Genomic DNA, 56,468 nt, shown 5'->3' on the forward strand with positions numbered 1-56,468 from the left:
CGCCCGCCCTGGGCTCGGTCGGCCGGCTGTCGCGCCGGTTCGGCTTCGTCGACTACTCCCCGGAGCAGATGCGCTTCCTGAACTTCGGCCGCGTGGTCGACACGACGGTGCTGCGCCGCGACTTCGGCTACACCCCGCGCTACACCACCGCGGCCGCGCTGGCCGACTACGCGACCACCGTGCCGCCGGTCCTCGACCCGGCCGCCGTCCGGACGGTGGGCGGTGGGCTGCGGTCGGTGCTGGGCCGGATCGGCGACACCGCCTCGGCCGTGGAGCACCGGTTCCGGCCGGCCCCGCCGTCCCCGGCGCTGCGGGCGGTGCGCGATGCCTGAGGCCCGGGTCATCCGGCTGCGCCCCGAGGACGACGAACCCCGCGTGGCCGCGCCGCCCACGCCGCCGGGCTGGGAGGAGCAGCTGGCCGGCGGCGTCGACTTCCTGCAGCGCCGGCTGACCGGCGAGTACGAGACCGACGAGTTCGGCTTCGACCCCGACCTGGCCGACCACGTGCTGCTGCCCGTGCTGCGCCCGCTGTTCCGCTCCTGGTTCCGCGTCGAGACGTTCGGCCTGGAGAACGTCCCCTCCGACAGCGGGGCGCTGGTGGTGGCCAACCACTCAGGGACGCTTCCCATCGACGCGCTGATGACCACGGTGGCGCTGCACGACGAGCACCCGGCGGGCCGCCGGTTCCGGCTGCTCGGCGCCGACCTGGTCTTCGAGCTGCCCGGGGTCGGCGCGCTGGCCCGCAAGTTCGGCGCCACCCTCGCGTGCAACGAGGACGCCGAGCGGCTGCTGACCGACGGCGAGCTGGTGGGCGTCTTCCCCGAGGGCTTCAAGGGCATCGGCAAGCCGTTCCGCGAGCGGTACACGCTGCAGCGCTTCGGCCGGGGCGGCTTCGTCTCCGCGGCCCTGCGCACCGGGGCGCCGATCATCCCCTGCGCGATCGTGGGCGCCGAGGAGATCTACCCGATGATCGGCAACGCGCGCACCGCCGCGCGGCTGCTCGGGCTGCCGTACTTCCCGGTCACGCCGACGTTCCCGCTGCTGGGCCCGCTCGGCCTGGTTCCGCTGCCGTCGAAGTGGCTGATCGCCTTCGGCGCGCCGATCGAGACGGCGTCCTACGGCCCGGCCGCCGCCGAGGACCCCATGCTGGTCTTCAACCTCACCGATCAGGTGCGCGAGACCATCCAGCACTCGCTCTACCAGCTGCTGCTGCGCCGCAAGAGCGTCTTCGGCGCCTGAAGCAGCGTCGGCCGCGGCCCGGCGACCGGGGCCGGTGGCTGTGCGGCCCACCAGGGCAGCTTGTTGCGCCGGCGCAGCGCCAGCGCGCCGCCCACGAGCCCGCCCGAGAGCGCGGCCGCGGCCACCGTGGGGACGCCGATCTTCGCCGCCTTCCGGCCGGTGCGGAAGTCGCGGATCGGCCAGCCCAAGGCGCGCGCCTCCGCGCGCAGCTCGGTGTCCGGGTTGACCGCGACGGCGGTGCCGGTCAGCGAGAGCATCGGCAGGTCGTTGGCCGAGTCGCTGTAGGCGGTGCACCGGGTCAGGTCCAGGCCTTCCCGCTCGGCGAGCGCGAGGACGGCCTCCGCCTTCGCCGGCCCGTGCATCAGCTCGCCGACGAGACGGCCGGTGTACCGCCCGTCGACGATCTCGGAGACGGTGCCCAGCGCCCCGGTCAGGCCCAGCCGCTGCGCGATGATCGACGCCAGCTCGATCGGCGTGGCCGTGACCAGCCACACCCGCTGGCCGGCGTCGAGGTGCTGCTGCGCGAGCACGCGCGTGCCCGACCAGATGCGGTCGGCCATCAGCTCGTCGTAGATCTCCTCGCCGGCCTGCTGGATCTCGGAGACCTCGCGGCCGGCGACGAAGGCCAGCGCGTTCTCGCGGATGGTGAGCATGTCGTCGGCGCTCTCGTTGCCGGCGATGCGGAACTTGGCCTGCTGCCAGACGAAGCGGGCGAGGTCGCGGCTGGAGAAGTACTTGCGGGCCGCCAGCCCACGGGCGAACCAGAACAGCGACGCGCCCATCATCATGGTGTTGTCGACGTCGAAGAACGCCGCAGCCGTGAGGTCGGGTTCGACGGCCGGGGGGCTCGCGACCTCCGCGGCCGCCGCCGACGCGGCGCCGGCGACGTGGGCGCGGATCTCCCCGGCGGTCTGCGCGGCACGGCGACCGCGCACCGACAGTCGCGGCACGGCGACCTCCCTCACTCGATCCGGTCCCAGGACCCCGGGGCCGGGCCTGACGTCGTCCCCGGCACCGCTGCTGCGACCCTAGCCGGGGCCGTGGCCGGGGTCAGGCCCTGGTCAGCACTCGCCGACGGTGATCAGCGGAGGCAGGCAGACGTCCAGGGGGCCGGGCAGCGGGACGGCGACCACCGGCGCGGGTGGCGTCCGCGGCATGCTGCCGGTGCTGGGCACCGGGGGCCGCGGCAGGGTGGGCAGCGTCGGCCGGGGGAGGCCGCTCGGCGTGGGCGTCGCGCTGCTCGTGGGCGCGTCGTGCCGGGGTGTCCGGGGCTCGTCCCCCGGGGTGCCGGCGGGAGCGGGGGGTGCGGACGGGACCGCGGGTGCGGACGGGCCGGCCGACGGCGGGACGCCGGTGGCCGGGCCGGCCCCGGGCGGGACCGCGCCAGGGGGCTCCTCGACGACGGCCGCCGGGGTGTCGGTGAGGCAGGAGCCGGGCACGGGGCCCAGGACGTCGTCCCCCACCACGGCCGGGCCCGCCGGGCACTGCAGCGCCCCGCGGAGCGCCTCGACCCGGGTGGCCAGGGCGCGCAGCAGGTCGGTGGAGCGCCCGTAGGCCGGCGCGGCGCTCGCCGGCACGTCGTCGGCCAGGACCGCGAGCCCGCCCGACTGTTCGGCGGTCCAGCGGGACAGGGAGTCCAGCGGCGCGGCGTCGCGGGACTGCACGGCCTGCCCGGTGAGCCAGCCGGCCCCCTGGGTGGTGTGCTCGTCCATGGTCAGCAGGGTGTGCTTCACCAGCGCCGGCTCACCGGTGCCGATGAGGAGGGCCAGCTCCTCCAGCCGGGTGCCGGCCAGCTCCAGGAGGGTCTGGCCGCGGCTGTCGCCGGCCAGCGCCAGCTGCGTCTGCTCGGTGCCGCGCTTGAGGTCGTAGAGAGGATCGCCCGGCTGCGCGCCGGCCGCCACGGCGACCAGGGCGGCCAGACCGGTCACGCCGACCGCCGCCCCGGCGAGCCCGGCGGTGATCCGTCCCCGCCACCGGGAGGGTGGCCGGTCCACGGCCCGCCCGGCGAGCAGCCGGCGGTGCAGGGGGCGTGGGGCCGGCTCCGGGGTGCGGACGGCGGCCATCGCCACCAGCCGCGCGCGGGCGCGGGACCGGTACTGGGGGTCGGGGCCGGTGTCGAGCCGGTCGCCGAGGGCCTCGAGGCGTGCGACGACCGCGGTCCCGGTGTCGGGGCCGGTCAGGGTCGAGCCGTCCTCGGGCCGGATCACCCGTCACCTCCCGTCCTCGCCTGGGCGCACGTCCTGCTCCCGGCGGCCGTCCGCCGCGCCCTGCCCAACGACGGGGCGGACCCGCCGGTTACGGCCGGTCGCGGAGCGGGGGTCACCGCAGCCCCTCGGGGAGCAGGCTCGCCAACCGCCGGACCGCCCGGTGCTGCAGCGCCTTGATCGCGCCGTCCTTCTTGCCCATGATCTCGGCAGTCTCGGAGACGGACAGACCGTGCAGGAAGCGCAGCACGATGCACTCCTGCTGCTCGCTCCCCAGCTGCCGCACGCAGGCGAGCAGCTGCTCGTTCGTCAGGTGCTGCAGCACCGCGTCCTCGGGGCCGTCCGTGGCCCGGTCCGCGTCGCGCATGTCGGCGGTGCTGACCTCCAGCCGGAAGCGGCTGCTCTTCACCTGGTCGCGGATGATGTTGCGGGCGATCGTCACCAGCCAGGCGCCGACGTCGCGGCCCTGGAACGACAGCGAGTCGATCCGCCGCAGCGCGCGGACGAAGGTCTCGCTGGTGACGTCCTCGGCCGTCGCCCGGTCCCCGACCCGGTGGTAGGCGTACCGGTGCACCAGCGCGACGTAGTGGTCGTAGAGCCGGCCGAACGCATCGGCGTCCCCCGCCTGGGTGCGGCGCACCAGCTCCCAGACGTCGACGTCGCCGGCCGCTACGGGCCCGGGGTCCGCGGCGGCGAGCTCCGCGACGACCTCGGTGGGCAGCTCGGCGGGTCCGGGAGCAGGCGCGGGCAGGGCCTCGGCGCTCGCGCGGGGGAACGGTGTCGGACGCGGGTGGGATCCGGCGCCGGCCGACCGCTCGGCGTCCAGGGGGTGCATGCGGGCGTTCGACCTCCTCATCGGCCCGCTCTGCCTGGACCGTCCTCGTTCACCGGGCGCGCCGGAGGGCGCGCGCGGGCTGCGGCGCGTGCCCCATGGTGACAACATCGCCCGTGCCCGTCCACGGCAGCCTGCCCCCGCGCGCCCCCGGGCGCGCGGCGGGCCGGGTTGCGCGCCGCTCCGACGACAGGAGATGTCAGTGCCCGAGGCAGGCACCTCGCTGGCCGCGCTGGTCCGCGCCGCCGCGCAGCGCGACCCCGACGCCCCCGCCGTGGTGGCCGGGGACCGGCGGCTCAGCTGGGGTGAGCTGGACGCGGCCGCGGAGCGGGTCGCGGCGGGGTACGCCGACCGCGGGTTGAGCGCGGGGGACCGGGTCGCCGTCCAGCTGCCCAACGGGGTGGACTGGCTGCGGGCGGTGCTGGGCGGGCTGCGTGCCGGTCTCGTCGTCGTCCCGGTGAACACCGCCTACACCGACCCGGAGCTCGAGCACGTGCTCACCGACTCCGGGGCCGCGCTGCTGGTCGCCACCGGCGTGCGCGACCCGCTCGCCGGCGTGCCGGTCTGCCCCGGGCCGCCCGAGGCGGACGGGCCGGCGCCCGCGGTGCCCGACGACCCCGCGGCGCTGGCCTTCCTCTGCTACACCAGCGGGACCACCGGCCGTCCGCGGGGCGCGATGCTCACCTCCGGTGCGCTGCGCGCCAACCAGGAGCAGTGCCTGGCCATGACGCCGCCGCCGGTGCGTCCCGACGACCGTGTGCTGCTCGTGCTCCCGCTGTTCCACGTGTACGGCCTCAACGCCGGCTTCGGGCTGATCGCGGCCACCGGGGCCTGCGCGGTCCTCCAGGAGAGCTTCGACCCCCGCGCGTCGCTGGCGGTCATGGCCGAGGAGCAGGTCACCGCCGTGCCGGGTGCCCCGCCGATGTACCAGGCTTGGCTGGCCGCGGCCGACGCCGGCAACCTCGAGGACCCCGCCCACCCCGACGCCGAGCTCCGCCGCGGGTTCGCCGCCGTCCGCATCGCCTCCGCCGGTGCCGCCCCGCTGCCCGAGGAGGTGTGGACGGCGATGCGCGAGCGCGCCGCCGTCACCGTCTGGGAGGGCTACGGCCTCACCGAGGCCGCGCCCGTCGTGGCCAGCACCCTGGCCACCGGCCGGGCCAAGCCCGCCTGCATCGGCGGCCCGGTGCCGGGGCTGGAGCTGGCGCTCCGGGACACCGCGGCCGCGGCGCCGCTCCCGGGCGACGACGACACCGGCACCGCGGACGCCGAGGACGGCGCCGACGAGGGCCCTGGCGAGATCTGGGTGCGCGGCCCCAACCTGTTCTCCGGCTACTGGCCCGACGGGGCCGACGGGCCCGATGCCGAGGGCTGGCTCGGCACCGGGGACCTCGCCTACCGCGACGCCGACGGGGACCTGCACCTGGTGGACCGGCGCAGCGACCTCGTCCTCGTCAGCGGTTTCAACGTCTACCCGGCCGAGGTGGAACGCGTGCTCGACCAGCACCCCGCGGTGCTGGAGAGCGCGGTCATCGGCGTCCCCGACGCGCGCACCGGGTCCGCGGTGCGAGCCGTCGTCGTCCCGGCGCCAGGGGGACGGCTGGCGGTGGAGGAGCTGCAGGCGCACGCCGCGGGGTCGCTGGCCCGGTACAAGGTGCCCACGTCGGTCCACTTCCTCCCGTCGCTGCCGCACTCGCTCACCGGCAAGGTCAGCCGGGCCCGCCTCCGCGAGCTCGGCCTGCCCGGCACGGACGATGCGGCGACGGCGCCCGCCGACGCGGGGGGCGCCGGTGGCTGAGCGGCTGCAGCTGCTGGTGCGCGCGGGCTGCCACCTCTGCCTGACCGCGGCCGAGCAGCTGGCCCCGATCGCCGCGCGCGCCGGCCTGGAGCCGGTCCAGGTCGACGTCGACGCCGACCCGGAGCTGCAGGCCGAGTACGGCGACCGGGTGCCGGTGCTGCTTCTCGACGGCCGGGAGCACTCCTACTTCACGCTCGACGTCCCCCGGCTGCGACGGGACCTCGGGCTGCCGGAGGGCACCGCCGGCTGAGCGCCGGCGGGCCACGGGGGTGCACCCCCCGTCCGGGTGGCGGCCGCCCGGTGGTTATCGTGGTCTCCACCACATCTGTGGCCCGATCGGTCCAGGTCAGCGGCCCGTCGCCGCCCCGGCGACTTTGTTCCTGCGTTCACAAGCGGTTACCGTGGCGGACGCGAGCGCTTCGAGCGCCCGCGTCCCCGATGTCGTAGCCCCGCCCCCGGCGCCCGCCGGGCCCCCGGGCGCGACCGCTGTGGAGAGCCCGTGATCCAGCCGCGGCCCCGGTCGATCCCGGAGGCCACCGTCGCCCGTCTGGCCGTGTACCTGAGGGTGCTGACCAGCTTCGCCGACGGCGGCCGGACCACCGTCTCCTCCGGCGACCTCGCCTCGGCCACCGGGGTGAACCCCGCCGGGCTGCGCAAGGACCTGTCCCACCTCGGCTCCTGCGGGGTGCGCGGGGTCGGCTACGACGTGCGTGCCCTGCGCGAGCGGATCGCCCGCGTGCTCGGCGCCGAGCGCTCGCGCGCCTGCGTGCTCGTCGGCCTCGGCAACCTCGGCTCGGCGCTCGCCGACTACGCGGGGTTCGGCAGCCGGGGCTTCGAGTTCGTCGGCCTGCTCGACGCCGCACCCGAGCGCGTCGGCCAGCGCATCGGCGGGCTGACCGTGCAGGACGTGGCCGACCTGGAGGCGGTCGTCGCCGCCACGCAGGCCTCCATCGGGGTCATCGCGACGCCGGCCGACGTCGCCCAGCAGGTCTGCGACCGGCTCGCCGCGGCCGGGGTGAGGAGCATCTTGAACTTCGCGCCGGTGACGCTGTCGGCCCCCGCGGGCGTCGACGTCCGCCACGTCGACCTCTCCGTGGAGCTGCAGGTGCTGGCCTTCCTCGGCCAGCAGCGGGTGCCCGTGGGGGAGGCGTCGGCATGAGTCTCCTGGCCGTGGGCGTGAGCCACCAGACTGCACCGGTCGCGCTGCTGGAGCAGTTCGCGATGGGTCCCGACGAGCGGGTCAAGGCGCTGCACGAACTGGTCGGCAGCGACCACGTCAGCGAGGCCCTGGTGCTGGCCACCTGCAACCGGGTCGAGGTGTTCGCCGAGGTCGAGCGCTTCCACGGCGGCGTCACCGACGTCAGCCGGGTGCTGGCCCGCCAGGCCGGCGCCACGGTGGAGGAGCTCTCCCCGTACGTGACCGTGCACTACGAGGACCAGGCGGTGGCCCACCTGTTCACCGTGGCCGCCGGGCTGGATTCCATGGTGGTCGGGGAGACCCAGGTGCTCGGCCAGCTGCGCGCCGCCTACGCCCTCGCCCGCGAGGAGGGCACGGTCGGTCGCGCCCTGCACCCGGTCGCCCAGCGCGCATTGCGCGTGGGCAAGCGGGTGCACTCCGAGACCGGCATCGACCGGGCCGGCGCCTCGCTGGTCTCGGTGGCCCTCGACCGGGCCGAGGCCCGCATCGGCGTCCTCGCCGGTCGTCCCGTCCTCGTCGTCGGCGCCGGCTCCATGGGTGCACTCGCCGCCACCACGCTGGCCCGCCGCGGAGCCGACGTGGTGGTCAGCAGCCGCACCCCGGCGTCCGCCGAGCGGCTGGCCGAGGCCGTGGACGGCCGCGCCGCACCGCTGGCCCGGATGGGCGAGGAGATCGCCGCCGCCGACGTGCTGGTGACCTGCACCGGCTCGACCGGGCTGGTCGTGGGCACCGACGTCGTCGCCGGGGCGATGACCGGTCGGGGCGACCGGCCGCTGGTGGTCATCGACCTCGCGCTGCCCCGCGACGTGGACCCCGGCGTGGCCGCGCTGCCCGGCGTGCACGTCGTCGACCTGGCTCTCCTGCAGAGCGAGAACCGTGGAGCTCTCCTGCAGAGCGAGAACCGTGGAGCTCTCCTGCAGAGCGAGAACCGTGGAGCTCTCCTGCAGAGCGAAGATCGTGGGACGCTCCTGCAGGGCGAGCGGCGCGACGGGGTGACCACCGCCGGACCGGTGGCGGCCGACGACATCAGCACCGCCCGCGCCATGATCGAAGCCGAGACGGCGCTGCTGCGCGCCGAGCGGCAGGCCGCCGAGGTGGGCCCCACGGTCTCCGCGCTGCGCAGCCAGGCCGCCGAGGTCGTCGACGCCGAGCTGCTCCGCCTGGCCGGCCGGCTGCCCGACCTGGACGCCCGGGCCCGCGCGGAGATCGCCCGCACCGTGCGCCGCGTCGTCGACAAGCTGCTGCACGAGCCCACCGTGCGGGTCAAGGAACTGGCCGCCACGCCGGGCGGCACCGACTACGCCGGCGCGCTGCGGGCACTGTTCGGGCTGGGCATCGACGCCGACGTCACGCCCGGCGCCGGCCGGCTGGCCGACGCCGTCACCGTCGACCCCGACCGCCCGGGAGGCCCGGCATGACCGCCACGGACGTGCAGGTCACCGCGTCCCCGGCCTCCGGCACCGCGACCCCGCTGCGGCTGGGCACCCGGGCCAGCGTGCTGGCCCGGACCCAGTCCCGCGCCGTCGCCGACGCCCTGACCGCCGCCACCGGCGTGCCGGTGGAGCTGGTGCTGATCAGCACCGAGGGCGACCGGTCCTCGGCGGCGATCGCCCAGCTGGGCGGCACCGGCGTGTTCGTGACCGCGATCCGCCGCGCCCTGCTGGACGGCGAGGTCGACCTGGCGGTGCACAGCTACAAGGACCTGCCCACCGCGCCCGAGCCGGGGCTGAACCTCGCCGCCGTGCCGGTGCGGGAGGACCCGCGGGACGCCCTGGTGGCCCGCGACGGGCTGACCCTCGGCGAGCTGCCGCCCGGCTCGCGGATCGGCACCGGCGCCCCGCGCCGCGTCGCCCAGCTGCGCGCCCTCGGCCTCGGCCTGGAGATCGTGCCGATCCGCGGCAACGTCGACAGCCGGCTCGCCCGGGTGGCCGGGTCGCCCGGCGGCCCCGGTGACCTGGACGCCGTCGTGCTCGCCCGGGCCGGCCTGAGCCGGATCGGCCGCAGGGACCGGATCACCGAGACCCTCGACCCGCTGCAGGTGCTCCCGGCCCCGGCCCAGGGGGCGCTGGCGGTGGAGTGCCGCACCAGCGACGCCCGCACCCGCGAGCTGCTGGGCCGGCTCGAGGACCCCGCCACGCGCGCCTGCGTGGTGGCCGAGCGCGCCACCCTCGCCGCGCTCGAGGCCGGGTGCAGCGCCCCGGTCGCCGCGTACGCCGAGGTCGCCGAGGGGGAGAGCGGCCCCGAGCTGTTCCTCCGGGCCTCGGTGACGGCCCTGGACGGCAGCGACTCCGTCCGCGGGTCGGCCACCGGCCCGCTGACCGACGCCGCGTCGCTCGGTCGGGCCCTCGCCGCCGAGCTGCTCGACCGGGGCGCGGCCGCGCTCATGGCGGCCGGCGAGTGACCTCCCGCCCCACCCAGACCCCAGAAGACGCCCGAACGCCTCGGGCCATACCAGACGCCCGACCGAGTCGGGCCAGGATCAGGAGCACGTCATGACGCGCTTGCGCAAGACCGCAGGCCAGGCCGGCCGGGTCGTGTTCGTCGGCGCCGGCCCGGGTGACCCGGGCATGCTGACCGCCCGCGCGAGCGCCGCGCTGGCCGAGGCGGCGGTGGTGCTCGTCGACCCCGACGTCGCCCCGGCCGTCCAGGACGCCGTCCGCGCGGCCAACCCGGGGACCGAGCTCACGCCGGTGTCCGGGGAGCCCGCGGAGGTGGCCAAGGGCGCCGTCGCGGCGGCCAAGAACGGCGCCGTCGTCGTCCGGCTGGTGACCGGTGACCCCTACACCTCCGACGACGTCGTCAAGGAGGTGCTCGCCGTCTGCCGCACCTCCGTGCCCTTCGACGTGGTGCCGGGCGTCGCCACCGCCACCGCCGTCCCCGCCTTCGCGGGCGTGGCGCTGGGCAGCACCGCGGTGACCGCGGACCTGCGCAGCGGCGTGGACCTCCCGGCGCTGGCCGGTGCCGCCGCGTCGGCCGGGGGCACGCTGGTGCTCCAGGGCACCGCCGACCAGCTCCCGGACGCCGCCGTGCGCCTGGTGGAGGGCGGCCTCGCCGGCAGCACCCCGGTGGTCGTCACCACCGGCGGCTCCGGCACCGGCCAGAAGAGCCTGGTCACCAAGCTGTCGGCCGTGGCGGAGAAGACCGCCGGGCTGGACCCGCTCAGCGGGCAGGTGGTGGCCACCGTCGGCACCGCCGTCGACAAGCGCGGCCGGCTGTCCTGGTGGGAGAGCCGCCCGCTGTTCGGCTGGCGGGTGCTCGTGCCGCGGACCAAGGACCAGGCCGGGGAGATGAGCGACCGGCTGCGCGCGTACGGCGCGGTGCCGGTGGAGGTGCCGACGATCGCCGTCGAGCCGCCGCGCAGCCCCGCGCAGATGGACCGCGCCGTCAAGGGCCTGGTCACCGGCCGCTACGGCTGGATCGTCTTCACCTCGGTGAACGCGGTGAAGGCCGTGCGCGAGAAGTTCGTCGAGCTGGGCCTGGACGCCCGCGCCTTCGCCGGCGTGAAGGTCGCCTGCGTCGGCGAGCAGACGGCCGACGCGGTGCGGGACTTCGGCATCCAGCCGGAGCTGGTGCCCACCGGCGAGCAGTCCAGCCAGGGCCTGCTGGCCGACTTCCCCGAGTACGACGACGTGCTCGACCCGATCGAGCGGGTGCTGCTGCCGCGCGCCGACATCGCCACCGAGACCCTCGCGGCCGGGCTGGTCGAGCGAGGCTGGGAGATCGACGACGTCACCGCCTACCGGACCGTGCGGGCGGCCCCGCCGCCGGCCGCGGTGCGCGAGGCGATCAAGGGCGGCGGCTTCGACGCCGTCTGCTTCACCTCGTCGAGCACCGTCCGCAACCTGGTCGGCATCGCCGGCAAGCCGCACGCCAAGACCGTGGTCGCGGTGATCGGCCCGGCGACGGCGGCGAGCGCCCAGGAGTTCGGCCTCCGCGTCGACGTGCAGCCCGAGACCGCCGCCGTCGCGCCGCTGGTCGACGCGCTGGCCGAGTACGCCCTGTCGCTGCGCGAGGCGGAGGACGGCGAGGGCAAGTGATCGGCGGGGGTGCCGGGGCGGGGCAGGCGCAGGGCGCCAACCCGGGCTTCGCGCGCGGGCGCCGGCTGCGGTCGACGCCCGCGCTGCGGCGGCTGACCGCGCAGATCCGGGTGGCCCCGGCCGACCTGGTGCTGCCGGTCTTCGTCAAGGAGGGCATCGACGCACCGGTGCCGATCGGCTCCATGCCCGGCGTCGTCCAGCACACCCAGGACTCGCTGCGGAAGGCCGCGCACGAGGCGGCCGAGGCCGGCGTCGGCGGGCTGATGCTCTTCGGCATCCCCTCGGGCAAGGACCCGGTCGGCTCCCAGGCCGACGCCGCCGACGGCGTGGTCAACGTGGCGCTGCAGCACCTGCGGGCCGACCTCGGCGACGAGCTGGTGCTCATGGCCGACCTCTGCCTGTGCGAGTACACCGACCACGGGCACTGCGGCGTCGTCACCCCCGCGAGGGGTGGGCTCCGGGGGCAGGGCGGGGAGTTCGTCGTCGACAACGACCCGACCCTGGACCGGTACGCCGCCGTCGCGATCGCGCAGGCCCGGGCCGGCGCCCACCTGGTCGCTCCCAGCGGGATGATGGACGGCCAGGTGGCGGCGATCCGCGCCGGGCTGGACGGCGCCGCGTTCACCGAGGTGCCGATCCTGGCCTACGCGGCCAAGTACGCCTCCGGCTTCTACGGCCCGTTCCGCGAGGCCGCCGAGGGCGCTCCGCAGTTCGGCGACCGGTCGACCTACCAGATGGACCCGCCGAACGCCGACGAGGCGCTGCGCGAGGTCGCGCAGGACCTCGCCGAGGGCGCCGACGCGGTCATGGTGAAGCCGGCGCTGCCCTACCTGGACATCGTGGCGCGGGTCGCCGAGGCCGTGCAGGTGCCGGTGAGCGCCTACCAGGTCAGCGGCGAGTACGCGATGGTCGAGGCGGCCGCCGCCAACGGCTGGGTGGACCGCGAGCGGGCCATCCTCGAGACGCTGGTCGCCATCCGCCGCGCGGGCGCCGGTCAGGTGCTCACCTACTGGGCCGTCGAGGCGGCGCGGCTGCTGACCCGCTGACCCGGGGGTGGTCGGGGACGTGACGTACGTCGAGCCCGGGGGCTCCTGGCGGCCGTTCTGGCTGGTCGCCGGGGTCCTCGGGCTCTTCGTCGCCTGGGACCTGCTGCTGCCCGGGCCCGACGTCCCGCCGCTGGTCTGGGTGCTCACCCTGGTCGGGGTGCCCGGCGTGGTCGCGATCGGCTGCCTGTCCGCCCGCCGGGTGTGGACGGTGCGGGTGGACGCCGGCGGCCTGACGGTGGGCCGGGAGCAGGTGCCGCTGCGCGACGTCGACGCCACCGCGCTGCGGGAGGCCGACGCCGGGGTGGACGCCGGTGCACCGGTGCTCGGTGGGGGCTGGTCGCTGCCGCGTGGCCGCACGGGGCTGCCGCTGCGGCTCGCCGACGGCCGGACGGTGCTGGTCCCGACGCGCGACCCCGCGGCGCTGCGGGCCGCCCTGCTCGGGAGTGTGCGCGATGCCTCCGACCGGTCGCCGGGCGCAGAGGGGACACTGGGGACGTGACCTCGCTGGACAACCCGCCCTACACCTACGAGGCCCCCGTCTCGGCCGGCCTCTTCGCCCGCGGTCAGGAGATCACCCCGGGCGGGGTGAACAGCCCGGTGCGCGCCTTCCGCGCCGTCGGTGGCACGCCGCGCTTCATGGCCGAGGGCTCCGGTCCCTGGCTCACCGACGCCGACGGCCGGCGCTACGTCGACCTGGTCAGCTCGTGGGGGCCGATGATCCTCGGCCACGCGCACCCCGCCGTCGTCGAGGCGGTGACCGCCGCCGCCCGCCGCGGCCTGTCCTTCGGCGCCCCCACCGAGGGCGAGCTGCAGCTCGCCGAGGAGATCCGCGCGCGCGTGGCGCCGGTCGAGCGGGTCCGGCTGGTCAACTCCGGCACCGAGGCGGTGCTCTCGGCCGTGCGGCTGGCCCGCGGCGCCACCGGCCGCCCCCTCCTGGTCAAGTTCGCCGGCAACTACCACGGGCACGTCGACGCGCTGCTCGCCTCCGCCGGTTCCGGGGTGGCGACGCTGGGGCTGCCCGACACCCCCGGCGTCACCACCGGCGCCGCCGCCGACACGGTCGTGCTGCCCTACAACGACGTCGCCGCCGTCGAGGCGGTCTTCGCCGAGCGGGGGGCGCAGGTCGCCGCGGTCGTCAGCGAGGCCGCCCCCGGCAACATGGGCGTCGTGCCCCCGCTGGACGGCTTCAACGCCGAGCTGCGGCGGATCACCGCCGCGCACGGCGCGCTGCTGGTCCTCGACGAGGTCATGACCGGGTTCCGCGTCTCGCGGTCGGGCTGGTACGGCCTGGACCCGGTGGACGCCGACCTGTTCACCTTCGGCAAGGTCATGGGCGGCGGGCTGCCCGCGGCGGCCTTCGGCGGGCGGGCCGACCTCATGGACCACCTCGCGCCCAGCGGGCCCGTCTACCAGGCCGGGACGCTCTCGGGGAACCCGGTGGCGGTCGCGGCGGGGCTGGCCACGCTGCGGAACTGCACCGACGAGGTCTACGCGCGCTGCGACGAGGTCTCCGCGGTGCTGCGCGGCGCCGCCAGCGCGGCGCTCTTCGCCGCCGGCGTGCCGCACCGGGTGCAGCAGGCCGGCAACATGTTCTCGATCTTCTTCGTGCCCGACGAGCGGCAGGTGCGCGACTACGACGACGCCCGCACCCAGGACGTCTCCCGCTACACCGCCTTCTTCCACGCCCTGCTCGCCCGCGGGGTGTACCTCCCGCCGTCGGCGTTCGAGGCGTGGTTCGTCAACGCGCAGCTCGACGGCGAGGCCCTCGACCGCGTGCTCGAGGCCCTGCCCGCGGCGGCCCGCGCCGCCGCCGAGGCCGACACCCACCGCACCGGTGCGATCGACAGCGAGCGCTCCTCGTGACCACCACCGTCGTCCACCTCTTGCGCCACGGCGAGGTGCACAACCCGCTGGGGGTCCTCTACGGCCGGCTGCCCGGCTACCGGCTGTCCGCGGCCGGCGAGGCCATGGCGGTCGCGGCCGCGGAGTGGTTCCGCGGGCGGGACGTCGCCCACCTGGTGTCCAGCCCGCTGGAGCGGGCCCGCCAGACGATCGGGCCCCTGGCCGAGGCCACCGGGCTGGAGGTCGCCGTCGACGAGCGGATCATCGAGGCGGGCAACGCCTTCGAGGGCACGGTCGTCGGCCGCGGGGGCGGCGTCTTCCGGGCGCCCCGCAACTGGTGGAAGCTGCGCAACCCCGTGCAGCCCTCCTGGGGCGAGCCGTACGTCGAGATCGCCGCGCGCATGATCGCCGCCGTCGAGGCCGCCCGCGACGCCGCCCGTGGCCACGAGGCCGTGCTGGTCAGCCACCAGCTGCCCATCTGGACCACCCGGCTGCACGTCGAGGGGCGCCGGTTCGCCCACGACCCCCGCCGCCGGGAGTGCTCGCTGGCCAGCGTCACCTCGCTGACCTACGAGGACGACCGGTTCGTGGGCGTCTCCTACGCCGAGCCGGCCGGCGCCACCGATCCCGACGCGGTGCCGGGCGCATGAGGCGGGTGCTCACGGCCGTCCTGGCGGCGGCCCTGCTCACGGGGTGCAGCACGGGCTCCGACGCCGTCGACGTCAACAACGGCGGCGAGTTCCGCTTCGTGGCCGGCACCCCGGCCGGTGAGGTGATCCCGTCCGACGAGCGGCAGGCCGCGCCGCGGTTCGCCGGCGAGCTGCTCGACGGGAGCGCCTTCGACTCGGAGGCGCTCGACGGCGAGATCGCGGTGATCAACTTCTGGGGCTCCTGGTGCCCGCCCTGCCGGGTGGAGACCCCCGAGTTCGAGGAGGTCTACGCCGAGGTCGGGGCCGAGGGGGTCGAGTTCCTCGGCATCAACGTCAAGGACGACCGCCAGCTCGCGCAGGCCTTCCTCGACGGCAAGGAGATCACCTTCCCGTCGCTGTTCGACCCGCGCGGCGAGGTGGCCCTGGCGTTCCGGGACTACCCGGCCAACGCCATCCCGTCCACCATCGTGCTGGACCGGCAGGGGCGGGTGGCCGCGGTGTACACCGCGGCCGTGCAGCAGGAGGACCTGCGGACGGTGCTGGACCAGGTGCTGGCGGAAGGAGCCTGACCGTGGGGGAGACCTTCGCCGGCCTGGTCACCGACGGGCCGCTGCTCGTGGCCGCGGGCATCGCCGCGCTCGTGGGGCTGATCAGCTTCGCCTCGCCCTGCGTGCTGCCGCTGGTGCCCGGCTACCTCTCCTACGTCACCGGGCTGGTCGGCAGCGGCACGCGGACGGCGGCCGGCGCACCCGCGCCCGCCGGCGGTGGGACGGCGACGGCGGTGCGGGCGACGGTGGACGAGCGCGCGCCGGGGGGCCGGATGGTGCTCGGCGCGCTGCTGTTCGTGCTCGGGTTCACCCTCGTCTTCGTGGCCTTCGGCGCCGCGTTCGGCGGGCTGGGCCGCCTCCTGGTGGAGCACGCCGACACCCTCAACCGGGTCTTCGGGGCGATCACGGTCGTCGTCGGGCTGGGCTTCCTCGGCTGGCTGCCGCTGCTGCAGCGCACCAAGCGCTTCACCGCCCGGCCGGTCGCCGGGCTCGCCGGTGCCCCGCTGCTCGGGATCGTCTTCGGTCTGGGCTGGACGCCGTGCCTGGGACCGACGCTCGGCGCGGTCTACTCGCTGGCCGTCTCCGAGGCCACCGCAGGGCGCGGCGCGCTGCTGGGTGTCGCCTACTGCCTGGGTCTGGGCGTGCCCTTCCTGCTGGTCGCGCTCGGCGCCCGCTGGGCCGTCGGCGCCACCTCGTTCCTGCGCCGGCACGCCCGTGCGGTCACCCGCTTCGGCGGCGCCGTCCTGGTGCTCATCGGCCTGCTGCTGCTCACCGGCGCGTGGACCGAGATGATGGGCTGGCTGCGCTCGTGGCTGGCGGCCACCGGCTTCGGGGACTCGGCCCTGTGAGCGTCGAGGCACCCCCGCGCCCGGCCGCACCCGCCCCGCCCCCCGGGCCCTCGGCGGGTCGGCGGCTGGGCGGTCTGCTGCTGCGCTGGTGGCGGCGGCTCACCGCGATGCGCACCGCGATCGTGCTGCTGTTCCTCCTGGCGCTGGCGGCCGTGCCCGGCTCGCTGCTGCCGCAGCGCGCGTTGTCGCAGAACAACGTCAACCAGTACTTCGCCGACCACCCCGAGCTCGCCCCGGTGCTCGACCGGCTCTACCTGTTCGACGTCTTCAGCTCACCGTGGTTCGCCGCGGTCTACCTGCTGCTGTTCGTCTCGCTGATCGGCTGCGTCGTGCCGCGCGCCGCCGAGCACGCCCGCGCGCTGCGCACCCCGCCGCCGCCGGCCCCGCGGAACCTGCTCCGACTGCCCGACTCCGGCCGCCTCGCCGCGCCGGCCGCCCCCGGCGCCGCGCTCGACGTCGTCGAGGAGGAGCTGCGGGTGCGCCGGTTCCGCGTCGTCCGCCGCGAGGGTGCGCGGGGGCCGGAGCTCTCGGCCGAGAAGGGCTACCTCAAGGAGACCGGCAACCTGGTCTTCCACCTCTCCCTGCTCGCCCTCCTGCTCGGTCTGGCCGGCGGGAAGCTGTGGGGCTACGAGGGCAGCATCCTGGTCACCGAGGGGCAGGGGTTCTGCAACTCGTTCCAGCAGTACGACACCTACTCCGCCGGTCCGCTGGTCGACAGCGGCGACCTCAACCCGCTCTGCGTCGACCTCGACCAGTTCACCGCCGAGTACGAGGAGAACCTCACCGCCGCCTCGTTCACCGCCGACATCCGCTACGGCGCCCCGGCCGGCGAGGAGCGCTCCCGCACCATCGGCGTGAACGACCCGCTGCGTCTCGACGGCGACCGCGTCTACGTGACCGGCCACGGCTTCAGCCCGACGTTCACCGTCACCGTCCCGGACGGGACGACGTTCACCGACCTGACCGTGCCGTTCCTGCCCAGCGACCTGCAGACGCTGGCCAGCGAGGGCGCGCTCAAGCTGCCCGACATCCCGGGGCGGGAGGAGCAGCTGGCGCTGGAGGGCTTCTTCGCCCCGACGGGGCTCGTGCAGGGCGGCGTCCTGACGTCGGTCGACCCGCGGCCGCTGGCCCCGCAGGTGGCGGTGATCGCGTACTCCGGCTACCTCGGCCTGGACTCGGGGCTGCCGCAGTCGGTGTACTCGCTCGACCAGAGCCAGATCGAACGCGGCCGGCTGACCGAGGTCGGCTCGGCGAACCTGTCGGTGGGGGAGTCGTTCGACCTGCCCGACGGCACCCGCATCACCTTCAGCGGGGTCAAGGAGTTCGCCGCCCTGCAGTACTCGCACGACCCGGGCCAGCTCTGGGTCCTGGGCGCCGCGATCGCGCTCCTCGGCGGGCTGCTCGGCATGCTGCTGCTCCGCCGCGAGCGGGTGTTCGCCCGGGTCGAGCCCTCCGCCGGGGGCGGCGGTACCGTGCTCACGCTGGCGTCGCTGACGCGCGGCGGTGGCGAGAGCGGGTCCCGGTTCGACGCCCTGTCCGACGACCTGCGGGACGCGCTGGCCGCGGCCCCGCCCGCCCGCACCGCACCCGATCCGGAGGTCCCCCCGCGTGACTGACTCCTCGCTGGCCGAGCTGTCGGACAGCCTGTTCTCCGTGAGCGTCGCGCTCTACTCCGTCGCGCTGCTCGCCTTCTGCGCGCAGCTGGCCTTCGGCCGGCGGGTGGTGCGCAGCCGCGAGCTGGCCGCCGTGGGGGCCGGCGCGACCGGCGCCGCCCCCGAGCAGGCCCCGACCGCCGAGACCCCGCGGGGCAACCGGTGGGGGCTGGCCGCGATCGGGCTCACCGTCCTGGGCGCGCTCACCCACACCGGCATCCTGGTCACCCGCGGCATGGCGACCGACCGGCTGCCGTGGGGAAACATGTACGAGTTCGCCACGGCGGTCGTGCTGGTCGCGGTGGTGGCGTACGTGGTGCTCGCGGTGCGCACGCCCAACCTGCGGCACATCGGCGTCTTCGTGCTGGGGCCGGTCGTGCTGTCGCTGGTGGCCATCGGGCTGGGCCTCTACACCGAGGCCGCGCCGGTGGTCGCCGCGCTGCGGTCGGCGTGGCTGGCCATCCACGTCACCGCGGCCATCCTCGGCTTCGGCATCTTCATGGTCAGCGGCATCGCCAGCGTCCTGTACCTGGTGAAGGCCCGCCCGGGTGCGGACGAGGGGGGCGGCGTCGTCTCCCGGCTGCCCGCGGCCGCCACGCTCGACCGCGTCGCGCACCGGACCGTGGTGCTCGGCTTCCCCATCTGGACGTTCGCCGTCATCGCCGGCGCCATCTGGGCCGAGGCGGCCTGGGGCCGGTTCTGGGGCTGGGACCCGAAGGAGACCTGGTCGTTCGTCGCCTGGTTCGTCTACGCGGCCTACCTGCACGCCCGGACGACGCCCGGGTGGCGGGGGCGCACGGCGGCGTGGGTCAACGTGGTCGGCCTCGCCGTCATGATCTTCAACCTGACGTTCGTCAACCTCGTCTCCAGCGGGCTGCACAGCTACGCCGGGGTGGAGTGACGCCCTCCCCCGTCGGGGCGGGACCGCGCCGGCAATGCTGCCCGTTGCCGGGCCCTCGTGCTTCCATGCCCCCATGGAGCTGACCAGCAGCGCACCGGCAGGCGGGAAGACGACCCGTGGGTAGGCACGAGGCGCCCGAAGGCGCGTCGCCGCACCCGCTCGTCGCCGCGGCGCTCGCCGGCCGGCCGGCCGAGGCCGCCGGTGGGCACCGCCACGAGCCCCGGGCCGCGGCGGAGGAGGGGGACCTGGGCTGGCCGGGGGACGAGCCCGCCCCCGGCGGCGGGGGGCTCGGGTGGCCGGGCGACGCCGCCGCCGAGCAGCAGGTGCAGGCCACCCTGCCGCCCGTTCCCGCGGAGGTGCCCCCGCGGCGCGGCTGGCGCCGGTTGTTCGGCGCGGCGCCGGCGGCCTAGCTACTGCGGCCGTCAACGTTCGCCTGCCTGGCGGCTGCCTTCCCGAGACCGCCGCTGATGGCGACGGAGTGCGCAGATGGTCAGCTTTCGGCACGGGAATGGCGCGTCTGCGCACACCGTCCTGACGCGAAGCGTTAGCCGGCCCAGCTTGAACCAGTCGAAGGTTGCGTGACGCGGTACTAGCTCAGTCGGCCCAGCTCAGGTCGGGGAGCCGTCGTCCCGGCGGGCCCGCCGCTCGAGCTCGCGGAGGAACTCCGGGTCGTCGTCCGGCGCCACGAACTTCACCGGGCCCTTGGGCCGCTGAGGACGGCGCGCGGGACGCACGCTCCCCTCGGGCCCGGCGTTCGCCGCGGCGCGCACCACCAGGGCGACGACCACGACCGCAACCACGAGAACCACCAGGAACACCACGGGCCCACCCCCTCGTCGGACTCCAGCGTACGTCGGCGGCGATACTCGGTGCCGCACAACCGACAGCGGTACCCCGGGGCAGGACGGAGAACCACCATCGACGCCGTGGATCGGCAGCTGGTCGAGCTGCTGAGCGCCAACGGGCGCGCCAGCTACGCCGAGCTCGCCCGGCAGGTGGGGCTCTCCTCGCCCGCCGTGCACGAGCGGGTCGGCAAGCTGGAGGCGGCCGGGGTGATCCTCGGCTACCGCGCCGTCGTCGACCCGGCGGCCGTGGGGCTGCCGGTGACCGCGCTCGTCAGCCTGATCGAGAGCGACGCCGTCGACGACCCGCGGGTGCAGGACGAGCTGCGCGCGCTACCGGCCGTCGAGGACTGCTGGCGCGTGGCCGGCGGTGAGGACTACGTGCTGAAGGTGCGCGTGACCGACATCGCGGCACTCGAGGAGGCGATCGACGCGTTGAACCGCATCAGAGGGGTCGCACGCACGAGGACGACGGTCGTCCTCTCGACCAAGTGGGAGGGCCGTCATGGCTGAGCAGGACCAGAACCCGGCCGGTGCGCCGGTGGGCCCCGCGGGGGGCGCGGCCTCACCCCCGAAACTCCTGCCCTGGCTGGTGATGTACACCGTGGGGCGGTTCGCGATCGCCGCGGCGCTCGTCCTGGTCCTCTGGTGGGCGGGTCTCGGCAGCTTCGCGGGCCTGCTGTTCGGCCTGCTGCTGTCGATGCCGGTCTCCTACGTGCTGCTGCGGCCCTCGCGCGAACGGCTCACCGAGGCACTGGCGGCGCGAAGCGTCGCCCGGCGGGCGGCCCGCGAGGACCTGCGCGACCGGCTCAGCGGCGGCGCGGCCGAGTAGCCGCGCTCAGCTGATCGCGAGCCCGGCGGCCAGGAGGACGCCGGTCCCCAGCGTCAGCACGCCGGTGGACGCCAGCACCGCGATGAGCGCCGGTCCGCGGCCGCCCGCCAGCACCGTCCGCACGGGGGCGAGCGCCAGCGGCGCGGCGGCCAGCGCCAGCAGCGCCCACGGCCGCGTGGTGCCGACCGCGGCGACGACGAGGAACGGGACGACGAGCAGCGCGGCGTAGAGCAGCCGCGTGCCCCGGTCGCCGAGGAGCACCGCCAGCGTGCGCTTCCCGACCCGGGCGTCGCCCTCGATGTCGCGCAGGTTGTTCACCACCAGGATCGCCACGATCAGCAGGCCGACCGGCACCGACACCGCGAACGCCAGCCCCGGCAGCGTGCGGGTCTGCACGTAGGTGGTGCCGACGACGGCGACCGGGCCGAAGAAGACGAAGACGAAGACCTCGCCCAGGGCCCGGTAGCCGTAGGGGAGCGGGCCGCCGGTGTAGGTCCAGGCCGCGGCGATGCAGACCGCGCCCACCGCGACCAGCCACCAGCTCGACAGCGCCGCCAGCGCCAGCCCGGCGACCCCGGCGACGGCGAACGCAGCCAGCGCGGCCACGAGCACCTGCCGGGCCGTGGCGGCGCCGGAGCCGACCAGCCGCATCGGGCCGACGCGGTCGGCGTCGGTGCCGCGCTTCCCGTCGGAGTGGTCGTTGGCGTAGTTCACCCCGATCTGCAGCGCCAGCGCCACGACCAGCGCGAGCAGCGCGGGTACGAGCCGGAACCCGTCGAGGGCCACCGCGGCCCCGGTGCCGACGAGCACCGGCGCCACCGCCGCGGGCAGGGTGCGGGGGCGGGCGCCGGCCAGCCACTGGGCAGGGGTGGCCATCAGACCTCCGGGGTGCGGGCCGCGACGGCGCGGCGGTCGGGCTTGCCCGTGTGCAGGGTGGGGATCGCGTCGACCAGGTGCAGCTGCCGCGGGGCCGCGGGAGCGCCGAGCCGCTGCGCCACCCACGGGCGCAGGTCGGCCAGCGCGGGGACGGCCCCGGGCGCCGGCACGACGGCGGCGACGACGCGCTGCCCCCACTCCGCGTCGGGCCGGCCGAAGACGACGGCGTCGGCGACGGCGGGGTGCTCGCGCAACGCGGCCTCCACGGCGGCGGGCGCCACGTTGACCCCGCCGGAGATGACGACGTCGTCCAGCCGGCCGTGCACGGTGACCCGCCCGCCGGGGTCGAGCGCGCCGGCGTCGCGGGTGCGGAACCAGCCGTCGGCGAAGGCGGCCGCGGTGGCCTCCGGGTCGCCGCGGTAGCCCAGCGCCAGCAGCGGGCCCGCCAGCTCGATCCCGCCGTCCGCGATGCGCACGCGGACCCCGTCCAGCGGCACGCCGTCGTAGGCGCACCCCCCGGCGGTCTCGGTCATGCCGTAGGTCGTGACGACGGCGACGCCCTCGGCCCGGGCGCGGGCGAGCAGCGCCGGGTCGGTGGCCGCGCCGCCCACCAGGACCGCGTCGAAGGCGCGCAGCGCGTCCGGTTCGGCGTCGAGGGCCCGGCGCAGCTGGGTGGGGACCAGTGCGGTGTAGCGGCGGTCGCCGGCCGGCATGCGGGCGACGGCCGCGGCGAGCGGCTCCTGGGCGCCCAGGCGGGTGGCGGTGCGCCCGGCCAGCAGCGAGCGGCAGAGCACCTGCAGCCCGGCGATCGCCGACACCGGCAGCGCCAGCAGCCAGCTGCCGGGGCCGCCGAGCCGGTCGAGGGTCGCGGTCGCGGAGGCGCGCAGCGCAGCGGCGGGCAGCAGCACGCCGCGGCCGCCGCCGGTCGAGCCCGAGGTGACGACGACGAGGTCGGTGCCCGGCTCCAGCGGCTCCTCGGGGCGGAGCACGGCTCGGGCGGCGTCGACCACGGACGGCGGGCCGGCGGGCAGCACGGCCAGCGGGCGCTCGCCGTCCAGCGCTGCGCGGACGTCGTCGTCGGAGAGCTCGCCCGCGGCCACGAGGGTCAGCTGCCGAGCCACGAGGGACGAGGGTACGACCCCGCCGAATACGCTGATCACCGTGACCGCCCTCCCCGCCGCCGCGCTGCCGGCGGGGATCACCGCGCTGGCGGTCTACGAGGTGCCGCTGCGCGCCCGGTTCCGGGGCATCGACGTGCGCGACGGCGTGCTGCTGCGCGGTCCGGCCGGCTGGGGGGAGTTCTCGCCGTTCTGGGACTACGACGCCGTCGAGAGCCGCCGCTGGTGGGCCGCCGCGGTCGAGGCCGCCACCGAGGCATTCCCCGAGCCCGTGCGCGCCAGCGTGCCGGTGAACGTCACCGTGCCGGCGGTCGACGCGGAGCGGGCGCACGCGATCGTCGTCGCCTCGGGCTGCCGCACCGCCAAGGTGAAGGTCGCCGAGCCGGGGCAGACGCACGAACACGACCGCGCCCGCCTCGAGGCGGTGCGCGACGCGCTGGGCCCCGGCGGCGCGATCCGGGTGGACGCCAACGCCGCCTGGGACGTCGACACCGCGGTGCAGCGGGTCCGCGAGCTCGACGCCGCCGTCGGGCTGGAGTACGTCGAGCAGCCCTGCGCCACCCTGCCGGAGCTGGCCGCGCTGCGCCGGCGGATCGACGTCCGCGTCGCCGTCGACGAGGGGGTGCGCCGCTCGGCCGACCCGCTCGCCGTCGACCTGCGGGAGGCCGGCGACGTCGTCGTCCTCAAGGTGCAGCCGCTGGGCGGCGTGCGGGCGGCGCTGCGCGTGGCGGAGGCCCACGGCCTGCCGTGCGTCGTCTCCTCGGCGCTGGAGTCCTCGGTCGGCATCGCGGCCGGTGTCGCGCTGGCCGCCGCCCTGCCGGAGCTGCCGTTCGCCTGCGGCCTGGCCACCGTCGCGCTGTTCACCGGCGACGTGTCGTCGTCCCCGCTGCTGCCGGTGGAAGGCGCGCTGCCGGTGGTGCGGCCGGAGCCCGACCGCGTCCCCACCGCCGGTGAGGCGACGGTGGCCCGGTGGGCGACCCGGATCGACGAGGTGCTCGCCGCGTGAACCCCTCCACCGCCTTCGCCCGCGTGCTGGTCGACGAGCTCGTCCGCGGTGGCGTCACCGACGCCGTGCTCGCCCCCGGCTCGCGGTCGGCGCCGCTCGCGCTGGCGCTCGCGGCGGCCGAGCGCGACGGCCGGCTGCGGCTGCACGTGCGCATCGACGAGCGGACGGCGGCGTTCCTCGCGCTCGGCCTGGCCAAGGGCTCCGGCCGCCCGGTGCCGGTGGTGACCACCTCGGGGACGGCGACCGCGCACCTGCACGCCGCCGTGCTGGAGGCCGACGCCAGCGGGGTGCCGCTGCTGGCGCTCACCGCCGACCGGCCCCCGGAGCTGCGGGCCACCGGCGCCAACCAGACGATCGAGCAGGCCGGGCTGTACGGCGCCGCGGTCCGCTGGGCCGCGGACGTCGGCGTGCCCGAGGCCGGCCGCGAGGAGGCGCAGAACCGCTACTGGCGCTCGCTGGCCGCCAAGGCGCTGACCATCGCCTCGGGCACGCTCTCGGCCGACCCCGGGCCGGTGCACCTGAACCTGGCGCTCCGCGAGCCGCTGATGCCCGACGACGAGCCCGCGGAGCTCACCGGGCCCTGGGCGGGCCGGTCCGGTGACGCCCCGTGGACCGCGGCGCAGCCCTCGCCCGGTTTCGCCGCGACCGCGCACCGGCTGCCGCCCCGGACGCTGGTGATCGCCGGGGACGGCCCGCTGCACGCCGCGCCCGGGCTCGACGAGACGTTCCCCTGGCCGGTCGTGGCCGAGCCCAGCAGCGGGTGCTGGGGCGGGCCGGGTGCGCTCCGCGGCGGGGTGCTGCTGCTCGGGGTGGCGGACTGGCTGGCCGCGCACCGCCCGGAGCACGTGCTGGTGATCGGCCGGCCGACGCTCTCCCGGCCGGTCAGCGCGCTGCTCGCGGACCCGGCGGTCACGGTGGAGACGGTCAGCGCCTTCCCGCGGTGGGCCGACGCGGGCCGGTCGAGCACCCGCGTCTCACGGGTGTTCGCCGGGGTCGACGGCGCCGGCGCCGACGGGGGTTGGGTGCGCGCCTGGCGTTCGTCGGCCGACCGGGTGGGGGTCGCGGTGGACGCGGCGCTCGACGGCGCTCCGGCGCTGACCGCCGCCCGGCTGGCCCGCGACGTCGTCGCCGCGCTGCCCGCGGGGGCGCTGCTGGTGCTCGGCTCCTCGACGCCGGTGCGCGACGTCGACCGGCTGGCGGTGCCGCGCGCCGACGTCACCGTGCTCGCCAACCGCGGCGTCGCGGGCATCGACGGCACCGTCTCGACGGCCGTGGGGGCCGCACTCGTGCACGGCGGCCCGGCGTTCGCGCTGATGGGCGACCTGACGTTCCTGCACGACCTGACCGGGCTGCTGCTCGGCGAGGGGGAACCGCGGCCGGACCTCACCGTGGTCGTGCCCGACAACGACGGCGGCGGGATCTTCGCCCAGCTCGAACCGGGGCAGGACCGGCACGGCGCGGACTACCGGCGGGTGTTCGGCACCCCGCACGGGCGGGACCTGGTCACGGTCGCGGAGTCGCTGGGCTGGCCGGCGACGCGGGTGTCGACGCCGGCGGAGCTGCAGGCGGTGCTGGGGCTGGGTGGGCCGCAGGTCGTCGTCGTCGGTACTGACCAGCGCGCCGAGGCGGCGCTGGCGACGGACCTCCGAGCCGCCGCCGCCCGGGCGCTGGCGGGGTAGCCGGCCTCAGCTCTCCAGCGCGGCCTGGAACGCGGCGAACTTCGACTGCGTCTCGGCCAGCTCGGCGGCCGGGTCGGAGCCGGCGACGATGCCGCAGCCGGCGAACAGCCGTGCACCGCCGTCCTCGGTGAGCTCGGCGCAGCGCAGCGCGAGCCCGAACTCGCCGTCGCCCCGGGCGTCCATCCACCCGACCGGGCCGGCGTAGCGGCCGCGGTCCATGGCCTCGAGCTCGCCGATCAGCGCGGCGGCGTCGGTGGTGGGGGTGCCGCAGACGGCGGCCGTGGGGTGCACCGCCCCCACGAGCTCCAGCAGCCCGGCCGACGCGCGCTGGCGGCCGACGACGTCGGTGGCCAGGTGCCGCACGTTGGCGAGGGTGAGCAGCTCCGGTTCGGCCGGTGCGGTCAGCTCGGCGCAGTAGGGCTCCAGCGCGCGCACCAGGGAGTCGACGGCGAGCGCGTGCTCGGCGCGGTCCTTCGCCGACCCGAGCAGCGCCGCGGCGAGCCGTTCGTCCTCCGCGCCCGCCCCGCGCGGCGCGGTGCCGGCCAGCACGCGCGAGGAGAGCTGCCGCCCGCTGCGCCGCAGCAGCAGCTCGGGGGTGGCCCCGAGCAGCCCGTCGACGGCGAAGGTCCAGCAGCCGGGGAAGCGCGCGGCCAGGCGGTGCAGCAGCCGCCGCGGGTCGAGGGCGGGCTCGGCGGAGACCAGGAGGTCTCGGGCGAGCACCACCTTGGCCAGGTCGCCGGCGGCGATCCGCTCCACGGCGGTCGCGACGGCGGCGCACCAGCTCGCCGGGTCGAGCGCGCCGTCGGCGTAGCGCAGCCGGGGTGCCGGACCGTCGCCGTCCCGGACGGGCGCCGGCAGCTCCGGGGCTGTGCCGATCGCGGTGACCCACCCGACGCCGTCGCGCCGGCCCACGACCACCTCGGGGACGACGAAGACCGACGTCCCGGCCACCGGGTCGAAGGCGATGCTGCCGAAGAGGACCGGGCCCGAGCCGGGGACGCCGAGATCGTCGCCGACGTCGAGCCCGGCCGAGTACTCCTCCCACCAGTCGGCGGCCTCGGCGAGCGCGCGGGGGCCGGACACCTCGAGCCGGGCCGCTTCGCCCCAGCCGACGAGGCCCTCGCCCCGCCGTACCCAGGACAGCCCCCCACCGGCCGGCAGCAGGTCGAGCAGCTCGCCCGCGGCGTCGGTGCGGACCGTGCTGACGGTGCGCGCGGCCGCTGCCGGGGAGGTCAGGGCGGCCGCGGTCACGTGATCAGAGTAGGAGGCCTTGTAGCGTCGCTGCCGTGGCAGACCGGCGAGACAACCCGCACACTGCCGGCGTCAGGGCCGGTCTGGACAAGCGGCCGGCCGAGGTCGCGGCGATGTTCGACCGGGTCGCCGAGCGCTACGACGTCACCAACACGGTGCTCTCCGGCGGCCAGGACGCCTCCTGGCGGCGGGCCACCCGTGAGGCCCTCGGCGCCCGCCCCGGGCAGACGGTGCTGGACGTCGCGGCCGGGACGGCGGTCTCGACGGTGCAGCTCGCGGCCGGCGGCGTGCGTGCCATCGCCTGCGACTTCTCCCAGGGCATGCTGCGCGCCGGCGCCGCCCGTCCGGTGCCGAAGGTGGCCGGCGACGCGATGGCGCTGCCGCTGGCCGACGAGAGCGTCGACGGCGTCGTCATCTCCTTCGGGCTGCGCAACGTGGCCGACCCCGATGCCGCGCTGCGCGAGTTCTCCCGGGTGACCCGCCCCGGCGGCACGCTGGTGGTCTGCGAGTTCTCCAGCCCGACGTGGGCGCCGTTCCGCACCCTCTACACCGAGTACCTGATGAAGGCGCTGCCCCGGATCGCCCGCGCGGTGAGCAGCAACCCTGAGGCCTACGTCTACCTGGCCGAGTCGATCCGGGCCTGGCCCGACCAGCCGGCGCTGGCCGCCCGCCTGCAGGAGGCCGGCTGGTCCGACGTCGCCTGGCAGAACCTGACCGGCGGCATCGTCGCGTTGCACCGGGGCCGCAAGGGGTGAGCCAGGCCGGCTGAGCCGAGCCGGCGCAGAACTGTCGTACCTCGCACGTATGTTCGAGCCATGACCACCGCCGAGCTGTCCCGCAGCGCGGTCGAGGGTGCGCTCGTGGGGTGGCTGCTCGAACGGCGGCCGACGGTCGCGCGACTGCCGGTGGGGGTGCTGTCCGCGGCGGAGAAGGCCGCCGAGCTGCAGCGGCTGCAGGCGCGCCGGGCCATGGATGCCGCCTACGAGGCCGAGCTCGTGATGGGGCTGGCAGCCGACCGGCCCGACACCGACGACCCACCGCCGGGGCATCCCGGTGCGCGCCGCCGCGGGCCGGGGTCGCCGGTGCCGGGGACGAGCGAGTTCCTGCCCGACGAGCTGGCGGCGGTGCTCAACTGCTCCCGGCCGTTCGCCACCGGCGTGCTGTCCGACGCCTACGTGCTGGTAGAGCGGATGCCAGAGGTGTGGGCCGCGTGCGCGGCCGGCGACCTCGACTGGTTCCGCGCGCGGGTGTTCGCCGGCGTGCTCGGTCACGCCTCCGACGAGGTGATGGCGGCCGTGGTCCCCGCCCTGCTCCCCGGAGCGGCGGGGCTGTCGTCCGGCCGGTTGCGCGCACGGCTGGTGGCTGCCGCGATCGCGGCGGACGAGGAGTTCGCGGAGCGGCGGCGCGTCGAGGCCGAGGCACGGGCCGGTGTGCGGGTGCACGCGACCGGCGACGGGCTCTCGGCGCTGACCACCGAGCTGCCCTCGCCGGTGGCGGCGGCGATGTGGTCGGCGATCGACCAGGCCGCCCAGCTCGCCCGCACCGGTGGCGACGACCGGCCGATCGGGGTGCTCCGCGCGGAGGCGCACGCCGCCCTGGTGCTGCGGCCGTGGGACACCTCCCGCCCGGCGATGACCGGGCAGGTCACGGTGGTGGCGCCGCTGGGGGCCCTGGGCCGGCCGGCAGGCACCGGTGCACCCGTCGCACCGGGCGACCTCGGCAGCGAGGCGGGGCCGAGCGTGAACCGCACCCCGATCACCGCCGGCCACCTCCGAGAGCTCCTGGCGCAGCTCGGCGCACTGGGGGTCCAGGCCCCGCAGGGCGGCAGCCTGGCGGTGGCGGTCACCGGTGACGACGGCGCGCTCCTCGCCGCCGTGACCGCCACCCGAACTGCGCAGACTGGCCACCCGCGGCTGCCCGGCGCACGGCGTGGCCGCCGACTGCGGCTGCTCGCTGCTGGGGCGCCCGGCGTCGGTGGCCGGGCACGATCCCTCCGCGGCCCAGGAGCGGTTCCTCCGGCTGCGCGACCGCACCTGCCGGCACCCGGGCTGCGGCCAACCGGCCGGGCGCATCGACGCCGACCACGTGGTGCCCTACGACTGCGGCGGTCGCACCGCCTGCGAGAACCTCTGCTGCCTGTGCCGCACGCACCACCGGCTGAAGACCTTCGCCCGCGGCTGGCGCTTCGCGCTGCTGCCCGACGGCACCCTGCAGGTGACGACGCCCAGCGGGGTCACCCGCACCACCCGGCCTCCCGGGCTGCGCGACCTGACGGCCCAGCCGGCGCTGCCGGGACCACGCCGGGCGGAGGTGCCGACCGTGGAACCGCCGCCGTTCTGAGGTGCTCCGCAAGCGGGTGGCGCATGGCATGGGCCCGTGACGTGTGTGCGCGGGGTGGGGAGGTCGGCGGAAGTGCCCTAGCGTCGAGCCATGACCAGTTCTCCGACGCCGCAGCCCCAGGATCCCGACTCCGCGCCGACGGACCCCGTGCAGCCGCTCCCCGACCCGATCCCGAAGCCCGACCCCGACGACCCGGGCACGCCGCGACCGGAGTCGGATCCGGTCCCCGTGGTCTAGCACCGCCGTGCAGCGCGCCCGCTACGCCGACCGCCGCGACGCCGGGCGGGTGCTGGCGGGCGCGCTCACCGGGCGGGCGGACGCCGGCGCCCTGGTGCTCGGGCTGCCCCGCGGCGGTATCCCCGTCGCCGCGGAGGTGGCCCGGGCGCTCGGCGCGGAGCTCGACGTCCTCGTCGTCCGCAAGCTCGGCGTACCGGCGCAGCCGGAATTGGCGATGGGTGCGCTCGCCGCGGTCGGCGACCGCGTGGAGACCGTCTGGGTGCCCGCGGTCCGCGAGCGCCTCGACCCGGACCCGGCCGCGGTGGCCGCCGTCCGCGACCGGGAGCTCGCCGAGCTGCGCCGCCGGGCCGAGGCCTACCGCGGCGCCCGGCCGGCCCCCGTCGTGGCCGGTCGCCACGTCGTGCTCGTCGACGACGGCCTCGCCACGGGCGCGAGCATGCGCGTCGCCGTCACCGCGGTGCGCGCGAACGGGCCCGCACGCCTCACCGTCGCCGTCCCCGTGGGCCCACGATCGGCCCTCGCCGAGCTGGCCGGCGCCGTCGACGACCTCGAGTGCCCCCTCGCGCCCACGGGCTTCCGATCGGTCGGGCAGGCCTACGACGACTTCTCCGAGACCTCCGACGAGGAGGTGCTGGAAGCGCTGCGCCGAGGGGGGTCTGTCGGCTAGATCACACCGCGGCTTAGACTCGGGACCGACGACTTTGTGAACTCTTTCACAAGGCCGACCGGGCTCGACGACGGACCGGAGGGGCGAGATGGCGCGGACCACAGCGGTGCACGCGGCCGACGTCGTGGTCGTCGGTGCCGGGCCGGCCGGCTCCAGCGCCGCGTGGCACCTGGCCGGGGCCGGGCTGGACGTCGCGCTGCTGGAGAAGGCCGAGTTCCCGCGGGAGAAGGTCTGCGGCGACGGCCTGACGCCGCGCGGGGTGAAAGCGCTGCACGACATGGGCGTCGACACCGCGGGGGCGGGCTGGGTGCGCCGCCGTGGACTCCGGGTGCACGGTGGCGGGCGCATCGCCGAGGTCGACTGGCCGCGGCTGGCCTCCTGGCCCGACCACGGCCTGGTGCGCACCCGCCGCGAGCTCGACGCGCTCCTGGCCGGGCACGCCCGGTCCGCCGGCGCCCACCTGGTCACCGGGACCACCGTCACCGAGCCGCTGCTGGACGAGGGCGGGCAGGTGATCGGCGTCCGCGGCGAGTTGGGGGACCGGGAGCCGGTCACCTGGCGGGCGCCGCTGGTCGTCTCCGCGGAAGGGCTCTCCGGCCGGCTGGCCAAGGGGCTCGGGCTGCTGCGCCGCACCGACCGCCCGCTCGGGGTCGCCCTGCGGGGGTACGTGCGCAGCCGGCGCAGTGACGACGACTACCTCGACATCGCCTTCGACCTGACCGCCGACGGCCCCTCGCGCGAGACCATGCCCGGCTACGGCTGGATCTTCGGCATGGGCGACGGGACGGCGAACGTCGGCTACGGGCTGCTCGACACCCGGCGCGGCACCGGGGCGGACCGGCGGTCGGTCCTCCGCCGGTGGCTGGACCTCTTCCCCGCCGAGGAGGGGCTGGGCGAGGAGGACGCCGTCGGCCCGCTCCGCGGCGCAGGGCTGCCCATGGCGCTCAGTCGCGGCCCGGCCTACACCCGCGGGCTGCTGCTCGCCGGGGACGCCGCCGGCACGGTCAACCCCTGCAACGGCGAGGGGATCAGCGCCGCGCTGGAGAGCGGCCGGATGGCCGCCGAGACCGCGGTGGCCGCGCTCCGGCAGCCGGCCGGTGCGGCGCGGGAGGCGGTCCTGCAGCGCTACCCCGACCGGCTGCGCGCCGAGCTCGGCCGCCACCACCGCCTGGGTCTGGGCTTCCTCGCGCTGCTGGCCCGGCCGGCCGTGGTCCGGCTGGCGATGGCGCGCGGGCTGCGCCGGCCCGCCGTCACCGACGCCGCGCTGCGGGTGATGGGCAACCTGTCCGACGGCCGCGACGGCGACGTGGTCGACCGCGCGCTCGCCGTGCTCCTGCGACTGACCCCGGCGACCTGAGTGGCTGCCGTGACGATCCGCCCCGACACCGACGCTCCGTGTCGGGACCGTGACCCGTACGTGACCTCCATCACCCTAGGGTGCTGCTGATGCTCTCGACATACGTCCCGATCGTCGGGCTCTTCGGGCTCGCCGCGGCGTTCGCGCTGTTCTCGGTCGCCGTCGCCCCGTTCGTGGGGCCGCGGCGGCACAACCGCGCCAAGCTCGCGGCCTACGAGTGCGGCATCGAGCCGGTCGACCAGCCGCTCACCGGGGGCCGGTTCCCGGTGAAGTACTACCTGACGGCGATGTTGTTCATCGTCTTCGACATCGAGATCGTCTTCCTCTACCCCTGGGCAGTCGCCAACGACGCCCTCGGCGTGTGGGGCCTGGTCGCGATGGTCCTGTTCATCGGCACCGTCTTCCTCGCCTTCGCCTACGAGTGGCGGCGTGGCGGGCTCGAGTGGGACTGAGGGGAGTCTGACCATGGGTCTCGAGGAGAAGATCCCCAGCGGGGTCCTGCTGACCAGCGTCGAGAAGCTGGTCAACTGGACGCGGAAGTCCTCGCTGTGGCCGGCCACCTTCGGGCTGGCCTGCTGCGCGATCGAGATGATGGCCTCGGGCGCCGGCCGCTACGACCTCGCCCGCTTCGGCATGGAGGTCTTCCGGGCCTCGCCGCGGCAGGCCGACCTGATGATCGTCGCCGGGCGGGTCAGCCAGAAGATGGCCCCCGTCCTGCGCCAGATCTACGACCAGATGCCCGAGCCCCGCTGGGTGCTGGCGATGGGCGTCTGCGCGAGCTCCGGCGGCATGTTCAACAACTACGCGATCGTCCAGGGCGTCGACCACGTCGTCCCGGTGGACATGTACCTGCCCGGCTGCCCGCCGCGGCCGGAGATGCTCATGGACGCGATCCTCAAGCTGCACCACAAGATCCAGCACGAGCCGCTGGGCCCGAAGCGGGCGCGGGAGCTGGAGCGGGCCCGCGAGGAGGGCACTGCGCGCGACCTGCACGTCGAGATGCCCTCGACCGTGCGCGTGGACAAGCAGCAGCGCCGCGCCTACGAGGAGGCGGCCGCCCAGGGCCGGGCCGGCCAGTTCACCATCGAGCAGCGCGGCGGCAACGCGGTGCTGCTGCCCGGCGAGAGGGGGCCCCGGTGAGCAACGACGGCGGGTCGGTCGTCCCGGGCCGCGAGGAGGCCGGGTACGACGCCAGCACGGCGCCCGCGGGGGGTTTCCGGAAGGGCGCGTTCGGCGTCAGCGGCAGCGGCGACACCTCGGGCTTCGGCGGGCTGGTCCGCGTCGAGCCGGGCGGCGCGGTGGCGCTGCACTCCACCGACCGCCCCTACGGCGGCTGGTTCGACGAGGTCACCGACGCGCTGATCGAGGCCGTGGGCGAGGGCACCTATGCCGCCGCGGTGCAGCGGGTGCTGGTCGACCGCGGCGAGATCACCTACTTCGTGGCCCGCGAGCACCTGCTCACCCTGGTGCGGGCGCTGCGCGACGACGAGGCCCTGCGCTTCGAGCTGTGCAGCAGCGTCTCCGGCGTCGACTACCTCGACAGCGGCGGCCCCGCGGTCGCGCCGGGCCGGCCGCGGCTGCACGTCGTCTACCACCTGACCTCGATGACCTACCGGCGCCGCATCCGGCTGGAGGTGGCGGTGAGCGCGGAGGACCCGCACGTCCCCTCGGTCACCGGCGTCTACCCGACGGCGGACTGGCACGAGCGGGAGGCCTACGACATGTTCGGCGTCGTCTTCGACGGCCACCCGGCGCTGACCCGGATCCTCATGCCCGATGACTGGGACGGCTTCCCGCAGCGCAAGGACTACCCGCTGGGCGGGATCCCCGTGGAGTACCACGACGCGACGATCCCGCCGCCGGACACGCGACGGGCCTACCGGTGACCGGGGAGGGGCGCCCGAAGACGACGGGCGAGCGAGCATCGCTCCTGGCTGGGGGCACCTCCCGCTTGCGGGGGACAGCGACCGAGGAGCGGAACGAGCCCGGAGTCGAGGAGAAGCACCGATGAGCACGACCTACGACCCCGCCGACCCCTACGCGGGGTCGCGGGAGACCACCGAGGGCCGGGTCTTCACCGTCACCGGCGGGGACTGGGACGTCACCCTCGGGGCCGATCCGCACGGCGAGGAACGCCTCGTCGTCAACATGGGCCCGCAGCACCCGTCCACGCACGGCGTCCTGCGGCTGGTCCTCGACCTCGAGGGCGAGACCGTCACCAAGGCGCGGGTCGTCATCGGCTACCTGCACACCGGCATCGAGAAGAACACCGAGTACCGCAACTGGGTGCAGGGCACGACCTTCGTGACCCGCATGGACTACCTCGCGCCGCTGTTCAACGAGGCCGGCTACTGCCTGGCGGTCGAGAAGCTGCTCGGCGTCGAGGCCCCGCCGCGCGCGCAGACGATCCGCGTGCTGGTCATGGAGCTCAACCGGATCGCCTCCCACCTGGTGGCCCTGGCCACCTTCGGCATGGAGATGGGCGCGCTCACCGGAATGACGAACGGCTTCCGCGAGCGGGAGCTGGTTCTCGACCTGCTCGAGGAGATCACCGGGCTGCGGATGAACCACGCCTACATCCGCCCCGGCGGCCTGGCGCAGGACCTGCCCGAGGGCTCGGTCGAGCACATCCGCGAGTTCCTCGAGTTCTTCCCGAAGCGGGTGGCCGACTTCCACCGGCTGCTCACCGGGCAGCCGATCTGGCAGCGCCGGCTCAAGGACGTCGGCTACCTCGACGTCACCGGCTGCGTCGCGCTCGGCGTCACCGGCCCGATCCTGCGCGCCGCCGGGCTGCCCTGGGACCTCCGCAAGGTCGAGCCCTACCTGGGCTACCAGACCTACGACTTCGAGGTCCCCACCGCCGACACCAGCGACGCCTGGGGCCGCTACCTCGTACGCATGTCCGAGGTGAACGAGTCGCTGAAGATCATCGAGCAGGCGCTCGACCGGCTCGAGCCGGGGCCGGTGATGGTCGAGGACAAGAAGATCGCCTGGCCCGCCCAGCTCTCGCTCGGCCCCGACGGCCTGGGCAACTCCCACGAGCACGTCGCGCACATCATGGGCCAGTCGATGGAGGCCCTGATCCACCACTTCAAGCTGGTCACCGAGGGCTTCCGGGTGCCGGCCGGCCAGGTGTACGTGCCGATCGAGTCCCCGCGCGGCGAGCTCGGCTACCACGTCGTCAGCGACGGGAGCACCCGCCCGTGGCGCGTCCACGTGCGCGACCCCAGCTTCGTGAACCTGCAGGCCACGGCGGCGATGAGCGAGGGCGGCATGATCGCCGACGTCATCGCCGCGATCGCCTCGATCGACCCCGTGATGGGGGGAGTGGACAGGTGAGCGAGCGTGCGAGTTCGCCCAGGAGCACGGCAACGCCGCGAGCGGTGTCGACGAGCTGGGGGCACCTCCCGCTTGCGGGGGACAGCGAGGAGATGACGTGAGCGCACTGCCAGGCAGCCCCGAGGGGACGGCGGTGACCGGGCTGGACTCCAGCCCGGTCGACGTCGGCTCCCTGGCCGAGGTGCCGCCGCTGCCCGAGCGGGCCCGCCTCGAGGCGCGGGACATCATCGCCCGCTACCCGGTGGCCCGGTCGGCGCTGCTGCCGATGCTGCACCTGGTGCAGAGCTACCAGGGCTACGTGACCCCCGAGGGCGTCGCGCTGTGCGCCGAGGAGCTCGGGCTGACCAAGGCCGAGGTCGGCGCGGTCGCGACCTTCTACACGATGTACAAGCGCCGCCCGACCGGCCGCCACCTGGTCAGCGTCTGCACGAACACGTTGTGCGCCGTCCTGGGCGGGCAGCGGATCATGGACGCGCTCTCCGCCGACCTCGGCGTGCACCACGACGAGACCGCCGTCGACGGCTCGATCACCCTCGAGCACGCCGAGTGCCTCGCCGCCTGCGACTACGCGCCGGTGGTCACCGTCGACTACGAGTTCTACGACCAGCAGGACGTCGAGAGCGCCCGCGAGCTGGTCGCGGCCCTGCGCCGGGGCGAGAAGCCGCTGCCCACCCGCGGCGCCCCGCTCACCGACTTCCGCGGCGTCTCCCGCCAGCTGGCCGGGTTCTCCCAGCACGCCGACGAGGCCGCCGCGGCCGCCGCCGTCGACGCGCCCGGCGACTACGGGCCGACTCTGCGCGGGCTGCGCCTGGCCGAGGAGCGGGGCGAGTCGGCGCCCCCGATGCAGGGTCCGGAGCCCGAGCCGGCGGACACGGGGGAGCCCCGGGAGACCGTGCGCCCGTCCGGGACCACCGGCGAGACCCCCGCGCAGGAGGCCGCGGACGCCCGCGTCGCCGCCGCGGACAACCCGGCGGAGGAGGCCGGCGCCGCCGGCTCGCACCCCGACGCACCCGAGCCGTCGGGCCGGGCGCTGGCCGACCAGGACGACGGCACCGAGACGCCGGCGGGCGCGGAGCCGGGCACCGGCGACCAGAGCCCCGATGTCCCGCCCCCGGCCGGCGAGGGGTCCGACGGGCCCTCCCGCACCATCCAGGGCCGAGCACCGAAGCGGAGGCGCTGAGCCATGCCCCTCACCCCTGTCCTCACCGCCCGCTGGGGCGCCGAGAACTCGTGGCGGCTGTCGACCTACGAGCGGCTCGACGGCTACTCGGCCCTGCGCACGGCGCTGTCGACGGCGCCCGACGAGCTGGTCGCCATGGTCAAGGACTCCGGTCTGCGCGGCCGCGGCGGCGCCGGCTTCCCGACCGGAATGAAGTGGAGCTTCATCCCGCAGCCCAAGCCGGGAGAGGAGCCCACCGGCCCGGCGGCCATGCCCAAGTACCTGGTGGTGAACGCCGACGAGGGGGAGCCTGGCACCTGCAAGGACCTCCCGTTGATGATGGCCGACCCGCACTCCCTCATCGAGGGCGTGATCATCTCTGCCTACGCGATCCGCTCGCAGTTCGCCGTCATCTACGTGCGCGGCGAGGCCGTGCACGCCCACCGGCGGCTGCTCAACGCCGTGGGGGAGGCCTACGCCGCCGGCTACCTCGGCACCGACATCCTCGGCTCCGGCTACGACCTCGAGCTGGTCGTGCACGCGGGCGCCGGCGCCTACATCTGCGGCGAGGAGACGGCGCTGCTGGACTCCCTGGAGGGCTACCGCGGTCAGCCCCGGCTCAAGCCGCCGTTCCCCGCCGTCGCCGGCCTCTACGGCGCCCCGACGGTGATCAACAACGTCGAGACGCTGGCCAGCGTGCCGTTCGTCGTCCGCGGCGGGCCTGCGTGGTTCAAGGCGTTCGGGCCGGAGAAGTCGCCCGGGCCGAAGATCTACTCGCTGTCGGGCCGGGTGGTGCGGCCGGGCCAGTACGAGGCCCCCATGGGCACGACGATGCGCGAGCTGCTGGAGATGGCCGGCGGCGTCCGTCCCGGCCACGAGCTCAAGTTCTGGACGCCGGGCGGCTCGTCGACGCCGTACTTCACCGCCGAGCACCTCGACGTGCCGCTGGACTTCGACTCGGTCGCCGCCGCGGGCTCGATGCTCGGCACCACCGCGCTCATGGTGTTCGACGAGACCGACTCGATCGTCGAGGCCACCTTGCGGTTCACCCAGTTCTACGCGCACGAGAGCTGCGGCAAGTGCACCCCCTGCCGCGAGGGCACCTACTGGCTGGTCCAGGTGCTCCAGCGGCTGGTCGACGGGCAGGGCACCGCCGCCGACCTGGACCTGCTGACCGACACCTGCGACAACATCCTCGGCCGCTCGTTCTGCGCCCTGGGGGACGGCGCCACCAGCTGCATCTCCAGCTCGCTGCAGTACTTCCGGGACGACTACGTCGCCCTGCTGCCCGCCGAGGAGCAGGCCCGCCTGGGCCGGTCGCTCCGCCTCGAGCCGGTGGGAGCCGCCTCGTGACACTCACCCCCACCAGCCCCGACCCCGCGCCGGCCGTCCCACCCGGGGCGCCCGGCCCGCACACCCCCGAGGACGCCGTCCGCTGCACGATCGACGGCTTCGACGTCGCCGTGCCGAAGGGGACGCTGATCATCCGGGCCGCCGAGATGATCGGCGTGCAGATCCCGCGGTTCTGCGACCACCCGCTGCTCGAGCCCGTCGGGGCCTGCCGGCAGTGCCTGGTCGAGGTGGAGGGGCAGCGCAAGCCCGCCGCCTCCTGCACCATGCCGGTCACCGAGGGCATGGTCGTGAAGACCCAGCTCTCCAGCCCGGTCGCCGACAAGGCGCAGCAGGGCACCATGGAGCTGCTGCTGATCAACCACCCGCTGGACTGCCCGGTCTGCGACAAGGGCGGCGAGTGCCCCCTGCAGAACCAGGCGATGAGCAACGGCCGGGCCGAGAGCCGGTTCGAGGGGGAGAAGCGCACCTACCCCAAGCCGCTGCCCATCAGCAGCGAGATCCTGCTCGACCGCGAGCGCTGCGTGCTCTGCGCCCGCTGCACCCGGTTCTCCCAGCAGGTGGCCGGTGACCCGTTCATCGAGCTCTTCGAGCGGGGCGCCCTGGAGCAGGTCGCGATCTACGAGGACGAGCCGTTCGAGTCCTACTTCTCCGGCAACACCACCCAGATCTGCCCGGTCGGCGCGCTCACCAGCGCGCAGTACCGGTTCCGCGCCCGCCCGTTCGACCTGCGCAGCGAGCCCAGCGTCTGCGAGCACTGCGCCTCGGGCTGCGCCATGCGCGCCGACTACCGGCGCGGCAAGGTCACCCGCCGGCTGGCCGGGGACGATCCCGCGGTCAACGAGGAGTGGACCTGCGACAAGGGGCGCTACGCCTTCCGCTACGCCACCGCCAACGAGCGGCTGACCACCCCGCTGGTGCGGCGGGACGGCCGGCTGGAGCCCGCGTCCTGGCCCGAGGCCTGGGCGGCGGCGGCCGACGGCCTGCGCCGCGCCCGTGCCGAGGGCGGCGTCGGCGTGCTGCCCGGCGGCCGGCTCACGTTCGAGGACGCCTACGCCTGGGCCACCTTCGCCCGGGTCGCGCTGGGCACCAACGACGTCGACGCCCGGGCCCGCGCCCACTCGGCCGAGGAGCTGGCCTTCCTCGGCGCGACGGTGGCCGGCACCGGCCCCGCGACCGGTGCGGTGACCTACGACGACGTGGGCTCGGCCCCGGCGGTGCTGCTGGCCGGGCTGGAGCCCGAGGAGGAGTCGCCGATCCTCTTCCTCCGCCTCCGCCGGGCGGTGCGCACCGGCGGGCTCGCCGTCTTCGACCTGGCGCCCTTCGCCACCCGGGCGACCGCGAAGCTGCAGGCCACGGTGCTCACGACGGTGCCGGGCGCGGAGGCCCGGTCGCTGCACGCGCTCGCCGAGGGCAGCTGGGGCGGACCCGCGGTCGAGGCCCTGCGGCAGCCGGGGGCGGTGCTGCTCGCCGGTGAGCGGCTGGCCGAGGCGCCGGGCGCGCTCACCGCGCTGCTGGCGCTGGCCCGCGTGACCGGCGCCCGCGTGGCCTGGGTCCCCCGCCGGGCCGGGGAGCGGGGTGCGGTGGAGGCCGGCGCCCTGCCCACGCTGCTGCCCGGCGGCCGCGCCGTCGACGACCCCGCCGCCCGCGCCGAGGTGGCCGCGGTGTGGGGCGTGGACCCCGCCGCCGTGCCCGACGCGCCCGGCCGCGACGTCACCGGCATCCTCACCGCCGCCTGCGCCGGCCGGCTGCCCGGCCTGCTCGTCGGCGGCGTCGACCCCGCGGACCTGCCCGACCCGGCGCTCGCGCTGGCGGCGCTGGACGCGGCGGCGTTCGTCGTGAGCCTGGAGATGTTCCCGACGGAGGTGACCGAGCGCGCCGACGTCGTCCTGCCGGTGGCGTCGGCATCGGAGAAGGCCGGGAGCTACCTGGACTGGGAGGGCCGGCTGCGCTCCTTCGACGCCACGCTGCACGGCACGGGGCGGCTGGGTGACGGCCGGGTGCTGCACGGCCTCGCGGAGGCGATGGACGTGGACCTGCGACTCCCCGCGCCGGAGGTCGCGCGGGCCGCGCTCGCGGCGCTGGGTGCCCGCCGCCCGGCCGCCGGCGGACCGCTGCCCGACATCGCACCGCCGGACGCCCCGGCGCTGCGCGAGGACGAGGCGGTGCTCGCCTCCTGGCGCCAGTTGCTCGACGTCGGCACGCTGCAGCGCGACGAGCCCGAGCTCGCCGGCACCGCCCGGCCCCCGGTGGCCCGCATCGGCGCCGCCACCGCCGCCCGCCTGGGCCTCACCGACGGCGACCGGCTGACCGTCAGCGGGGCGACCGGCTCGGTGAGCCTCCCGGTGGCGGTCACCGCGATGCCCGAGCAGGTGGTGTGGCTGCCGATGCGCTCACCCGGCAGCGAGGTGCGGACGGCGCTGGGCACCGGGCCCGGCGGCGTCGTCCGGCTGTCGGCCGCCCCGGTGCCGACCGGCGCCACGACGCACCCGCTGGGGGACGTGCGATGACTCCGTGGGCCTCGCCCGAGCAGCCGACGCTGGCCGACTTCGGCCAGGACGTCTGGTGGATCGTGCTGATCAAGGTGGTCGGCGTCTTCGCCGTCCTGGTGCTGATGACGCTGTTCGCCATCGTCCTCGAGCGCAAGGTCGTCGCCCGCATGCAGCAGCGGACCGGCCCCAACCGCGTCGGGCCGCGCGGCTCGCTGCAGAGCCTCGCCGACGGGCTGAAGCTGGCGTTCAAGGAAGACATCATGCCGGCGCTGGCGGACAAGCCGGTCTACTTCCTGGCCCCGGTGATCGCGACCATCCCGGCGTTCGTCGCCTTCTCGGTCATCCCGATGGGGCCGGTCGTCAGCATCTTCGGCGAGCAGACGCCGCTGCAGCTGACCGACGCCCCGATCGGGGTGCTGATCATCCTGGCCATGTCGGCCATGGGCATCTACGGCATCGTCCTCGGCGGCTGGGCCTCGGGCTCGACCTACCCGCTGCTGGGCAGCATGCGCAGCGCGGCCCAGATGATCAGCTACGAGATCGCGATGGGGCTCTCCATCGTGGCGGTCTTCCTGTACGCCGGGTCGATGTCGACGTCGGAGATCGTCGCGGCCCAGGCCGACGGCAACGAGGTCTCCTTCTTCGGGCTCGAGTTCACCGGCCCCAGCTGGTACGTCGTGCTGCTGCCGGTCTCCTTCGTCATCTACGTCATCGCCGTCGTCGGCGAGACCAACCGCGCGCCCTTCGACCTCCCCGAGGCGGAGAGCGAGCTCGTCGGTGGCTTCCACACCGAGTACTCGTCGCTGAAGTTCGCGCTGTTCTTCCTCGCCGAGTACATCAACATGGTCACCGTCTCGGCGCTGGCCGCCACCCTCTTCCTCGGGGGTTGGCGGGCGCCCTGGCCGCTCTCGATCTGGGACGGCGCGAACAGCGGCTGGTGGCCGCTGCTGTGGTTCTTCCTCAAGGTCGTCGCCGCGCTGTTCGTCTTCATCTGGCTGCGCGGCACCCTGCCCCGGCTGCGCTACGACCAGTTCATGCGCTTCGGCTGGAAGGTGCTGGTCCCGGTCGCGCTGGTGTGGATCCTCGTCGTCGCCACGATGCGGACCGTGTCCCGCGAGGCCGACCTCTCCACCGGCCAGGTGGCCCTGTTCGTCGGCGTCCCCGTCGCGGTGCTGGTGCTGCTCGGCCTGGCGGTGGCGAGCCGGACGGCCAACAGGGACACCCGGGTCATGGCCGAGGAGGCCGCGGCCGGGGGCGTGCACGCCGCCGACCCCGAGCCCGAGGTGCTGCCGCCGGCCGACGGGGGGCGGCGCCCGGCCGGCGCACCGAGCCGGTCGGGGGGCGGCTTCCCCGTCCCGCCGATGGACCTCGTGGTGCCGCCCTCCCCGCGGCTGCGCCGCGAGCCGGTCGCCACCGACGGCACGGTCGTCGGCACCGGACGGCGAACGACCCCGACCACTTCCCAGGAGGACGGCGATGAGTGAGAGCCGCAGCGGCGACCGGGACCCGGCCGTGCGCGGGAGCGCCGAGGTCGAGCGCCCGCAGGGGGCGACGGCCGCACGCCCCGCCGCGCGCCCCGCCCTGCGCGACCGGCTGGTGCCGGCGCCCGCCCAGGGCTTCGGCGTCACCTTCGCGCAGATGTTCCGCACCGTGACCACCGAGCAGTACCCCTTCGAGCCCAAGGTGACCAAGCCGCGCTACCACGGGCGGCACGTGCTCAACCGGCACCCCGACGGGCTGGAGAAGTGCGTCGGCTGCGAGCTGTGCGCGTGGGCGTGCCCCGCGGACGCCATCTACGTCGAGGGCGGCGACAACACCGAGGACGCCCGCTTCTCGCCGGGTGAGCGGTACGGCGCGGTCTACCAGATCAACTACCTGCGCTGCATCTTCTGCGGGCTGTGCATCGAGGCCTGCCCCACCCGCTCGCTGACGATGAGCAACGACTTCGAGCTGGCCGACGACAACCGGCGCGACCTGATCTACACCAAGGAGCAGCTCATGGCCCCGCTCCTGCCGGGCATGGAGCAGCCTCCGCATCCGATGCGCCTCGGCGACGACGAGAAGGACTACTACCTGCGCGAACCGGAGGTGCGGTCGTGACGCCGGACGCCACCCTCGTCGTCGGCACCGGCGAGGCCGTCGTCTTCTGGATCCTCGGCCCGCTCTCCCTGGCCGGCGCCCTGGGCATGGTGCTCAGCCGCAACGCCGTCCACTCGGCGCTGTGGCTGGTGCTGACGATGCTGTCGCTGGGCGTCTTCTACGTCGTCCAGTCCGCGCCCTTCCTCGGCGCCGTGCAGATCATCGTCTACACCGGCGCGATCATGATCCTGTTCCTCTTCGTGCTCATGCTGGTCGGCCGAGACTCCTCGGACTCCGTGGTCGAGACCCTCCGCGGGCAGCGGGTGGCGGCGACGCTGCTGGGCATCGGGTTCGCCGCGCTCGTCGGCGCCGGCATCGCCCGGGCGACCCAGGACCTGCCCGTGGTGGGGCTCGAGGGGGTGCAGGCCGGGCCCGGCGGGCCGGCGGCCGGCAACGTCGAGGCGATCGCCGCGCTGCTCTACACCCGCTACCTGCTGGCCTTCGAGGTCACCGGGGCGCTGCTGATCGTCGCCGCCGTCGGCGCGCTGGTCTTCACCCAGGCCGAGCGCGCACCCGGCAGCCGCAAGGGCCAGAAGGAGCTGTCGCGGGCGCGGTTCCTCACCGACCGGCCGCAGACGCTGCCCGGCCCCGGCGTCTACGCCCGCGCCACCTCGGTCGCCGCCCCCGGGCGGCTGCCCGACGGCGGCATCGCGGAGGACAGCTTCGCCACTGGCATCGAGCCGCAGCAGGTCGAGCAGCTGCCCCGGGGCACCGGCCGGCAGCAGCTCGGCTCGCCGGACGCCGCGCTGGGCTCGCTCGACCCGACGCTGAGCGACACTCCCGGCGGCCGCGCGGGGGAGGAGCACAGGTGAGCGAGCGTGCGAGCTCACCCATGAGCAGAGCAGCGTCCGCGAGCGGGGCCGACGAGCGCCAGCGAGGAGGCCGCGTGAGCGAGCTCGCGAGCGAACCCAGGAGCGCAGCACCCCAGGTCATGGCGGCGACGAGCCCTGGCGAGGAGCTGTCATGACCCTCTCGTACTACCTGGTGCTCGCGGCGATCCTCTTCACCATCGGGGCCGTCGGCGTCCTGGTGCGGCGCAACGCGATCGTGGTGTTCATGTGCGTGGAGCTGATGCTCAACGCCGTCAACCTGACGCTGATCACCTTCGCCCGCTCGACCGGCACCGTCGACGGGCAGATCATCGCGCTCTTCGTCATGGTCGTCGCCGCCGCCGAGGTGGTCGTCGGTCTCGCGATCATCATGTCGATCTACCGGACCCGCAGGTCCGCCTCGATCGACGACGCCAACCTGCTGAAGTACTGACGGCGAGACGGGGACACCTGTGTCTGAGACGCTGCCCGCGGACGGGCTGCTCGGCTGGTCGTGGTTGCTGATCGCGCTGCCGCTGGCCGGCGCCGCGGTGCTGCTGCTGGGCGGCCGCCGCACCGACCGGTGGGGCCACCTGCTGGGGACGGCGACGGTCGGCGCCGCCTTCGTGCTGGCGGTCCTGTGCACGGTGCAGCTGGCCGGCCAGGACGGGACGCCGGCCGACGTCGAGCTGTTCACCTTCATCGCCACCGGCGAGCTGGACGTCACCGCCGGGCTGCTCTTCGACCCGCTGTCGGCGGTCTTCGTCCTGCTGATCACCGGGGTCGGTTCGCTGATCCACGTCTACTCGATCGGCTACATGGCGCACGACCCCGGGCGCCGCCGGTTCTTCGCCTACCTGAACCTCTTCGTCGCGGCGATGCTGCTGCTGGTCCTCGGCAACAGCTTCGTGGCGCTCTACGTCGGGTGGGAGGGCGTTGGCCTGGCATCCTACCTGCTGATCGCCTTCTGGTACACCCGCCCGGGCGCGGCGACCGCGGCCAAGAAGGCGTTCATCATGAACCGGGTCGGCGACGTCGGCCTGGCCCTGGCGATCTTCGTGATGTTCGCCCAGCTGGGGACGACGTCCTACGCCGGCGTCTTCGGCTCGGTGGGCACCCTGGCCGGCGGGACGATCACCGCGATCGGGCTGCTCCTGCTGCTGGGCGCGTGCGGCAAGTCGGGCCAGTTCCCGCTGCAGGCGTGGCTGCCCGACGCCATGGAGGGCCCCACGCCGGTCTCGGCGCTCATCCACGCGGCGACCATGGTCACCGCGGGCGTCTACCTCATCGCCCGCTCGGCGCCGATCTACGACCTGACGCCGACCGCACGGGCGGTGGTGCTGGCGGTCGGTGCGCTGACCCTGCTGATCGGGGCGATCGCCGGTTGCGCCTACGACGACATCAAGAAGGTGCTGGCGTACTCGACGGTCAGCCAGATCGGCTACATGTTCCTGGCCGTCGGGCTGGGCCCGGCCGGCTACGTCGCCGGGCTGGCCCATCTGCTCGCGCACGGTTTCTTCAAGGCCGGGCTCTTCCTGGGGGCGGGCTCGGTCATGCACGCGATGCACGACCAGGTCGACATGCGCCGCTTCGGGGCGCTGTGGAACAAGCTGCCGATCACCTTCGCGACCTTCGGCCTGGGCTACCTGGCGCTGATCGGCTTCCCGTTCCTGTCCGGCTACTTCACCAAGGACGCGATCATCGAGGCGGCGCTGGACCGCGACGACGTCTGGGGCTGGGTGCTCGGCGGCGTCGCGGTGCTCGGTGCCGGGCTGACCGCCTTCTACATGACCCGGCTGATGCTCATGACCTTCTTCGGTCGGGCGCGGTGGGAGGAGGGGGTCCATCCCCACGAGGCGCCGACGGTGATGACCGCGCCGATGGTGGTGCTGGCCGTCGGGTCCGTCGCGTCCGGCGCCCTGCTGGTGTCGGTCTTCCCGCTGTCGGGCTGGCTGGAGCCGGTGTTCGGTGAGCCGGCGGAGGCCGAGCACGTGGTGGCCCCGGCCGTGATCGGCCTGGTCGTGACCCTCGTGATGCTGCTGGGGGTGCTCGCCGCCTGGCTGTTCGTCGGTCGCCGCGAGGTGCCGGTCGCCGCGCCGGTCCGGGTCTCGCCGGTCACCCGGGCCGCTCGCCATGCGCTCTACGCGGACGCGGTGAACGAGTCGCTGTTCATGCGGCCGGGGCAGTGGCTCACCCGCGCGCTGGTGTGGGTGGACAACCGCGGCGTCGACGGCGCGGTCAACGGCCTGGCCGCGGGGCTGGGCGGGTCGTCGTCGCGGCTGGGCCGGGCCCAGACCGGCTTCGTGCGCACCTACGCCCTGGGCATGCTCGGCGGCGCGGTGGTCGTCGCGGGGGCCCTGCTGGCGGTGACGGCGGGATGAGCGTGCAGGTGGTCGGGAGCGCCGACGGGTACTTCGGAGAGGACGTGCTGCGGTGAGCGACTTCCCCTGGCTGCTGGCGATGATCGCCGTGCCGGCCGTCGGTGCCGCGGTGGTCGCGGCCCTGCCCCGGGAGCGGGCCCTGCTGGCCAAGCAGGTGGCCCTCGGGGTCGGCCTGGCGGTGCTGCTGCTGGCCGTGCTGACGACGCTCGCCTTCGACGCGGGCGGGCCGCGGTTCCAGCTCACCACCTCGGTGCCCTGGATCCCCGACTTCGGCTCCGACTTCGCGCTCGGCGTCGACGGCATCGCGCTGGTGATGGTGCTGCTCGTCGGCGTCCTGGTCCCGCTGGTGGTGGCGGCCTCCTGGCACGAGGCCGACGCCGGGCCCCGCCCGGTGCGGGTCTTCTTCGCCTGGCTGCTGCTGCTCGAGGCGATGATGGTGGGCGTCTTCGTCGCCACCGACGTGCTGCTGTTCTACGTCTTCTTCGAGGCGATGCTGGTCCCGATGTACTTCCTGATCGGCAGCTTCGGCGGGCCGCGCCGGCAGTATGCGGCGGTCAAGTTCTTCGTCTACAGCCTGGTCGGCGGGCTGGTGATGCTGGCCTCGGTCATCGGCCTCTACGTGGTGAGCGCCGCCGTGCTCGGCGAGGGCACCTTCGCCTTCGACACGCTGACGCGGATCGACATCGACCCCGACGTCCAGCGGCTGCTGTTCCTCGGCTTCTTCATCGCCTTCGCGATCAAGGCGCCGCTGGTGCCCTTCCACACCTGGCTGCCCGACTCCGGTGCCGAGGCCCCGGTCGGCGGTGCGGTGCTGCTCGTCGGCGTCCTGGACAAGGTGGGCACCTTCGGCTTCATCCGCTACTGCCTGCCGCTGTTCCCCGACGCCTCCCGGTTCTACGCCCCGTTCGTGCTGGTGCTGGCGGTGGTCGGCATCCTGTACGCGGCGCTGCTGGCCATGGGGCAGAGCGACATGAAGCGGCTGGTCTCCTACACCTCGATCTCGCACTTCGGCTTCATCGCGCTGGGCATCTTCGCCTTCACCATCGAGGCCGGCACCGGCGCGGTGCTCTACATGGTCAACCACGGGCTGGCGACCGGCCTGCTGTTCCTGGTGGTCGGCATGCTGATCGCCCGCGGCGGCTCCCGCCGGATCGCCGACTACGGCGGGGTGGCGGCGAAGGCGCCGCTGCTGGCCGGTGCCTTCCTGGTGGCGGGCCTCGCCTCGCTGGCGCTGCCGGGCACCGGCAGCTTCGTCAGCGAGTTCCTCGTGCTCATCGGCTCGTTCCCCGAGCGGCCGGTGTTCACGGTGCTGGCGACGCTCGGCATCATCCTCGCCGCCCTCTACGTGCTGCTCATGTACCAGCGCACCATGCACGGGCCGGCCCGCGGGGTGCTGCTGCAGGAGGACCCGGCCGAACGGCTGCCGGAAGGCGGCGGCGCGACGGCGACCGCCACGCTCACCACCCCGCGCCGCACGCTGCGCGTGGCCGACCTCGGCCGGCGCGAGCTGGCCGTCGTCGCGCCGCTGGTGGCGCTGATCCTCGTGCTCGGCGTCTACCCGCAGCCGCTGATCGACCTGATCGAACCGGCCGTCGTCGCCACCCTCGACGACATGGGCGCCTCCGGAGGGACCGACCGATGATCGAGGCACCCGACATCTCCTGGGGGGCGTTGGCCCCCCTGCTGCTGGTGTTCGGCGCGGCCTGCGCCGGGATCCTGGTCGAGGCCTTCGTGCCGCGGGCGCTCCGGCACCCCGTCCAGGTGGGCCTCGCGCTGGTGGGCACCCTCGGGGCGCTGGCCGCGACGGTGCTGCTCGCGGGCACCCGGGAGGTGACCGCCGTCGGGGCCCTCGCCGTCGACGGCCCGGCGCTCTTCCTGCAGGCCACGATCGCCGGTCTGGGCGCGCTGTCGGTGCTGCTGTTCGCGGAGCGCGCGCTGGACCCGGCGCGCTCGGCGTTCGTGGTGAGCGCCGCCGTCCCCGCCGGCAGCCCGCGCGACCGGGAACTGGCCACCGTGCCGCAGGTCCAGACCGAGGTCTACCCGCTGGCCACGTTCGCGATCGGCGGCATGATGCTGTTCGTCGCGTCCAACGACCTGCTGGTCATGTTCGTGGCGCTGGAGGTGCTGAGCCTCCCGCTGTACCTGATCAGCGGCCTGGCGCGCCGGCGCCGGCTGCTGTCCCAGGAGGCGGCGGTCAAGTACTTCCTGCTGGGCGCCTTCGCCTCGGCGTTCTTCCTCTACGGCCTGGCCCTGGTCTACGGGGCCGCCGGGAGCGTCCGCCTGAGCGAGGTCCGCGAGGCGGTGGGCACCGACGGCGGGGGAGCGCTGCTGGTCCTCGGGCTCGCGCTGCTCGTCGTCGGGCTGCTCTTCAAGGCGAGCGTCGCGCCGTTCCACACCTGGACGCCGGACGTCTACCAGGGCGCCCCGACCGCGGTCACCGCGTTCATGGCCGCCTGCACCAAGGTCGCGGCCTTCGGCGCGATCCTCCGGCTGCTCTACGTCGCCTTCGGCACCGCGGAGTGGACCTGGCGGCCGCTGGTCTACGCCGCGGCGATCGTCTCCATGGTCGTGGGCGCGGTCCTCGGCCTCACCCAGACCGACCTCAAGCGGATGCTCGCCTACTCGTCGGTGGCCCACGCCGGTTTCCTGCTCACCGGGGTCATCGGCCTCGGGGCGGCCGGGACGGGCTCGGGGCTCCCGGCGACGATGTTCTACCTGCTCGCCTACGGGATCACCACGCTCGGCGCCTTCGCCGTCCTCACCCTGGTGCGCGACGGCGACGGGGAGGCGAGCCACCTGTCGCAGTGGGCGGGGCTCGGCGCGCGCTCGCCGATCACCGCGGCGGTCATGACGCTGTTCCTTCTGGCGCTGGCCGGGATCCCGCTCACCGCGGGCTTCACCGGCAAGTTCGCCGTCTTCCGCGCGGCGATCGAGCAGGGCGCCTGGCCGCTGGCCGTCGTCGCGCTGCTGGCCAGCGCGGTGGCCGCCTTCTTCTACCTCCGGGTGGTCGTGCTCATGTACTTCTCCGAGCCGGTCGCCGACGGCCCGACGGTGGGCGTGCCCGGCGTGCCCACCACCCTGGTGCTCGCGGTGACGGCGACGGCGACCGTCGCCCTCGGCGTTCTCCCCGGGGCGGTGCTCGACCTCGCCGAGCGGGCGGCTATCTTCGTCGGTTGATGACCGGAGCCCGTGCCGCAGTCGACGGCACTCCCCCCGAGGTCTGGCACCGGATCTCCACCCCGGCGTCGACCATCGGCCCCTGGCTCCCCGAGGGCGACCTCGGGGAGGCGCTGGCGGACGGGCTGGCCCGCGTGGAGGCCGAGCTGGCGGTCGCGGTGGGCAGCGAGCACCCGTTCGTGCGGGAGGCCGCCGGTCACCTCATGGCCGCCGGTGGCAAGCGGTTCCGGCCGATGCTGGCGCTCCTGGCCGCCCAGCTGGGCGATCCCGCCGCGCCGCAGGTGACGCAGGGCGCCGTGGTCTGCGAGCTCACCCACCTGGCCACCCTGTACCACGACGACGTGATGGACGAGGCCGCCGTGCGCCGGGGGGCGCCCAGCGCCAACAGCCGGTGGAGCAACAGCATCGCCATCCTCACCGGCGACCTGCTCTTCGCCCGCGCCTCCGACATCCTGGCCGACCTCGGCCCCGAGGCCGTGCGCATCCAGGCGCGGACCTTCGAGCGGCTGGTCACCGGGCAGATCAAGGAGACCGTCGGCGCCCAGCCGGGCGACGACGCGATCGCGCACTACCTGCAGGTGCTCGCCGACAAGACGGGGTCGCTCGTCGCGACCTCCGCCCGCTTCGGCGCCTCCTTCGCCGGCGTCGATGCCGCGCTGGTGGCGGCGCTGACCGAGTTCGGCGAGGAGGTCGGCGTCGCCTTCCAGATCTCCGACGACCTCATCGACATCGTCAGCACCGACGGCGTCTCGGGGAAGTCGCCCGGCACCGACCTCCGCGAGGGGATCGCCACCCTGCCGGTGCTCTTCACCCTGGCCGGCGACGACCCCGAGGAGGCCCGGCTGCGCGAGCTGGTGGCCGGCCCGGTCACCGACGACGCGCAGCACGCCGAGGCCCTCGCGCTGCTGCGGTCCTCCCGCTCGCTGGCGCGCGCCACCGTCGTGCTGCGCGAGTACGCCGACCGGGCGCGCGCCCGGCTGGACGGGGTACCCCAGGGTGACGTCCGCGACGCCCTCTCGGCCCTGTGCGACTACGTGGTCACGCGTACCAGCTAGAAGGCCTGGGCACCGGAGGGGCATGCGCTCCTCCCTCGCCGGTCCGCTCGCGCTGACCCTCCTGCTCACCGCCTGCGGCGGCGGGTCGGACGAGGACGCCGGCTCGGTCGCCACGCCGCCGACGACCGAGGCCCCCGCCGGCGCCCCGTCGTTGCAGGTCGAGGTCGTCGCCGGGGGCTTCGACCACCCCTGGGACGTCGCGCAGGCCGAGGACGGCACGCTGCTCCTCGACGAGCGTGCGGGCGGCTTCACCGCCGTGCGCCCCGACGGCACGGTCCAGGAGGTGGAGGCCGACCTCGGTGACCTGTTCGCCACCGGGGAGACCGGGCTGATGGGCCTGGTGCTGGACCCTGCCTTCGCGGAGAACCGTCGGTTCTACACGTGCCAGGGCGTGACCGACGGCGACGGCGCCTCGATCGAGGTGATCGCCTGGACCGTCGCGGACGACTGGAGCACCGCCACCCGGGTCGACGACCCGCTGATCGGCGGCATCCCGGTCAACGAGGGCTCCGGGCGGCACGGCGGCTGCCGGGTGGAGTTCGGGCCGGACGGGGCGCTGCTGGTGGGCACCGGCGACAACGCCGTCGGCACCTACCCCCAGGACCTCGGCGTCCTCGGCGGCAAGGTCCTCCGCGCCGATCCGGCCACCGGGGAGCCGCTGCCGGACAACCCCTTCGTCGCCCCGGACGACGGCGCCGAGGACCTGATCTGGACCTACGGGCACCGCAACGTGCAGGGCCTGGCCGTCCGGCCGGGCACCGACCAGACCTACTCCGTCGAGCACGGCCCCGACCGCAACGACGAGGTGAACCTGCTGCAGCCGGGCGGCAACTACGGCTGGGACCCGGGGGCCGGCGGCTACGACGAGAGCGTGCCGATGACCGACCCGGAGATCGAGGGCGCGGTACCGGCGGTCTGGGATTCGGGCGCCCCGCCGATCGCGCCCAGCGACGGCACCTTCCTCGAGGGCGACCAGTGGGGCGACTACGACGGGCTCCTCCTGCTGGGCGCGCTGCGCGGGCAGCACGTCCTGGCGCTGCGCCTGGACGAGCAGGGGCAGCTGGTCGAGCAGTTCCGGCTGCCCGAGCTCGACGGCACCTACGGGCGGATCCGCACCGTCGAGCAGGGCACCGACGGCGCGCTCTACGTGACCACCGACAACGGCGACGACCGGGACCAGCTGCTGCGTGTCACCCCGCAGGGCTGAGCGCCCGGGCGGCCACGCGCGGCGGCACGGCGGCGCCCGGTGGCAGCAGCGGGCACGGCTCCGGCTCGCCCAGCACCGCGCGCACCGGCAGCACGCCGGCCCACACCGGGTCGGCGGCGTCGGCACCCTCGACGTCCCGCTCGTCGTCGCCCGGCGGGCCGGTGCGGATCTTCACGCTCGCCTCGGCGAGGTCCAGGGCCAGCACCGCGGTGGCGGCGAGCTCCTTGCGGTCGGGCCGGCGGGTGGCCGCCCACGATCCGGGCGCCAGGTGCTCGGTGAGCACCTCCAGCCCGAGCAGCCGCTCGTCGGGATCGGTCACCAACCGGGCCGCACCGTGCACGACCGCGCAGCGGTAGTTCACCGAGTGGTGGAACGCCGAGCGCGCGTAGACGATGCCGTCCAGGTGGGTGACGGTGAAGCAGACCGGCGCCCCTGTCGCCGCCCGCAGGGTGGCCGCGCCCGTCGAGCCGTGCAGGTAGAGGGTGTCGTCGTGCCGCCCGTAGCCGGTCGGCAGCACCACCGGTGCGTCCCCGACCTGCACGCCGAGGTGGCCGATCAGCCCGGCGTCCAGCACGGCGTGCAGGTCGGCCCGGTCGGTGCGGGCGCGCTTCGCGCCCCGGCGCACGGTGCTGCGGGCGGTGGGGGAGAGCGGGGCGGCGGTGTCCACGGCGTCGATCCTGCGTCGGCGGGTGGACTGCCGGAACGGCCAATCCGCTAGATTTCGGCCAGTCCACTCGTCCCCGTCGGCAGGAGCGCCGTGATCGACGTCCCGACGGTGGTGCTCGACCGGGGCTCGGGAACGCCGCTGTCGGTGCAGCTGGCCGAGGCGCTGCGCGGCGCGGCCGCCGACGGCACGCTGCGCCCCGGCGACCGGCTGCCCTCGACGCGCGCGTTCGCCGCGGCGCTCGGGGTGAGCCGCACCGTGACCGTCGCCGCCTACGACCAGCTGCTGGCCGAGGGCTGGCTCGGCGGGCGCCGCGGAGCCGGCACCTACGTCCTCGGCGCGGTGACGGCGGCCCCCGCGGCCGTCCCGGTCCCGGCCGGCCGGCCGCCGGAGGCCCCGGCGCTGGTCGACCTGCGCGCCGGGTCGCCGTGCCTCGAGGTGCTCGACCGCGCAGCCTGGCGGCGCGCCTGGCGGACCGCCGGCGACGGCGCACCCGACGCCCACCCGGAGCCGGCCGGGGACCCGGCCTTCCGGTCGGCGGTCGCGGACCACCTGCTGCGGCACCGCGGACTGGCTGCCGGCGCGGACGACGTGCTGGCCACGGCCGGCACCTCGGCGGCGGTGGGCGAGGTGGCGCGCACCCTGCCGCCGGGTAGCCGCGTGGCGGTGGAGGACCCCGGCTACCAACGGGTCGTCGGCGCCCTGCGGGACGCCGGGGTCGAGGTCGTCCCCGCCGCGGTCGACGACGACGGCCTCGTCGTCGAGGCGCTCCCGTCGGACGTGGCCGCCGTCTACTGCACGCCGGCCCACCAGTACCCGCTCGGCCGCCGGATGTCCGCCGCCCGCCGGCTGGAGCTCGTCGCCCGGGCCCGCGCGGACGGGTGGTGGGTGCTGGAGGACGACTACGACGGCGAGCTGCGCTACGACGTCGCGCCGCTGCCGCTGCTGGGAGCGCTGGGGCCCGACGTCGTGGTGCACCTGGGCACGACCGGCAAGATCGTCAGCCCCACGCTCGGCGTCGGATGGCTGGTGGCGCCCGGGCCGCTGCGGGGCGCATTGCTGGCCCGGCGCACCGCGACCGGCACGCGGCCGCCGCGGGCCGGGCAGCGGGTGTTCGCGGCGTTCGCGGCCTCGGGCGACCTCGCCCGGCACCTGCGCCGGCTGCGGCGGGAGCTGGTCGGCCGCGCCGAGGAGGTGCGCGCCGCGGTCGCGGCCGCCGGCCGCCGGGCGGAGGGCGACGCCGCGGGGGCGCACGTGCTCGTGCCGCTGCCCGGTCCCGGGGCGGAGGAGGAGGTCCGGACGGCGGCCGCCGCGCGAGGTGTCGCCCTGGACGACCTGGCCCGGCACACCGTCTCCGAAGGTGCCCGCCGCTCCGGCCTGGTCGTGGGTTTCGCCGCACCGTCGCGCGAGGAGCTGCGCCGGGCCCTGCCGGTGCTCACCGAGGTGCTCCGCGAGCACGGCCGCGGGCCCGCATCCCCGAGGGAGACGGACCTGGTCGCGCCGAGTGGGCCCGGAGGGTCCGCGCAGGCGTGACGCGGCGGCTCAGCTCACCGGGGGACGGCAGTTGGCCGCGGTGCCGTCCGGAGGACGGCAGTGTCATCGCGGTGCCGTCCGGAGGGCGGCAGTGTCATGGCGGTGTCGTCCGGAGGACGACCGGGTCATTGCACTTCCCAGGTGTCGCCGCCGGCGAGCAGCGCGTCGAGGTCGCCGGGGCCCTGCAGCCGGGCCTCGTGCAGCTGCTCGGCCATCATCGCCCCGTAGGTGGCCTTCTCGACCTTCCGGAACACGCCCATGGGGGTGTACCGGAGGTCCTGCGTGGCGAGCCGGGACAGCGCGAACGCGTACGACGGGTCCTCGCGGGTGGCGTCGTGGACGACGATCTCGCTCGCGTCGACCTGGTTGGTCTCGGCCACCCGGAGGCCGCCGAAGTCGTCGCGGACCACGCACGAGGCGCCGTCCGGCCCGAACACCAGCGGCTCGCCGTGCTGGAGCGGGATCGTCCACATCGGGCCGGTCGCCGGGTCCTTGAGCAGCTCGAAGGCGCCGTCGTTGAAGATGTTGCAGTTCTGGTAGATCTCCACCAGCGACGTGCCCTTGTGCTCCGCGGCCTGGCGCAGCACCTCGGTGAGACCCTTGCGGTCGGAGTCCATCGCCCGGCCGACGAAGGTGGCGTCCGCGCCGATCGCGAGGGACACCGGGTTGAACGGGTGGTCCAGCGAGCCCATCGGCGTGGACTTGGTGACCTTGCCGACCTCGGAGGTGGGCGAGTACTGGCCCTTGGTGAGGCCGTAGATCCGGTTGTTGAACAGCAGGATCGTCATGTCCACGTTGCGGCGCAGCGCGTGGATCAGGTGGTTGCCGCCGATGGAGAGCGCGTCGCCGTCGCCGGTGACGACCCACACCGACAGGTCGGGGCGCGAGGCGGCCAGGCCGGTCGCGATCGCCGGGGCGCGCCCGTGGATCGAGTGCATCCCGTAGGTGTTCATGTAGTACGGGAAGCGCGACGAGCACCCGATGCCCGAGACGATGACCATGTCCTCGCGCGCGATGCCCAGGCTCGGCAGGAAGCTCTGGACGGCGTTGAGGATGACGTAGTCACCGCACCCGGGGCACCAGCGCACCTCCTGGTCGGTCTTGAAGTCCTTGCCCTTGAGCTCGGTCTGCTTGGGACCGTGCTGCTCCAGCGAGCGGGCGATGGCGGCGTCGATCGGGGTCGGCGCGTCGGGCATGCCGAGTTCGACGGTGGTCACTGGACTGCTCCGTTCACGGCTGCGGGGTTTCCGGTGTCGATGGCGTCCTGGATCACGGCGGCCAGCTCGGCCGCGCGGAAGGGCAGGCCGCGCACCTGGGTGTGGCTCTGCACGTCGACCAGGTACTTGGCGCGCAGCAGCAGGGCCAGCTGGCCGAGGTTCATCTCCGGGCAGATCACCCGGTCGTACCGGGCCAGGACCTCGCCGAGGTCGGCGGGGAACGGGTTGATGTGCCGCAGGTGGATCTGGGCGACCTTCCGGCCGGACCCGCGGATCCGCCGGCAGGCGGCACCGATCGGGCCGTAGGTCGAGCCCCACCCGATGACGGCGACGCGGGCGTCGCCGTCCGGGTCGTCGACGTCGGTCGGCGGGATCGACGCGGCGATGCCGTCGATCTTCGCCTGGCGGGTGCGGGTCATGAAGTCGTGGTTGGCCGGGTCGTAGGAGATGTTGCCCGTCCGGTCGGCCTTCTCCAGCCCGCCGATGCGGTGCTGCATCCCCGCGGTGCCCGGGATCGCCCAGGCGCGGGCCAGGGTCTCGGGGTCGCGCAGGTAGGGGAGGAACTCGCCGTCCTCGCCGTTGGGCTCGGTGGCGAACCCGACCGCCGGGGCCAGGTCGGGCAGCGAGGCCGCGTCCGGGATCGCCCACGGCTCGGCCCCGTTGGCCAGGTAGCCGTCCGACAGCAGCATCACCGGCGTCCGGTAGGCGAGCGCGATCCGCGCCGCCTCGACGGCGGCGTCGAAGCAGTCGCCGGGGGAGCGCGGTGCGATGACCGGGACGGGGGCCTCGCCGTTGCGGCCGAACATCGCCTGCAGCAGGTCACTCTGCTCGGTCTTCGTGGGCAGCCCGGTCGAGGGGCCGCCGCGCTGCACGTCGACGATCACCAGCGGCAGCTCCGTTATCACGGCCAGGCCGATGGTCTCGGCCTTGAGGGCGACACCGGGGCCCGACGTCGTCGTCACCCCGAGGGCACCGCCGAAGGAGGCGCCGAGCGCCGCGCCGATGCCGGCGATCTCGTCCTCCGCCTGGAAGGTGCGCACGCCGAACGCCTTGTGCCGCGACAGCTCGTGCAGGATGTCCGACGCCGGGGTGATCGGGTAGGCCCCCAGGAACAGCGGCAACCCGGAGCGCTGGCCGGCGGCGACGAGCCCGAGGGCCAGGGCCTGGTTGCCGGAGATGTTCCGGTAGCGGCCCGGCTTCATCGGGGCCGGCTTGATCTCGTAGGAGACGGCGAAGGCCTCGGTGGTCTCGCCGTAGTTGTAGCCGGCGCGGAAGGCGGCGATGTTGGCCGCGGCGATCTCGGGCTTGCGGCGGAACTGGCGCTCCAGGAAGCGGACGGTGCCCTCGGTCGGCCGGTGGTACATCCAGCTCAGCAGGCCGAGCGTGAACATGTTCTTGCTGCGCTCGGCCTCCTTCTTGCCGAGGCCGGAGTCCTTGAGCGCATCGGTCGTCATCGAGGTCAGCGGGACGCTGACGGTCTGCCAGCCCTCGAGGGAGCCGTCCTCGAGCGGGCTGGTCGCGTAACCGACCTTGGCCAGGTTGCGCGGGGTGAACTCGTCGGAGTCGACGATGAGCAGGCCGCCGCCGGGTAGCTCGGCGAGGTTGGCCTTGAGCGCGGCGGGGTTCATCGCGACCAGCACGTCGGGCGCATCACCCGGCGTCATGACGTCGTGGTCGGCGAACTGCAGCTGGAAGGAGCTGACCCCCGGCAGGGTCCCCGTGGGGGCCCGGATCTCGGCCGGGAAGTTCGGCAGCGTCTTGAGGTCGTTGCCGAAGGACGCCGTCTCGCTGGTGAACCGGTTGCCGGTCAGCTGCATGCCGTCGCCGGAGTCACCGGCCAGCCGGATGACGACGCGGTCGAGCTCCACGACGCTCTTCACGAGGCCGCCGGGGGCCGAGCCGGGCACCGGGGCGCCGCTCGATCCCGACGGCGCAACGGTCGGGTTGGTGCCAGTCATCAGCGGTCTACCTCCACCGGGCGAGGTTACGTGCGTGTCTACGCGCCCGGGATGTGCAACCGGACACGCCGCAGCGGCGAGGATCCCACCGCGTCCAGTGGGGCAACGGCGGTGGCGGCACGGTCATTCCACAGGGGACCCGGTCGGGGGAGCGGTCGCCGGCCGGCCGGGAACGGGGGGTGCGACGACGGCGTTGGACGGGTCGTGCAACGCATGACCAACGGACTGAAGACCGCCCTCCTGCTGGGTCTGATGGGCGGGCTGATCCTCATGGCCGGCGCGCTGATCGGCGGGCGCGGAGGGCTGTTCATCGCGCTGCTCATCGCCCTGGCGGTCAACGGCTACGCCTACTTCAACTCCGACAAGCTGGCGCTGCGCGCCATGCGGGCCTTCCCGGTCACCGAGACCCAGGCGCCGCAGCTCTACGCGATCGTGCGCCAGCTCGCGACCGAGGCGCGCCAGCCCATGCCCCGGCTCTACGTCAGCCCGACGAACCAGCCCAACGCGTTCGCGACCGGCCGCAACCCGCGCAACGCGGCCGTCTGCGTCACCCAGGGCATCCTCGAGCTGCTCGACCGGCGGCAGCTGCGCGGCGTGCTCGCCCACGAGCTCTCGCACGTCTACAACCGGGACATCCTCATCAGCTCGGTCGCCGGCGCGATGGCCACGGTGATCACCTACCTGGCGCACATGGCGATGTTCGCCTCGCTGTTCGGCGGTCGCTCCGACGAGGACCGGGGCGGCGGCAACGCCCTCGGCGGCCTGCTGCTCATGCTGCTCGGCCCGCTCGCCGCCGGGCTGGTGCAGATGGCGGTCAGCCGCAGCCGCGAGTACCAGGCCGACGCCTCCGGCGCCCAGCTGTCGCAGGACCCGCTGGCGCTGGCCGACGCCCTGCGGGTGATCGAGCGGGGGACGGCGGCCCGCCCGCTGCCCCAGGAGGAGCGGCTGGTCACCCAGAGCCATCTCATGATCGCCAACCCGTTCCGCGGGC

The 56,468-nt window shown here is 75.2% G+C and carries 54 protein-coding genes and 1 pseudogene (2 of these 55 cut by a window edge); 45 read left to right on the plus strand and 10 right to left on the minus strand.

All coding sequences use genetic code 11. The features are described from left to right. Together QOZ88_RS01920 and QOZ88_RS01925 are read left to right on the plus strand one after the other, a co-directional pair. Window positions 1-332: the end of an NAD-dependent epimerase/dehydratase family protein gene (locus tag QOZ88_RS01920; protein WP_091931053.1), read on the plus strand. 775 nt of this gene lie to the left of the window's left edge; 332 of the gene's 1,107 nt are visible here — the last part of the coding sequence; its start codon lies off the left edge, out of view; the stop codon is at window positions 330-332. Continuing rightward, window positions 325-1,239, plus strand: a complete 915-nt coding sequence (locus QOZ88_RS01925) for a lysophospholipid acyltransferase family protein (protein WP_305998137.1) — start codon at window positions 325-327, stop codon at window positions 1,237-1,239. Before QOZ88_RS01920 ends, QOZ88_RS01925 begins: the two co-directional genes overlap by 8 nt. On the opposite strand, the gene QOZ88_RS01930 is transcribed toward QOZ88_RS01925, so the two are convergent. The 3 genes from QOZ88_RS01930 to QOZ88_RS01940 all read right to left on the minus strand — a co-directional run bounded on the left by QOZ88_RS01930 (window position 1,197) and on the right by QOZ88_RS01940 (window position 4,299). Beyond that, entirely contained in the window at window positions 1,197-2,189 is a 993-nt protein-coding gene (locus tag QOZ88_RS01930; protein WP_305998138.1) for an HAD family hydrolase, read from the minus strand. The genes QOZ88_RS01925 and QOZ88_RS01930 overlap by 43 nt on opposite strands. 111 nt (window positions 2,190-2,300) lie before the next feature. Continuing rightward, complete coding sequence (locus QOZ88_RS01935) at window positions 2,301-3,446, minus strand: DUF5667 domain-containing protein (protein WP_305998139.1); 1,146 nt, start codon at window positions 3,444-3,446, stop codon at window positions 2,301-2,303. A 112-nt stretch (window positions 3,447-3,558) separates the two neighbouring features. Beyond that, window positions 3,559-4,299 (minus strand): sigma-70 family RNA polymerase sigma factor, encoded by a 741-nt coding sequence (locus QOZ88_RS01940; protein ID WP_305998140.1) that lies wholly within the window; start codon window positions 4,297-4,299, stop codon window positions 3,559-3,561. A 172-nt stretch (window positions 4,300-4,471) separates the two neighbouring features. On the opposite strand from QOZ88_RS01940, the gene QOZ88_RS01945 reads away from it, so the two are divergent. From QOZ88_RS01945 to QOZ88_RS02015, 15 genes are all read left to right on the plus strand, one after another. Beyond that, window positions 4,472-6,070 carry an AMP-binding protein gene (locus QOZ88_RS01945; RefSeq protein ID WP_406568200.1) on the plus strand — a complete coding sequence of 533 codons (1,599 nt, stop codon included), beginning with the start codon at window positions 4,472-4,474 and terminating at the stop codon, window positions 6,068-6,070. Next, the gene (locus tag QOZ88_RS01950) at window positions 6,063-6,320 is read left to right on the plus strand and encodes a glutaredoxin family protein (RefSeq protein ID WP_305998142.1); all 258 of its coding nucleotides are present in this window, start codon (window positions 6,063-6,065) and stop codon (window positions 6,318-6,320) included. The genes QOZ88_RS01945 and QOZ88_RS01950 overlap by 8 nt, the downstream gene beginning before the upstream one ends. Before the next feature lie 249 nt (window positions 6,321-6,569). After that, window positions 6,570-7,229, plus strand: a complete 660-nt coding sequence (locus QOZ88_RS01955; RefSeq protein WP_305998143.1) for a redox-sensing transcriptional repressor Rex — start codon at window positions 6,570-6,572, stop codon at window positions 7,227-7,229. Then, window positions 7,226-8,686 (plus strand): glutamyl-tRNA reductase, encoded by a 1,461-nt coding sequence (gene hemA, locus QOZ88_RS01960; protein WP_305998144.1) that lies wholly within the window; start codon window positions 7,226-7,228, stop codon window positions 8,684-8,686. Before QOZ88_RS01955 ends, hemA begins: the two co-directional genes overlap by 4 nt. Continuing rightward, the gene (gene hemC, locus QOZ88_RS01965) at window positions 8,683-9,669 is read left to right on the plus strand and encodes a hydroxymethylbilane synthase (protein ID WP_305998145.1); all 987 of its coding nucleotides are present in this window, start codon (window positions 8,683-8,685) and stop codon (window positions 9,667-9,669) included. The genes hemA and hemC overlap by 4 nt, the downstream gene beginning before the upstream one ends. A gap of 91 nt (window positions 9,670-9,760) precedes the next feature. Beyond that, a complete protein-coding gene (locus tag QOZ88_RS01970) occupies window positions 9,761-11,305 on the plus strand; it encodes a uroporphyrinogen-III synthase (RefSeq protein WP_305998146.1) in 1,545 nt (514 codons plus the stop codon). After that, the gene (gene hemB / locus QOZ88_RS01975) at window positions 11,302-12,351 is read left to right on the plus strand and encodes a porphobilinogen synthase (protein WP_305998147.1); all 1,050 of its coding nucleotides are present in this window, start codon (window positions 11,302-11,304) and stop codon (window positions 12,349-12,351) included. The genes QOZ88_RS01970 and hemB overlap by 4 nt, the downstream gene beginning before the upstream one ends. A gap of 19 nt (window positions 12,352-12,370) precedes the next feature. Next, window positions 12,371-12,850 (plus strand): hypothetical protein, encoded by a 480-nt coding sequence (locus tag QOZ88_RS01980; RefSeq protein WP_305998148.1) that lies wholly within the window; start codon window positions 12,371-12,373, stop codon window positions 12,848-12,850. Beyond that, window positions 12,847-14,214: a glutamate-1-semialdehyde 2,1-aminomutase gene (hemL, locus tag QOZ88_RS01985; protein ID WP_305998149.1), complete on the plus strand. Its 1,368-nt coding sequence runs from the start codon at window positions 12,847-12,849 to the stop codon at window positions 14,212-14,214. Before QOZ88_RS01980 ends, hemL begins: the two co-directional genes overlap by 4 nt. Continuing rightward, a complete protein-coding gene (locus QOZ88_RS01990; RefSeq protein ID WP_305998150.1) occupies window positions 14,211-14,843 on the plus strand; it encodes a histidine phosphatase family protein in 633 nt (210 codons plus the stop codon). The genes hemL and QOZ88_RS01990 overlap by 4 nt, the downstream gene beginning before the upstream one ends. Continuing rightward, window positions 14,840-15,412 carry a TlpA family protein disulfide reductase gene (locus QOZ88_RS01995; protein WP_305998151.1) on the plus strand — a complete coding sequence of 191 codons (573 nt, stop codon included), beginning with the start codon at window positions 14,840-14,842 and terminating at the stop codon, window positions 15,410-15,412. Before QOZ88_RS01990 ends, QOZ88_RS01995 begins: the two co-directional genes overlap by 4 nt. A 2-nt stretch (window positions 15,413-15,414) precedes the next feature. Continuing rightward, window positions 15,415-16,239: a cytochrome c biogenesis CcdA family protein gene (locus tag QOZ88_RS02000; protein WP_305998152.1), complete on the plus strand. Its 825-nt coding sequence runs from the start codon at window positions 15,415-15,417 to the stop codon at window positions 16,237-16,239. Further along, on the plus strand, window positions 16,236-17,855 hold the full coding sequence (gene resB, locus QOZ88_RS02005; protein WP_305998153.1) for a cytochrome c biogenesis protein ResB: 1,620 nt from the start codon (window positions 16,236-16,238) through the stop codon (window positions 17,853-17,855). The genes QOZ88_RS02000 and resB overlap by 4 nt, the downstream gene beginning before the upstream one ends. Then, window positions 17,848-18,792, plus strand: a complete 945-nt coding sequence (gene ccsB / locus QOZ88_RS02010; protein ID WP_305998154.1) for a c-type cytochrome biogenesis protein CcsB — start codon at window positions 17,848-17,850, stop codon at window positions 18,790-18,792. The genes resB and ccsB overlap by 8 nt, the downstream gene beginning before the upstream one ends. 116 nt (window positions 18,793-18,908) lie before the next feature. Then, window positions 18,909-19,202, plus strand: coding sequence for a hypothetical protein (locus QOZ88_RS02015; RefSeq protein WP_305998155.1), 294 nt, complete (start codon window positions 18,909-18,911; stop codon window positions 19,200-19,202). Window positions 19,203-19,400: 198 nt separating this feature from the next. Here QOZ88_RS02015 and QOZ88_RS02020 read toward each other — a convergent pair whose 3' ends face one another. Beyond that, a complete protein-coding gene (locus QOZ88_RS02020; protein WP_091931071.1) occupies window positions 19,401-19,613 on the minus strand; it encodes a hypothetical protein in 213 nt (70 codons plus the stop codon). A 105-nt stretch (window positions 19,614-19,718) separates the two neighbouring features. Between QOZ88_RS02020 and QOZ88_RS02025 the strand changes: the two genes are divergently transcribed. Then, window positions 19,719-20,147, plus strand: a complete 429-nt coding sequence (locus QOZ88_RS02025) for an Lrp/AsnC family transcriptional regulator (RefSeq protein ID WP_244523992.1) — start codon at window positions 19,719-19,721, stop codon at window positions 20,145-20,147. Beyond that, window positions 20,140-20,466: a DUF4229 domain-containing protein gene (locus QOZ88_RS02030; RefSeq protein WP_305998156.1), complete on the plus strand. Its 327-nt coding sequence runs from the start codon at window positions 20,140-20,142 to the stop codon at window positions 20,464-20,466. Before QOZ88_RS02025 ends, QOZ88_RS02030 begins: the two co-directional genes overlap by 8 nt. 6 nt (window positions 20,467-20,472) lie before the next feature. On the opposite strand, the gene QOZ88_RS02035 is transcribed toward QOZ88_RS02030, so the two are convergent. Both QOZ88_RS02035 and menE read right to left on the minus strand, forming a co-directional pair. After that, window positions 20,473-21,342 carry a 1,4-dihydroxy-2-naphthoate polyprenyltransferase gene (locus QOZ88_RS02035; protein WP_305998157.1) on the minus strand — a complete coding sequence of 290 codons (870 nt, stop codon included), beginning with the start codon at window positions 21,340-21,342 and terminating at the stop codon, window positions 20,473-20,475. Beyond that, window positions 21,342-22,463, minus strand: a complete 1,122-nt coding sequence (gene menE / locus QOZ88_RS02040; protein WP_305998158.1) for an o-succinylbenzoate--CoA ligase — start codon at window positions 22,461-22,463, stop codon at window positions 21,342-21,344. The genes QOZ88_RS02035 and menE overlap by 1 nt, the downstream gene beginning before the upstream one ends. Window positions 22,464-22,503: 40 nt before the next feature. On the opposite strand from menE, the gene QOZ88_RS02045 reads away from it, so the two are divergent. Together QOZ88_RS02045 and menD are read left to right on the plus strand one after the other, a co-directional pair. Then, window positions 22,504-23,466: an o-succinylbenzoate synthase gene (locus tag QOZ88_RS02045; protein WP_305998159.1), complete on the plus strand. Its 963-nt coding sequence runs from the start codon at window positions 22,504-22,506 to the stop codon at window positions 23,464-23,466. Then, on the plus strand, window positions 23,463-25,145 hold the full coding sequence (gene menD / locus QOZ88_RS02050; RefSeq protein WP_305998160.1) for a 2-succinyl-5-enolpyruvyl-6-hydroxy-3-cyclohexene-1-carboxylic-acid synthase: 1,683 nt from the start codon (window positions 23,463-23,465) through the stop codon (window positions 25,143-25,145). Before QOZ88_RS02045 ends, menD begins: the two co-directional genes overlap by 4 nt. A gap of 6 nt (window positions 25,146-25,151) precedes the next feature. On the opposite strand, the gene QOZ88_RS02055 is transcribed toward menD, so the two are convergent. Next, window positions 25,152-26,396, minus strand: a complete 1,245-nt coding sequence (locus QOZ88_RS02055) for an isochorismate synthase (protein WP_305998161.1) — start codon at window positions 26,394-26,396, stop codon at window positions 25,152-25,154. Between the two features lie 35 nt (window positions 26,397-26,431). Here QOZ88_RS02055 and QOZ88_RS02060 point away from each other — a divergent pair, with 35 nt between their 5' ends. From QOZ88_RS02060 to QOZ88_RS02165, 22 genes and pseudogenes are all read left to right on the plus strand, one after another. After that, window positions 26,432-27,151, plus strand: coding sequence for a demethylmenaquinone methyltransferase (locus QOZ88_RS02060; protein ID WP_305998162.1), 720 nt, complete (start codon window positions 26,432-26,434; stop codon window positions 27,149-27,151). A 243-nt stretch (window positions 27,152-27,394) separates the two neighbouring features. Next, a pseudogene (locus QOZ88_RS23130) lies at window positions 27,395-27,976 on the plus strand (DUF222 domain-containing protein); the annotation flags it as partial. 349 nt (window positions 27,977-28,325) lie between these two features. Then, window positions 28,326-28,736, plus strand: a complete 411-nt coding sequence (locus tag QOZ88_RS02070) for an HNH endonuclease signature motif containing protein (RefSeq protein ID WP_305998164.1) — start codon at window positions 28,326-28,328, stop codon at window positions 28,734-28,736. Window positions 28,737-28,826: 90 nt separating this feature from the next. Then, window positions 28,827-28,973 carry a hypothetical protein gene (locus QOZ88_RS02075; protein ID WP_305998165.1) on the plus strand — a complete coding sequence of 49 codons (147 nt, stop codon included), beginning with the start codon at window positions 28,827-28,829 and terminating at the stop codon, window positions 28,971-28,973. Window positions 28,974-28,980: 7 nt separating this feature from the next. Further along, window positions 28,981-29,640: a phosphoribosyltransferase gene (locus QOZ88_RS02080; RefSeq protein ID WP_305998166.1), complete on the plus strand. Its 660-nt coding sequence runs from the start codon at window positions 28,981-28,983 to the stop codon at window positions 29,638-29,640. A gap of 88 nt (window positions 29,641-29,728) precedes the next feature. Beyond that, the gene (locus QOZ88_RS02085) at window positions 29,729-30,997 is read left to right on the plus strand and encodes a geranylgeranyl reductase family protein (RefSeq protein ID WP_305998167.1); all 1,269 of its coding nucleotides are present in this window, start codon (window positions 29,729-29,731) and stop codon (window positions 30,995-30,997) included. A gap of 89 nt (window positions 30,998-31,086) precedes the next feature. Further along, window positions 31,087-31,449: an NADH-quinone oxidoreductase subunit A gene (locus QOZ88_RS02090; protein ID WP_305998168.1), complete on the plus strand. Its 363-nt coding sequence runs from the start codon at window positions 31,087-31,089 to the stop codon at window positions 31,447-31,449. Window positions 31,450-31,462: 13 nt separating this feature from the next. Further along, window positions 31,463-32,137 (plus strand): NuoB/complex I 20 kDa subunit family protein, encoded by a 675-nt coding sequence (locus QOZ88_RS02095; RefSeq protein WP_454970292.1) that lies wholly within the window; start codon window positions 31,463-31,465, stop codon window positions 32,135-32,137. Continuing rightward, window positions 32,134-32,883 (plus strand): NADH-quinone oxidoreductase subunit C, encoded by a 750-nt coding sequence (locus tag QOZ88_RS02100; protein WP_305998169.1) that lies wholly within the window; start codon window positions 32,134-32,136, stop codon window positions 32,881-32,883. The genes QOZ88_RS02095 and QOZ88_RS02100 overlap by 4 nt, the downstream gene beginning before the upstream one ends. A gap of 121 nt (window positions 32,884-33,004) precedes the next feature. Next, window positions 33,005-34,336, plus strand: a complete 1,332-nt coding sequence (locus QOZ88_RS02105; RefSeq protein ID WP_305998170.1) for an NADH-quinone oxidoreductase subunit D — start codon at window positions 33,005-33,007, stop codon at window positions 34,334-34,336. 97 nt (window positions 34,337-34,433) lie between these two features. Further along, a complete protein-coding gene (gene nuoE / locus QOZ88_RS02110; RefSeq protein WP_305998171.1) occupies window positions 34,434-35,516 on the plus strand; it encodes an NADH-quinone oxidoreductase subunit NuoE in 1,083 nt (360 codons plus the stop codon). A gap of 3 nt (window positions 35,517-35,519) precedes the next feature. Further along, the gene (nuoF, locus tag QOZ88_RS02115) at window positions 35,520-36,848 is read left to right on the plus strand and encodes an NADH-quinone oxidoreductase subunit NuoF (protein ID WP_305998172.1); all 1,329 of its coding nucleotides are present in this window, start codon (window positions 35,520-35,522) and stop codon (window positions 36,846-36,848) included. Beyond that, window positions 36,845-39,355 carry an NADH-quinone oxidoreductase subunit G gene (locus QOZ88_RS02120; protein ID WP_305998173.1) on the plus strand — a complete coding sequence of 837 codons (2,511 nt, stop codon included), beginning with the start codon at window positions 36,845-36,847 and terminating at the stop codon, window positions 39,353-39,355. Before nuoF ends, QOZ88_RS02120 begins: the two co-directional genes overlap by 4 nt. Continuing rightward, entirely contained in the window at window positions 39,352-40,821 is a 1,470-nt protein-coding gene (gene nuoH / locus QOZ88_RS02125) for an NADH-quinone oxidoreductase subunit NuoH (protein WP_305998174.1), read from the plus strand. Before QOZ88_RS02120 ends, nuoH begins: the two co-directional genes overlap by 4 nt. Beyond that, a complete protein-coding gene (gene nuoI / locus QOZ88_RS02130) occupies window positions 40,814-41,437 on the plus strand; it encodes an NADH-quinone oxidoreductase subunit NuoI (RefSeq protein ID WP_305998175.1) in 624 nt (207 codons plus the stop codon). Before nuoH ends, nuoI begins: the two co-directional genes overlap by 8 nt. Then, on the plus strand, window positions 41,434-42,288 hold the full coding sequence (locus tag QOZ88_RS02135) for an NADH-quinone oxidoreductase subunit J (RefSeq protein ID WP_305998176.1): 855 nt from the start codon (window positions 41,434-41,436) through the stop codon (window positions 42,286-42,288). The genes nuoI and QOZ88_RS02135 overlap by 4 nt, the downstream gene beginning before the upstream one ends. A 151-nt stretch (window positions 42,289-42,439) precedes the next feature. Beyond that, window positions 42,440-42,739 (plus strand): NADH-quinone oxidoreductase subunit NuoK, encoded by a 300-nt coding sequence (nuoK, locus tag QOZ88_RS02140; RefSeq protein ID WP_246982456.1) that lies wholly within the window; start codon window positions 42,440-42,442, stop codon window positions 42,737-42,739. 19 nt (window positions 42,740-42,758) lie between these two features. Beyond that, window positions 42,759-44,666 carry an NADH-quinone oxidoreductase subunit L gene (nuoL, locus tag QOZ88_RS02145; protein ID WP_305998177.1) on the plus strand — a complete coding sequence of 636 codons (1,908 nt, stop codon included), beginning with the start codon at window positions 42,759-42,761 and terminating at the stop codon, window positions 44,664-44,666. 52 nt (window positions 44,667-44,718) lie between these two features. Next, window positions 44,719-46,308 carry an NADH-quinone oxidoreductase subunit M gene (locus tag QOZ88_RS02150; protein ID WP_305998178.1) on the plus strand — a complete coding sequence of 530 codons (1,590 nt, stop codon included), beginning with the start codon at window positions 44,719-44,721 and terminating at the stop codon, window positions 46,306-46,308. Beyond that, window positions 46,305-47,843 (plus strand): NADH-quinone oxidoreductase subunit NuoN, encoded by a 1,539-nt coding sequence (gene nuoN, locus QOZ88_RS02155; RefSeq protein WP_305998179.1) that lies wholly within the window; start codon window positions 46,305-46,307, stop codon window positions 47,841-47,843. The genes QOZ88_RS02150 and nuoN overlap by 4 nt, the downstream gene beginning before the upstream one ends. Continuing rightward, on the plus strand, window positions 47,843-48,898 hold the full coding sequence (locus QOZ88_RS02160) for a polyprenyl synthetase family protein (protein ID WP_305998180.1): 1,056 nt from the start codon (window positions 47,843-47,845) through the stop codon (window positions 48,896-48,898). Before nuoN ends, QOZ88_RS02160 begins: the two co-directional genes overlap by 1 nt. Before the next feature lie 22 nt (window positions 48,899-48,920). Beyond that, on the plus strand, window positions 48,921-50,105 hold the full coding sequence (locus QOZ88_RS02165; RefSeq protein ID WP_305998181.1) for a PQQ-dependent sugar dehydrogenase: 1,185 nt from the start codon (window positions 48,921-48,923) through the stop codon (window positions 50,103-50,105). Here the strand turns inward: QOZ88_RS02165 and QOZ88_RS02170 are convergent. After that, on the minus strand, window positions 50,089-50,772 hold the full coding sequence (locus QOZ88_RS02170) for a pyridoxamine 5'-phosphate oxidase family protein (protein ID WP_305998182.1): 684 nt from the start codon (window positions 50,770-50,772) through the stop codon (window positions 50,089-50,091). The genes QOZ88_RS02165 and QOZ88_RS02170 overlap by 17 nt on opposite strands. Before the next feature lie 90 nt (window positions 50,773-50,862). Here QOZ88_RS02170 and pdxR point away from each other — a divergent pair, with 90 nt between their 5' ends. Then, window positions 50,863-52,302 (plus strand): MocR-like pyridoxine biosynthesis transcription factor PdxR, encoded by a 1,440-nt coding sequence (gene pdxR / locus QOZ88_RS02175; RefSeq protein ID WP_305998183.1) that lies wholly within the window; start codon window positions 50,863-50,865, stop codon window positions 52,300-52,302. Between the two features lie 125 nt (window positions 52,303-52,427). On the opposite strand, the gene QOZ88_RS02180 is transcribed toward pdxR, so the two are convergent. Together QOZ88_RS02180 and QOZ88_RS02185 are read right to left on the minus strand one after the other, a co-directional pair. After that, the gene (locus tag QOZ88_RS02180) at window positions 52,428-53,519 is read right to left on the minus strand and encodes a 2-oxoacid:ferredoxin oxidoreductase subunit beta (protein ID WP_305998184.1); all 1,092 of its coding nucleotides are present in this window, start codon (window positions 53,517-53,519) and stop codon (window positions 52,428-52,430) included. Further along, the gene (locus QOZ88_RS02185; RefSeq protein WP_305998185.1) at window positions 53,516-55,477 is read right to left on the minus strand and encodes a 2-oxoacid:acceptor oxidoreductase subunit alpha; all 1,962 of its coding nucleotides are present in this window, start codon (window positions 55,475-55,477) and stop codon (window positions 53,516-53,518) included. Before QOZ88_RS02185 ends, QOZ88_RS02180 begins: the two co-directional genes overlap by 4 nt. Window positions 55,478-55,690: 213 nt before the next feature. Here QOZ88_RS02185 and htpX point away from each other — a divergent pair, with 213 nt between their 5' ends. Continuing rightward, a protein-coding gene (htpX, locus tag QOZ88_RS02190; protein WP_091931098.1) for a zinc metalloprotease HtpX crosses the window boundary here: on the plus strand, window positions 55,691-56,468 show its 5' portion. Its footprint extends 92 nt past the window's final position; the window shows 778 of its 870 coding nt (coding positions 1-778); it begins with the start codon at window positions 55,691-55,693; its stop codon lies beyond the right edge, outside the window.

It is taken from the genome of Blastococcus carthaginiensis (assembly GCF_030731085.1).
GTDB lineage: Bacteria > Actinomycetota > Actinomycetes > Mycobacteriales > Geodermatophilaceae > Blastococcus > Blastococcus carthaginiensis.

What these genes read in the sequence shown, in the direction of transcription:
- QOZ88_RS01925 (WP_305998137.1), top strand. Translation starts at nt 325, where the DNA reads ATGCCTGAGGCCCGGGTCATCCGGCTGCGCCCCGAGGACGACGAACCC.
- QOZ88_RS01940 (WP_305998140.1), bottom strand. Translation starts at nt 4,299, where the DNA reads ATGAGGAGGTCGAACGCCCGCATGCACCCCCTGGACGCCGAGCGGTCG.
- QOZ88_RS01945 (WP_406568200.1), top strand. Translation starts at nt 4,472, where the DNA reads ATGTCAGTGCCCGAGGCAGGCACCTCGCTGGCCGCGCTGGTCCGCGCC.
- hemA (WP_305998144.1), top strand. Translation starts at nt 7,226, where the DNA reads ATGAGTCTCCTGGCCGTGGGCGTGAGCCACCAGACTGCACCGGTCGCG.
- hemC (WP_305998145.1), top strand. Translation starts at nt 8,683, where the DNA reads ATGACCGCCACGGACGTGCAGGTCACCGCGTCCCCGGCCTCCGGCACC.
- QOZ88_RS01970 (WP_305998146.1), top strand. Translation starts at nt 9,761, where the DNA reads ATGACGCGCTTGCGCAAGACCGCAGGCCAGGCCGGCCGGGTCGTGTTC.
- QOZ88_RS01995 (WP_305998151.1), top strand. Translation starts at nt 14,840, where the DNA reads ATGAGGCGGGTGCTCACGGCCGTCCTGGCGGCGGCCCTGCTCACGGGG.
- QOZ88_RS02030 (WP_305998156.1), top strand. Translation starts at nt 20,140, where the DNA reads ATGGCTGAGCAGGACCAGAACCCGGCCGGTGCGCCGGTGGGCCCCGCG.
- QOZ88_RS02035 (WP_305998157.1), bottom strand. Translation starts at nt 21,342, where the DNA reads ATGGCCACCCCTGCCCAGTGGCTGGCCGGCGCCCGCCCCCGCACCCTG.
- QOZ88_RS02075 (WP_305998165.1), top strand. Translation starts at nt 28,827, where the DNA reads ATGACCAGTTCTCCGACGCCGCAGCCCCAGGATCCCGACTCCGCGCCG.
- QOZ88_RS02085 (WP_305998167.1), top strand. Translation starts at nt 29,729, where the DNA reads ATGGCGCGGACCACAGCGGTGCACGCGGCCGACGTCGTGGTCGTCGGT.
- QOZ88_RS02090 (WP_305998168.1), top strand. Translation starts at nt 31,087, where the DNA reads ATGCTCTCGACATACGTCCCGATCGTCGGGCTCTTCGGGCTCGCCGCG.
- QOZ88_RS02095 (WP_454970292.1), top strand. Translation starts at nt 31,463, where the DNA reads ATGGGTCTCGAGGAGAAGATCCCCAGCGGGGTCCTGCTGACCAGCGTC.
- QOZ88_RS02105 (WP_305998170.1), top strand. Translation starts at nt 33,005, where the DNA reads ATGAGCACGACCTACGACCCCGCCGACCCCTACGCGGGGTCGCGGGAG.
- nuoF (WP_305998172.1), top strand. Translation starts at nt 35,520, where the DNA reads ATGCCCCTCACCCCTGTCCTCACCGCCCGCTGGGGCGCCGAGAACTCG.
- nuoH (WP_305998174.1), top strand. Translation starts at nt 39,352, where the DNA reads ATGACTCCGTGGGCCTCGCCCGAGCAGCCGACGCTGGCCGACTTCGGC.
- nuoI (WP_305998175.1), top strand. Translation starts at nt 40,814, where the DNA reads ATGAGTGAGAGCCGCAGCGGCGACCGGGACCCGGCCGTGCGCGGGAGC.
- nuoK (WP_246982456.1), top strand. Translation starts at nt 42,440, where the DNA reads ATGACCCTCTCGTACTACCTGGTGCTCGCGGCGATCCTCTTCACCATC.
- nuoN (WP_305998179.1), top strand. Translation starts at nt 46,305, where the DNA reads ATGATCGAGGCACCCGACATCTCCTGGGGGGCGTTGGCCCCCCTGCTG.
- QOZ88_RS02160 (WP_305998180.1), top strand. Translation starts at nt 47,843, where the DNA reads ATGACCGGAGCCCGTGCCGCAGTCGACGGCACTCCCCCCGAGGTCTGG.
- QOZ88_RS02165 (WP_305998181.1), top strand. Translation starts at nt 48,921, where the DNA reads ATGCGCTCCTCCCTCGCCGGTCCGCTCGCGCTGACCCTCCTGCTCACC.
- QOZ88_RS02185 (WP_305998185.1), bottom strand. Translation starts at nt 55,477, where the DNA reads ATGACTGGCACCAACCCGACCGTTGCGCCGTCGGGATCGAGCGGCGCC.